This is a genomic window from Demequina lignilytica, from assembly GCF_030418375.1.
Classification (GTDB): domain Bacteria; phylum Actinomycetota; class Actinomycetes; order Actinomycetales; family Demequinaceae; genus Demequina; species Demequina lignilytica.
The window spans coordinates 456758-513484 of sequence record NZ_JAUHPZ010000001.1; the positions used below are offsets into that span (position 1 = coordinate 456758).

48 protein-coding genes, 1 tRNA gene and 1 other RNA gene (1 of these 50 running past the window's edge) are annotated in these 56727 nt (G+C 71.3%); 16 read left to right on the top strand and 34 right to left on the bottom strand.

All coding sequences use genetic code 11. The annotated features are described in order from the left end of the window. From manD to QQX13_RS02070, 5 genes are all read right to left on the bottom strand, one after another. Positions 1-727, bottom strand: the 5' portion of a protein-coding gene (gene manD, locus QQX13_RS02050; RefSeq protein ID WP_436968552.1) for a D-mannonate dehydratase ManD. It extends 485 nt beyond the left edge of the window; 727 of the gene's 1212 nt are visible here — the first part of the coding sequence; the start codon lies at positions 725-727; its stop codon lies beyond the left edge, outside the window. Between the two features lie 41 nt (positions 728-768). Next, positions 769-1962, bottom strand: a complete 1194-nt coding sequence (gene uxuA, locus QQX13_RS02055) for a mannonate dehydratase (RefSeq protein ID WP_301152312.1) — start codon at positions 1960-1962, stop codon at positions 769-771. Positions 1963-2074: 112 nt separating this feature from the next. Then, positions 2075-3397 (bottom strand): ABC transporter substrate-binding protein, encoded by a 1323-nt coding sequence (locus QQX13_RS02060; RefSeq protein WP_301152314.1) that lies wholly within the window; start codon positions 3395-3397, stop codon positions 2075-2077. Positions 3398-3480: 83 nt separating this feature from the next. Further along, complete coding sequence (locus tag QQX13_RS02065; RefSeq protein WP_436968543.1) at positions 3481-4392, bottom strand: carbohydrate ABC transporter permease; 912 nt, start codon at positions 4390-4392, stop codon at positions 3481-3483. After that, entirely contained in the window at positions 4385-5326 is a 942-nt protein-coding gene (locus QQX13_RS02070; RefSeq protein ID WP_436968544.1) for a carbohydrate ABC transporter permease, read from the bottom strand. The genes QQX13_RS02065 and QQX13_RS02070 overlap by 8 nt, the downstream gene beginning before the upstream one ends. Before the next feature lie 282 nt (positions 5327-5608). On the opposite strand from QQX13_RS02070, the gene QQX13_RS02075 reads away from it, so the two are divergent. From QQX13_RS02075 to uxaC, 3 genes are read left to right on the top strand one after another with little or no spacing between them, the layout of a single operon-like run. After that, positions 5609-6622, top strand: coding sequence for a LacI family DNA-binding transcriptional regulator (locus QQX13_RS02075; RefSeq protein ID WP_301120517.1), 1014 nt, complete (start codon positions 5609-5611; stop codon positions 6620-6622). Between the two features lie 29 nt (positions 6623-6651). Beyond that, on the top strand, positions 6652-10248 hold the full coding sequence (locus QQX13_RS02080) for a glycosyl hydrolase 115 family protein (protein WP_301152316.1): 3597 nt from the start codon (positions 6652-6654) through the stop codon (positions 10246-10248). Next, positions 10245-11663 carry a glucuronate isomerase gene (uxaC, locus tag QQX13_RS02085; RefSeq protein ID WP_301152318.1) on the top strand — a complete coding sequence of 473 codons (1419 nt, stop codon included), beginning with the start codon at positions 10245-10247 and terminating at the stop codon, positions 11661-11663. The genes QQX13_RS02080 and uxaC overlap by 4 nt, the downstream gene beginning before the upstream one ends. A 12-nt stretch (positions 11664-11675) precedes the next feature. On the opposite strand, the gene QQX13_RS02090 is transcribed toward uxaC, so the two are convergent. Both QQX13_RS02090 and QQX13_RS02095 read right to left on the bottom strand, forming a co-directional pair. Next, complete coding sequence (locus QQX13_RS02090; protein WP_301152320.1) at positions 11676-12119, bottom strand: hypothetical protein; 444 nt, start codon at positions 12117-12119, stop codon at positions 11676-11678. Positions 12120-12275: 156 nt separating this feature from the next. After that, the gene (locus QQX13_RS02095; RefSeq protein WP_301152321.1) at positions 12276-16619 is read right to left on the bottom strand and encodes a carboxypeptidase regulatory-like domain-containing protein; all 4344 of its coding nucleotides are present in this window, start codon (positions 16617-16619) and stop codon (positions 12276-12278) included. A gap of 325 nt (positions 16620-16944) precedes the next feature. Here QQX13_RS02095 and QQX13_RS02100 point away from each other — a divergent pair, with 325 nt between their 5' ends. Continuing rightward, entirely contained in the window at positions 16945-17976 is a 1032-nt protein-coding gene (locus tag QQX13_RS02100) for a LacI family DNA-binding transcriptional regulator (protein WP_301152322.1), read from the top strand. A 6-nt stretch (positions 17977-17982) separates the two neighbouring features. Here QQX13_RS02100 and QQX13_RS02105 read toward each other — a convergent pair whose 3' ends face one another. Further along, complete coding sequence (locus QQX13_RS02105) at positions 17983-19338, bottom strand: S1C family serine protease (protein ID WP_301152324.1); 1356 nt, start codon at positions 19336-19338, stop codon at positions 17983-17985. A gap of 187 nt (positions 19339-19525) precedes the next feature. Here QQX13_RS02105 and QQX13_RS02110 point away from each other — a divergent pair, with 187 nt between their 5' ends. Both QQX13_RS02110 and QQX13_RS02115 read left to right on the top strand, forming a co-directional pair. Beyond that, complete coding sequence (locus tag QQX13_RS02110) at positions 19526-21124, top strand: bifunctional phosphatase PAP2/diacylglycerol kinase family protein (RefSeq protein WP_301152326.1); 1599 nt, start codon at positions 19526-19528, stop codon at positions 21122-21124. Between the two features lie 140 nt (positions 21125-21264). Next, on the top strand, positions 21265-22173 hold the full coding sequence (locus QQX13_RS02115) for an aldo/keto reductase (RefSeq protein WP_301152327.1): 909 nt from the start codon (positions 21265-21267) through the stop codon (positions 22171-22173). An 83-nt stretch (positions 22174-22256) separates the two neighbouring features. On the opposite strand, the gene QQX13_RS02120 is transcribed toward QQX13_RS02115, so the two are convergent. Genes QQX13_RS02120 through QQX13_RS02130 form a run of 3 tightly spaced genes read right to left on the bottom strand, consistent with a single transcriptional unit; the run spans position 22257 to position 23358 of the window. After that, positions 22257-22631, bottom strand: a complete 375-nt coding sequence (locus tag QQX13_RS02120) for a DUF2255 family protein (RefSeq protein WP_301152329.1) — start codon at positions 22629-22631, stop codon at positions 22257-22259. Further along, a complete protein-coding gene (locus tag QQX13_RS02125) occupies positions 22631-23026 on the bottom strand; it encodes a cupin domain-containing protein (protein WP_301152330.1) in 396 nt (131 codons plus the stop codon). The genes QQX13_RS02120 and QQX13_RS02125 overlap by 1 nt, the downstream gene beginning before the upstream one ends. After that, positions 23023-23358: a carboxymuconolactone decarboxylase family protein gene (locus QQX13_RS02130; RefSeq protein WP_301120496.1), complete on the bottom strand. Its 336-nt coding sequence runs from the start codon at positions 23356-23358 to the stop codon at positions 23023-23025. Before QQX13_RS02130 ends, QQX13_RS02125 begins: the two co-directional genes overlap by 4 nt. A 145-nt stretch (positions 23359-23503) precedes the next feature. Between QQX13_RS02130 and QQX13_RS02135 the strand changes: the two genes are divergently transcribed. Further along, complete coding sequence (locus QQX13_RS02135) at positions 23504-24385, top strand: helix-turn-helix transcriptional regulator (RefSeq protein ID WP_301152331.1); 882 nt, start codon at positions 23504-23506, stop codon at positions 24383-24385. On the opposite strand, the gene QQX13_RS02140 is transcribed toward QQX13_RS02135, so the two are convergent. The 6 genes from QQX13_RS02140 to rnpB form a co-directional block, all read right to left on the bottom strand. Beyond that, entirely contained in the window at positions 24378-25493 is a 1116-nt protein-coding gene (locus tag QQX13_RS02140) for an ROK family transcriptional regulator (RefSeq protein WP_301152333.1), read from the bottom strand. The two genes, QQX13_RS02135 and QQX13_RS02140, sit on opposite strands and share 8 nt — an antisense overlap. Before the next feature lie 105 nt (positions 25494-25598). After that, positions 25599-27731, bottom strand: coding sequence for an alpha-galactosidase (locus QQX13_RS02145; protein WP_301152334.1), 2133 nt, complete (start codon positions 27729-27731; stop codon positions 25599-25601). A gap of 68 nt (positions 27732-27799) precedes the next feature. Next, complete coding sequence (locus QQX13_RS02150) at positions 27800-29167, bottom strand: ABC transporter substrate-binding protein (protein WP_301152335.1); 1368 nt, start codon at positions 29165-29167, stop codon at positions 27800-27802. A gap of 101 nt (positions 29168-29268) precedes the next feature. After that, on the bottom strand, positions 29269-30207 hold the full coding sequence (locus QQX13_RS02155) for a carbohydrate ABC transporter permease (RefSeq protein WP_367305450.1): 939 nt from the start codon (positions 30205-30207) through the stop codon (positions 29269-29271). Between the two features lies 1 nt (position 30208). Then, positions 30209-31123 carry a carbohydrate ABC transporter permease gene (locus QQX13_RS02160; RefSeq protein WP_301120570.1) on the bottom strand — a complete coding sequence of 305 codons (915 nt, stop codon included), beginning with the start codon at positions 31121-31123 and terminating at the stop codon, positions 30209-30211. Positions 31124-31317: 194 nt separating this feature from the next. After that, an RNA gene (gene rnpB, locus QQX13_RS02165) (RNase P RNA component class A) lies at positions 31318-31692 on the bottom strand. An 81-nt stretch (positions 31693-31773) separates the two neighbouring features. Here rnpB and QQX13_RS02170 point away from each other — a divergent pair. Further along, positions 31774-32955, top strand: a complete 1182-nt coding sequence (locus tag QQX13_RS02170; RefSeq protein ID WP_301152336.1) for an aminotransferase class I/II-fold pyridoxal phosphate-dependent enzyme — start codon at positions 31774-31776, stop codon at positions 32953-32955. A 26-nt stretch (positions 32956-32981) separates the two neighbouring features. Next, entirely contained in the window at positions 32982-33755 is a 774-nt protein-coding gene (locus QQX13_RS02175) for a YaaA family protein (protein WP_301152338.1), read from the top strand. A 15-nt stretch (positions 33756-33770) separates the two neighbouring features. Here QQX13_RS02175 and QQX13_RS02180 read toward each other — a convergent pair whose 3' ends face one another. Continuing rightward, positions 33771-34550 (bottom strand): SDR family NAD(P)-dependent oxidoreductase, encoded by a 780-nt coding sequence (locus tag QQX13_RS02180; protein ID WP_301152339.1) that lies wholly within the window; start codon positions 34548-34550, stop codon positions 33771-33773. A gap of 153 nt (positions 34551-34703) precedes the next feature. On the opposite strand from QQX13_RS02180, the gene QQX13_RS02185 reads away from it, so the two are divergent. Next, positions 34704-35762 carry an LLM class flavin-dependent oxidoreductase gene (locus QQX13_RS02185; RefSeq protein WP_301120480.1) on the top strand — a complete coding sequence of 353 codons (1059 nt, stop codon included), beginning with the start codon at positions 34704-34706 and terminating at the stop codon, positions 35760-35762. Continuing rightward, positions 35759-36430, top strand: a complete 672-nt coding sequence (locus tag QQX13_RS02190) for an NADPH-dependent F420 reductase (protein WP_301152340.1) — start codon at positions 35759-35761, stop codon at positions 36428-36430. Before QQX13_RS02185 ends, QQX13_RS02190 begins: the two co-directional genes overlap by 4 nt. A gap of 53 nt (positions 36431-36483) precedes the next feature. Here the strand turns inward: QQX13_RS02190 and QQX13_RS02195 are convergent, their stop codons facing one another. Next, entirely contained in the window at positions 36484-37524 is a 1041-nt protein-coding gene (locus QQX13_RS02195; RefSeq protein ID WP_436968553.1) for a zinc-binding dehydrogenase, read from the bottom strand. Positions 37525-37691: 167 nt separating this feature from the next. Between QQX13_RS02195 and QQX13_RS02200 the strand changes: the two genes are divergently transcribed. Next, positions 37692-38546 carry a formate/nitrite transporter family protein gene (locus tag QQX13_RS02200; protein WP_301152342.1) on the top strand — a complete coding sequence of 285 codons (855 nt, stop codon included), beginning with the start codon at positions 37692-37694 and terminating at the stop codon, positions 38544-38546. 3 nt (positions 38547-38549) lie between these two features. Here the strand turns inward: QQX13_RS02200 and QQX13_RS02205 are convergent, their stop codons facing one another. From QQX13_RS02205 to QQX13_RS02220, 4 genes are all read right to left on the bottom strand, one after another. After that, positions 38550-39590 carry a zinc-binding dehydrogenase gene (locus QQX13_RS02205; protein WP_301152343.1) on the bottom strand — a complete coding sequence of 347 codons (1041 nt, stop codon included), beginning with the start codon at positions 39588-39590 and terminating at the stop codon, positions 38550-38552. Between the two features lie 157 nt (positions 39591-39747). Continuing rightward, complete coding sequence (locus tag QQX13_RS02210; RefSeq protein WP_301120469.1) at positions 39748-40575, bottom strand: histidine phosphatase family protein; 828 nt, start codon at positions 40573-40575, stop codon at positions 39748-39750. Next, positions 40572-41309, bottom strand: a complete 738-nt coding sequence (locus tag QQX13_RS02215) for a zinc ribbon domain-containing protein (RefSeq protein WP_301120467.1) — start codon at positions 41307-41309, stop codon at positions 40572-40574. The genes QQX13_RS02210 and QQX13_RS02215 overlap by 4 nt, the downstream gene beginning before the upstream one ends. Positions 41310-41324: 15 nt before the next feature. Then, positions 41325-42137, bottom strand: coding sequence for a Nif3-like dinuclear metal center hexameric protein (locus QQX13_RS02220; RefSeq protein WP_301120465.1), 813 nt, complete (start codon positions 42135-42137; stop codon positions 41325-41327). A 62-nt stretch (positions 42138-42199) separates the two neighbouring features. Here QQX13_RS02220 and QQX13_RS02225 point away from each other — a divergent pair, with 62 nt between their 5' ends. Continuing rightward, on the top strand, positions 42200-43228 hold the full coding sequence (locus tag QQX13_RS02225) for a lysylphosphatidylglycerol synthase domain-containing protein (protein ID WP_301152345.1): 1029 nt from the start codon (positions 42200-42202) through the stop codon (positions 43226-43228). Here the strand turns inward: QQX13_RS02225 and QQX13_RS02230 are convergent. The 3 genes from QQX13_RS02230 to QQX13_RS02240 all read right to left on the bottom strand — a co-directional run bounded on the left by QQX13_RS02230 (position 43225) and on the right by QQX13_RS02240 (position 45502). Then, on the bottom strand, positions 43225-44061 hold the full coding sequence (locus QQX13_RS02230; RefSeq protein WP_301152346.1) for a potassium channel family protein: 837 nt from the start codon (positions 44059-44061) through the stop codon (positions 43225-43227). The two genes, QQX13_RS02225 and QQX13_RS02230, sit on opposite strands and share 4 nt — an antisense overlap. Before the next feature lie 100 nt (positions 44062-44161). Beyond that, complete coding sequence (locus QQX13_RS02235; RefSeq protein ID WP_301120458.1) at positions 44162-44407, bottom strand: thioredoxin family protein; 246 nt, start codon at positions 44405-44407, stop codon at positions 44162-44164. A 27-nt stretch (positions 44408-44434) separates the two neighbouring features. Next, the gene (locus tag QQX13_RS02240) at positions 44435-45502 is read right to left on the bottom strand and encodes a permease (RefSeq protein ID WP_301120456.1); all 1068 of its coding nucleotides are present in this window, start codon (positions 45500-45502) and stop codon (positions 44435-44437) included. Between the two features lie 82 nt (positions 45503-45584). On the opposite strand from QQX13_RS02240, the gene QQX13_RS02245 reads away from it, so the two are divergent. Further along, complete coding sequence (locus QQX13_RS02245) at positions 45585-45929, top strand: ArsR/SmtB family transcription factor (protein WP_301152348.1); 345 nt, start codon at positions 45585-45587, stop codon at positions 45927-45929. An 11-nt stretch (positions 45930-45940) separates the two neighbouring features. Here QQX13_RS02245 and QQX13_RS02250 read toward each other — a convergent pair whose 3' ends face one another. The 7 genes from QQX13_RS02250 to QQX13_RS02280 all read right to left on the bottom strand — a co-directional run bounded on the left by QQX13_RS02250 (position 45941) and on the right by QQX13_RS02280 (position 50934). Further along, positions 45941-47167 (bottom strand): cation:proton antiporter, encoded by a 1227-nt coding sequence (locus tag QQX13_RS02250; protein WP_301120452.1) that lies wholly within the window; start codon positions 47165-47167, stop codon positions 45941-45943. Positions 47168-47182: 15 nt separating this feature from the next. Beyond that, entirely contained in the window at positions 47183-48496 is a 1314-nt protein-coding gene (locus QQX13_RS02255) for a DUF1254 domain-containing protein (protein ID WP_301152349.1), read from the bottom strand. Positions 48497-48587: 91 nt separating this feature from the next. Continuing rightward, a tRNA-Val gene (locus tag QQX13_RS02260) sits at positions 48588-48664 on the bottom strand. Between the two features lie 50 nt (positions 48665-48714). Continuing rightward, positions 48715-49371, bottom strand: a complete 657-nt coding sequence (locus QQX13_RS02265) for a hypothetical protein (RefSeq protein ID WP_301120448.1) — start codon at positions 49369-49371, stop codon at positions 48715-48717. Further along, positions 49368-49988 carry a SatD family protein gene (locus QQX13_RS02270; RefSeq protein WP_301120446.1) on the bottom strand — a complete coding sequence of 207 codons (621 nt, stop codon included), beginning with the start codon at positions 49986-49988 and terminating at the stop codon, positions 49368-49370. Before QQX13_RS02270 ends, QQX13_RS02265 begins: the two co-directional genes overlap by 4 nt. A 56-nt stretch (positions 49989-50044) precedes the next feature. Then, positions 50045-50509: a redoxin domain-containing protein gene (locus tag QQX13_RS02275; protein ID WP_301152351.1), complete on the bottom strand. Its 465-nt coding sequence runs from the start codon at positions 50507-50509 to the stop codon at positions 50045-50047. Then, entirely contained in the window at positions 50506-50934 is a 429-nt protein-coding gene (locus QQX13_RS02280) for a DUF3052 domain-containing protein (protein WP_301120442.1), read from the bottom strand. Before QQX13_RS02280 ends, QQX13_RS02275 begins: the two co-directional genes overlap by 4 nt. Positions 50935-51099: 165 nt before the next feature. Between QQX13_RS02280 and aceE the strand changes: the two genes are divergently transcribed. Continuing rightward, entirely contained in the window at positions 51100-53883 is a 2784-nt protein-coding gene (gene aceE, locus QQX13_RS02285; protein ID WP_436968545.1) for a pyruvate dehydrogenase (acetyl-transferring), homodimeric type, read from the top strand. A gap of 223 nt (positions 53884-54106) precedes the next feature. Here aceE and QQX13_RS02290 read toward each other — a convergent pair whose 3' ends face one another. Next, a complete protein-coding gene (locus QQX13_RS02290) occupies positions 54107-55357 on the bottom strand; it encodes a hypothetical protein (RefSeq protein ID WP_301152352.1) in 1251 nt (416 codons plus the stop codon). 168 nt (positions 55358-55525) lie between these two features. On the opposite strand from QQX13_RS02290, the gene QQX13_RS02295 reads away from it, so the two are divergent. Beyond that, positions 55526-56695, top strand: coding sequence for a PucR family transcriptional regulator (locus QQX13_RS02295; RefSeq protein ID WP_301120436.1), 1170 nt, complete (start codon positions 55526-55528; stop codon positions 56693-56695). Positions 56696-56727: the final 32 nt, after the last annotated feature.

Genomic DNA, 56727 nt, shown 5'->3' on the forward strand with positions numbered 1-56727 from the left:
CGACCGGCGTCGGATCCTCCATCCAGAACAGCTGGACGTCCTCGACCTCCTTGCCGAACCGCGCGGCCTCCTGGGGCGTGAGGCGGTGGTGGACGTCGTGCAGCAGATGGAAGTCGAAGCCGAACCGCTCCCGGACGGCGCGCAGGTACGTGGGGGCGAAGCGGAGGTACGCCTCGGTCGACCACGGCTGCTCCTCGGGCAGCGACGAGTTCGCCGGCTCGTACTTGCCGTCCTTCTTCACGCCGTAGGTGCCGGCGATGCCGGGGACGGCCGCCTGAGCGCGGATCGCCTGGTATCCGAGCTCCTGGGCGCGCGCGACATCGTCCAGCAGCGCGGCGGTGTCCGCGCCGGAGGCGTGGGTGTAGACGAGCACCCCCTCCCGCGACCGACCGCCGAGCAGCTGGTACACGGGCAGCCCCGCTACCTTGCCCTTGATGTCCCAGAGCGCGGTGTCGACGGCGGAGATCGCCGTCATGGTGACGGGCCCCCGGCGCCAGTACGCGCCGCGGTACAGGTACTGCCACATGTCCTCGATGCGGGCGGGGTCGCGGCCGATGAGCAGCGGGACCAGATGGTCCTCGAGGTAGCTCGCGACGGCGAGCTCGCGCCCGTTGAGGGTCGCGTCGCCCAGGCCGGTCACGCCGTCCGAGGTGGTGATCCTCAGGGTGACGAAGTTCCGGCCGGGGCTCGTGATGAGCACCTCGGCGCGCTCGATGACGGACACGATCGTGGCTCCTTCTGCGGTGGGTGGGTCGAGTCGGGGACGGGTCAGGCGGGGACGGGCGTGAGCGCGGAGCGGACGGCGAGCTCGACGCCGCGGAGCTCGGCCAGCCCCTTCATGCGTCCCAGCAGCGTGTAGCCGGGGTTGGTCCGGCGTGAAGGGTCCTGGTCGAGCAGGATCTGGTGGCCGTGGTCGGGCCGCATGGGCAGCCGCGGGCCGCCCTCGCGTGCACGGCGGTCCTCCTCGAGCAGGAGCTCGCGGATCACACCCACCATGTCGACGTCGCCGTCGATGTGGACGCCCTCGTGGAAGGAGCGCGGATCGGCCTCCCGCACGGTCGAGCGAAGGTGGACGAAGAAGATGCGGTCGGCCAGCTCGCGCGCCATCGCGACCAGGTCGTTGTCCTCGCGCACGCCGTAGGAGCCGGTGCAGAACGTGAGCCCGCTGGCGGGTGAGTCGACGGCATCGAGCAGCCAGCGCGCGTCCGACGCCGTGGACACGACCCGCGGCAGGCCGAGCAGCGGCCGTGGCGGGTCGTCGGGGTGGATCGCGAGGCGGACGCCGGCCTCCTCGGCGGCCGGCACGACGGCCTCCAGGAAGGTGCGGAGGTGACCGCGGAGCTCGTCGGCGCCGACGCCGTCGTAGCGCCGGAGATCCTCGCGCAGCGACTCGACGGTGTAGGTCTCCTCGGCGCCGGGCAGCCCCGCGATCACGGTGGCGATGAGCCGCGCGCGGCCCGCGTCCGTCATCTCGGCGAGCCGCGCGGACGCCGCCCTCAGGTCGGCATCCGCATAGTCGCCCTCCGCGCCCGGGCGGCGCAGGAGGTGGATGTCGAACACGGCGAGGTCGACGTGGTCGAAGCGCAGGGCCCACGAGCCGTCCGGCAGCGCGTAGGCGAGATCGGTGCGGGTCCAGTCGAGCACCGGCATGAAGTTGTAGCAGACCGTGTCGATGCCGCAGCGCCCGAGGTTGCGGACCGTCTGGGCCCAGGCGTCGAGGCGGCGCGCCGCTCCAGGCTCGCCCGACTTGACGTCCTCGTGGACCGGGATGGACTCCACGACCGACCAGGTGAGACCCGCGGCCTCGATCTCCGCCTTGCGGGCGAGGATCGCCTCGACCGGCCACACGGTCCCGTTGGGGATCTCGTGCAACGCGGTGACGACTCCGGTCGCGCCCGTCTGGCGGATCTCGGGGAGCGCGACGGGATCGGCGGGGCCGAACCAGCGCCAGGTGTGCTCCATGGTGTCTCCCGTGGGGGTGAGGGGGGGTGGGGGTCGTGCAGCGGACATGCGAAGCGGCGGGCGGGGCCGCGCTGGAGGGCGCGCAGGCCCGCCCGCCGCAGGGGTCAGAGCGTCAGGCGGCGTCGATCGACGACTGCAGCTCCGAGATGAACGCGTCAGCCGCGTCGATCGGGCTCGAGCTCTCGAAGTAGACCTCGAGGATGTAGCGCTGGATCAGGCCGTCGACGCCCGAGGCGCCGTTCGGCACGATCTCGGGTGCCTCGCCGAGGAGGTCGGCGATCGAGTCCGTGTACTCCACGGCCTTGGTCTCCTCGGGCGTGAGCGAGTCCGCCAGGAGCTCGATCGTGTTCGGGTTGGCCGGCAGGCCGCGCTCGGTGCCGATGATCTCGGCGGCAGTCGGGTTGTTGACCAGGAAGTCGATCAGTTGAGCCGCCTCCTCCGGGTGCTCGCTCTGCGAGGAGACCGAGAAGTACATGCCGGGCTTGAGGTAGAGGTACTTCGACGCGTTCGCGTCCTCGGTCGGGAGCTTGACGGCCACGAGGTTCGCGCCGTCGGAGGCCGCGGTGTAGGCCGCGATCTGCGTGATCTGCGTGAAGGCCATCGCCTGCTTGCCGACCGAGAAGTCGATCTGGTCGAGCGGGAGCGACGCCTGCTCGGAGTAGGCGGTCGCCTCGGCGGAGGCGCCGATCTTGCTCATCTCAAGGCCCTGGGCCAGGTAGTCCGCGAGGACCTCGGGCGAGATGGAGACGTTGCCGTCGGTGAACAGCGCCTCCCCGTTCTGGCGGGCCCAGAGCTGCAGCGAGAACTCGTTGTTCATCGGCGCGGTGCCGACGACGTCTCCACCGGAGACCTCGGTGACCTCGGCAGCGAAGGCGTAGAAGTCGTCCCACGTCCAGCTGTCGGTGTTGGGCAGGGTGAGGCCCAGCTCGTCGAGGATGTCCTGGTTCACCAGGATCGTGAAGCCCACGGTCGAGACCGGCATCGCGTACTGCGTGCCGTCGACCTGACCGATGCCGAGCACGCTGTCCGACAGGTTCGAGGTGTCGAGCGTCGACAGCGCGCCCAGATCGGCGAGCGTGCCGCGCTCGGCGTACGACGCGAGGTACAGCTGGTCCATCTGGATCACGTCGGGCATGTTCGAGCCCGCGGTCGAGGTCGCGAGCTTGTCCCAGTAGCCGGTCCAGTCGGAGAACTCGCCGACCACCGTGATGTTGGGGTACTCGGCCATGAAGGCGTCGATCGCCTCCTGGGTCCGCTCGTGGCGGGCGTCGGAGCCCCACCAGTTGAGGCGGATCTCGACCTGCTCGCCGGAGCCGCCGTCGGCGCCCGACGAGGCCGGGTCGGACGAGCCGGAGGAGCAGGCCGCGAGGCCCATCGTGGCGGCGGCCGCGAAGGCTGCCCCCGCGAGGACGCGGCGGGAACGGGTGAACTCCATGGTGAACTTCCTCTCTGAAGCGATGGCTATGGATTCAGGGTGTGCGGTGGTGAAGGGGACCCGACGGATTGGAGACGGGCTTGCTACTTGCCACCGGTGGTGGCGATTCCTCGGACCAGGTACTTCTGACCGAAGGCGAAGGCGAGCACCACGGGGATGATCGACACGACGCTCATGGCGAAGAGTGCTCCGTAGGAGGACTGGGACTGCGCGTCGATGAACGACCGCAGGGCGACCGGAACCGTGTACTTGTTCGGGTCCGTCAGGTAGACCAGCTGGCTGAAGAAGTCGTTCCACACCCAGATGAAGGTGAAGATCGCGGTGGTGGCGAGCGCCGGCTTCATCAGCGGCAGCAGGATCTGGAAGAAGGTCCGGATGTGGCCGGCGCCGTCGATGCGCGCCGCCTCGTCCAGCTCGCGCGGCAGGCCGCGGATGAACTGCACCATCAGGAAGATGAAGAAGGCGTCGGTCGCGAGGAGCTTCGGCAGGACCAGCGGGAGGAACGTGTTGATCAGCCCGAGCTTCGAGAACATGATGTACTGCGGCACGATCACCACGTGGATCGGCACCATGATGCTGACCAGCATGATCGCGAAGGCGGGCTTCTGGAACTTGAAGCGGAGCCGCGCGAAGGCGTAGGCCGCCATGGAGCACGAGACCAGGTTGCCGATGATCGAGCCCAGCACGATCAGCGCCGAGTTGAACATGTACACCGAGAACGGGTTGCCGAGCGCGGTCCACCCGTTGGTGTAGTTGTCGAAGTACAGCGACTCCGGGATCAGCGAGGCGTTGCCGAAGATCTGGCCGTCGGGCCGGAAGGAGCTCGCCACCATCCACAGGATCGGGTAGAGCGCGATCACGACCACCACCAGCATGCCGGCGTGGCGCATGACCTGACGGAACCGGGTGCCCGCGCTCACCTTGCGGGGCTTGAAGGGCGCGTCGTGGGAGGACTCGGCGGATCGGGAGCGAGCCCGGGTGGCAAGGTCAGTCATCGTAGTGAACCCATCGCTTGGAGAGCCAGAAGTTGAGACCGGTGAACGCGCCGATGATCAGCACGAGGAGCCACGCCATCGCGGCCGCGTATCCCATCCGGAAGTTCCCGAAGCCCTCCTGGTAGAGGTAGAGCGTGTAGAACAGCGTCGAGTCGGCCGGCCCACCGGTTCCTCCGGAGACCACGTAGGCCTGGGTGAAGTTCGAGAACGCGTTGATGATCGCGAGCACCAGGTTGAAGAAGACGATCGGGGTCAGCAGCGGGAGCGTGATGTGGCGGAACTGCCACCAGGCGTTCGCGCCATCGGTCGACGCCGCCTCGTAGTACGACTTGGGGATCTGCCGCAGGCCCGCGAGGAAGATGACCATCGGTGAGCCGAAGGTCCACACATGGAGCAGGACGATCGTCCACAGCGCGGTGTCCGGATTCGAGATCCAGCTCTGCGTCGACTCGATGCCCATCCAGCCGAGGATCGCGTTGAGCAGCCCGTCGGCGCCGAACACGAGGCGCCACAGCACCGCGATGGCGACCGAGCCGCCGAGGAGCGAGGGCAGGTAGAAGGCCGACCGGTAGAACGGGAGGAACCTCATGCCCCGATCGAGCGCGAGGGCCAGGACCAGCGCGACGAACAGCTGCAGCGGCACCGACACGATCACGTAGGTGAAGGTGACCTTGAGCGCCTGGTGGAGACGGTCATCCGTGAGCATCCGCTCGAAGTTGTCGAGACCCGTCCACTCCGGCGGCTGGAGCAGGTTGTACTTGGTGAACGACAAGTACAGCGAGTACAGCAGCGGTCCGGCGGTCAGCCCGAGGAGGCCGATGATCCACGGCGCGAGGAAGCCCAGCGCCGCCTTGTTGTCGGGCTGCTTGACCTTGATCTTGCGCCCGGCCTTGTCGCGCTCAGTGCGCATGCGATCGAGCTCGGCGAGGCTCATGGCTTCACCGCCCGATGCGTCCTGGCGTCGTTGCCCATCATGTCCCTCTCCTTCGAGGCGTCCCGGTCGTCTGATCGACCGCTGGACTTCGTGGTGATGACCGACACATTGGCATCGTTTGCGGTACGTGTCAAGCGCTGTTGCAGAAATGTTGCAAACGGCCGTCAGTCTCCGTTCAGATGCGCTCATTCATCGCTATGAAAACCATTGCAACTATTTGCAAAACTGGTTGCGCTTCCGCTAGTGTCGGAGCATCGTCACCATGACATCGAAGGAGCTGCCGTGAGCGCGACCATCAATGACGTTGCACGCGTTGCGGGCGTCTCGCCCTCGACGGTGTCGCGCGCCCTGAGCGGCGGGCCGGTCAACGCCGCCACCCGCGACCTGGTGCGCCGGACCGCCGAGACTCTCGGCTACCAGCCCAACCGCGCAGCGCGCGAGCTCATCACGGGCCGCACCGGAGCGCTGGGGCTCCTGGTCCCGGATCTGGGCAACCCCTACTTCACCGAGGTGATCAAGGGCGCCTCGTCACGCAGCCGCACGTCGAGCTACCCGATCTTCGTGTCCGACACCGACGAGCACGTGGCTCGCGAGCACGAGACGATCGCCTCGCTGCGCCACAACACCGACGGCCTCATCCTGTGCTCGCCGCGAGGCACCGACGAGGAGCTCCTGGCGCTCGCTCAGACGGGGCCGACGGTGATGGTGAGCCGTCACGTGCCGGGCGTGCCGTCCGTCATGGGCGACGCCGCCGCCGGCATCGAGCAGGCGCTCCAGCATCTCGGCGCGCTGGGCCATCGCAAGGTCGCCTACATCAACGGCCCGGCCGGGTCGTACTCCGAGGGCCGTCGCAGCGCCGGCCTCGCGGCGGCTCAGGCGCTCGGCATCGAGGTGGTCGAGGTTCCCGCCGCCGCACCCACGTTCGACGCGGGCGTGCTCGCGGCCGACCTGGTGCTCACCACGGGCGCGACGGCGATCATCGCCTTCAACGACCTCATCGCCATCGGCGTCCTCAACAGGCTCACGTCCCGCGGGATCCGCGTCCCCGAGGACATGAGCCTGGTCGGTCACGATGACATCCCGATGGCGTCCATGTGCACCCCGAACCTCACCACGATCGCGGTGCAGAAGGAGCGGCTCGGGTTCACCGCCACGGACCTGCTGCTTCGGCTGCTCGATCAGCGCGCCGCCCGGTCCTCGGCCACCGAGCCCGACGACACGTGCCTGCAGCTGCCGTCGATGCTCGTGGTCCGCGGCTCGACCGGGGTCGCACCGTCCACGCCTCCGCGTTCGTGACCCTCCGCCACACCCTCAGGGAGAAGAAGATGTCGTACGTGGGTCCCTCCGACCCGATCGAGCTCGCGAGCCGCGGCGCTCTCACCACCATCGCGCTGGACGCGCGCGAGGACGGAGCGGTGGCACGGGCTGTCGCCCACCTGGCGGGCGATCTCGCGGACGCCTGCGGCGCACGCACGTCGATCACCGCCGAGGTGGACCGGGCGCGCATCGTCGTCGGCACGCTCGGCTCCCCCGCGGGGGCCCTCGCGGAGTCGCTCGGCATCGACCTCGACCCGCTTCGGGACGGCGACCGTCCGGCGTGGGAGGCCTACGTCATCCACGCGATCGACGACCGCCTCTTCATCCTCGGGAGCGACCGCCGGGGCGCCATCTTCGGGATCTACGATCTGTGCCGCGCCGCCGGCGTCTCGCCGTGGCGGTGGTTCGCCGATGTGCCGGTCCGCACCTCCGACCGCCTGTCCGTCAGCCCGGGCCGTCTGGTGGCCGACCGCCCGTCGGTGAAGTACCGGGGCATCTTCATCAACGACGAGGAGGAGCTCGAGGCCTGGGCGCGGACGCACACCGCGGACGGCACGATCGGACCCGAGCTCTACGAGAAGGTCTTCGAGCTGCTGCTGCGCCTCCGGGCGAACCACATCTGGCCCGCGATGCACGTCAACCACTTCAACGGCGACCCGCGCAGCGGGCGGCTCGCCGAGGACATGGGGATCGTGATCGGCACGTCCCACTGCGACATGCTGACGCGCTCCAACCAGAACGAGTGGGCGCCCTGGCTGGCCGAGCGCGGCGAGGACGTGGAGTACGACTACTCGATCCCGGGCAGCAACCGGGAGGCGCTTCGGGACTACTGGCGCGGCGGCATCGAGCAGAACCGCGACTACGAGATCGCCTGGACCGTCGGGATGCGCGGCATCCACGACAGCGGTTTCGTCACCGCGGCGATCGACGCCGACGAGTCGCTCTCCCCCGCCCAGAAGGCGGACGCCAAGCGCGACCTGCTGGCCTCGGTGATGCACGACCAGCTGGGCCTGCTCGACCAGGTGGTCGGGCCCGACACCAGCGGCAACCGCCTGACCACGTTCGTCCCGTACAAGGAGGTGCTGGGGCTCTACGACGCCGGCCTCCCGCTGCCCGACGACGTCACCGTCATCTGGGCGGACGACAACTTCGGCTACGTGCGTCGCTTCCCGACCCCTGCGGAGGCCGCCCGCGGCGGTGGCAACGGGCTGTACTACCACTCGTCCTACTGGTCGCAGCCGCCCCGCAGCTACCTGTTCATCAGCTCCACGCCGCTCGCGCACATGAAGCACGAGCTGCGCAAGGCATGGGACCACGGCATCCGCACCCTCTGGGTGAACAACGTGGGCGCGATCAAGCCGCTCGAGCAGGACCTCGAGTTCTTCGTCCAGTACGCGTGGGAGGTCGGCCGGGAGTCGACCACCGCCGACGTCGACGACTTCACCGCCGGCTGGGTGGACGGAATGTTCTCCGGCGGGCACGGCACCGAGGTCGCGGACCTCCTGCGCACCTATGCCCAGGTCACCAACGTGCGCAAGGTCGAGCACCTCACCAACCGCGCGTTCGACCAGACCTCCTACGGCGACGAGGCGGCGCGCCGTCTGGCGACGCTGCGGGACCTCTACGATCGCGTCAACACCGTGCTCGAGTCGCTGCCCCCAGCGGAGCAGGACGCGTTCTTCGAGCTCGTGGCCATGAAGGTCCACGCCTCGTACCTGAGCGCCGGGCAGTTCGCCTACGCCGACCGCTCGCTCCTCGCGTACGACCAAGGAAAGAGGGTCGCCGCCGACCGGTACCTCGAGATCTCCCGCGCGTTCGAGGACAACCGCCGGGCGATGATCGCCCACTACAACACGGTCATGGCCGACGGCCGGTGGGACGGCATCCTCACCCCAGAGCAGTTCGCCCCGCCCACGACGGCGCTCCTGCCCGCCGCCCGCCCCGCCCTGGCGCTGGGCGCATCCGGCCTGGGCGTCACGGTGTGGGGCCAGGACGCGTCGGCGGTCGCACGGCGCCTCACCCTCTCGCCGCACTCCCCCCACACGATGTGGATCGAGGTGTTCCCCACGGGCGGCGACGCCATCGAGGTGACCATCGAGTCGGACCCCTGGATCGAGGTCGAGCGCCCGCGCGGACCCGTCGCCGTCGAGCAGCGGCTCGCCGTCCGCCTGCTGGACTCCGCCGATCACCCCCGGTCCGGACGGATCGTGGTGACGGGCGCCGGCGAGTCCATCACGGTCGACGTCACCGCCGAGGCCGCGGTCGCGGCAGCACCCGGCAGCCGCATCGAGGCGGACGGGGCCCTCGCGCTCCTGGCCGACGAGCCCTCGATCATCGAGGCCGCCACGCACTCGTCGTGGTTCACCGTCCCCGGCGTGGGCCGCAACCAGAACGCCCTCCTCGCGGTGTCCGGCGACCCCCGTGACGACGCCGACGGCGGAGCCCGTGCCGGCTTCCGCATCCACCTGCGGACACCCGGTGCGCACCTGCTCGAGCTGCATCGCTTCCCTACGCTCGACTCCACGGGCCGCATCCGGCTCGGCGTCGCCGCCGACGACCGCCCGGCCGTCGTGGTCGAGTCCGACACGACTGATGAGAAGCGCGGCACGTGGTGGGACGTGGTGGTCGAGAACGTCGAGAAGCTCACGCTGCGGCTGCCGTTCCTCGACGCCGGCGAGCACACGCTGTGGCTCGAGGCGATCGACCGCCACGTGGCCCTGTCCAAGCTCGTGATCTACACGGACGAGCGGCGGACCTCGGCGCTCGGACCGCTCGCGGCCCTCGCCGTGAGCGGCAGCCCCGCCGGCCCCGACCCCGACCCGGCCGCCGTCGACCTCGACGGCATCGAGCGCACCAGGGCCGACCGCTACCGCGTCGACCTCGACGCGATCGAGCCGCCCGCCGCGGTGTTCGCACCGGCCGACTTCTGGTCGGACGACACGACCTTCAAGGTGCCGCCGCGCGCGGCGCAGCCTCGCGCGGCCGCGCCGGCCGAGAGCGATCCCCGCCGCAAGGACCTGGTGGGCGCCATGCCCCGCGGCCCGGTCGCGCAGCTGTCGTCGGGCGCGTTCGCGATCGAGGCCGAGTGGGCGCTCAGGAACGATGCGCACGCCTACATCACCGCGAGCCTCGACTCCCCCGCGGTCGCCTGGCGCCACACGCACGCGGAGACGGCCGGGAGGGCCGGCCTCGCGATGCATGTGGACCAGCCGCGACGCCGCTGGGTGGACCCGACCCGAGCCCCGGGCCTGCACTACTCGCTGGAGGTGTCCACGCCGGGCGAGTTCCACGTGTGGGCGCTCGTCAAGTACGACAGCCATGCCGACGACGGGATCTTCCTCGCGGTCGACGGCATGCCGCAACCCCTCGAGGAGCAGTCGGCTCAGGGCGCGATGTACACCTTCGGCACCCAGCAGGTGTGGGTCTGGGCGCACGTCTCGACGCTCGCGCTGGCCGCCGGACCCCGCACCCTCTCCGTCATCGCGCACGAGGCCGGCCTGCGGGTCGACCGCCTCTATCTCACGCTCGGCGACGAGCGGCCACCTCTCGACGCCGAGTGGCCCCAGCCCGCGTCGCCCGTCCACCACCTCGAAGGAGAGTCATGACCACGCCCTGGTCGCTGCACGCCGAGCGGGCGCTGCCCGCGGACACCACCACCCGTGCGATCGCGACGGAGATCTACCGGTCGATCGCCGACCTGCCGATCACGTCGATGCACGGTCACGTCGACGCGGGGGTCTTCGACCGCGACGAGCCGTTCGGCGATCCTGCCGAGGTGCTCGTGACGCCGGACCACTACCTGCTGCGCATGCTCGTGTCCCAGGGCGCGAACCTGGCGGAGCTAGGGGTGCGCACGTTGGACGGCTCGCCCTACGAGACCGACCCCCGCGCCATCTTCCGGAAGTTCGCCGAGGGCTGGCACCTGTTCCGCGGGACCCCGACCCGGTACTGGATGGAGCACGTGCTGGTCGAGGTCTTCGGCGTCGAGAAGCCGCTCAGCGCCGACACGGCGGACGAGGCCTACGACCGGATCGCCGCCCTGCTGGCCTCGGATGCGTTCCGGCCCTTGGCGCTGCTCGATCGCTTCAACATCCAGCTGATCGCGACCACCGATGGCGCCGCGGACCCGCTCGCCCACCATGCGAGCCTGCAGGAGCGCGGCTGGGGGGACCGCATCGTCCCGACGTTCCGCCCCGACCCCTTCCTCGCCCTCGACGGCGCGCACTGGCGCGACCACATCGACGCGCTGAGCGCGGCGTCGGGCATCGACGTGGTGAGCTACCCCGCGTATCTCTCGGCCCTCGAGCAGCGTCGCCAGGCGTTCGTCGCGATGGGCGGCGTGGCCACCGACCACGGCACGACCATCCTCGACACCACCCCCCTCACCGACGCGGAGACCGCGCGCATCTTCGACGCCGCCCTGGCGGGGACGGTCAGCGCGGCAGAGGCGCAGGCCTTCGGCGGCCACATGCTCACCGAGATGGCACGCATGTCGACCGAGGACGGGCTGGTGATGCAGCTGCACCCCGGTTCGCTGCGCAACCACGACCCCGCGGTTCAGGCCCTCCACGGCCCGGACGTCGGCTACGACATCCCCTTCGCGACCGAGTTCACGCGCGCGCTGCAGCCGCTGCTGATGCGGTTCGGCCACCACCCGCGGCTGCGGCTGATCCTCTTCACGCTGGACGAGGACACCTACTCGCGCGAGCTCGCGCCGCTCGCCGGGGTGTATCCGGCGGTGCGGCTGGGAGCGCCGTGGTGGTTCCTCGACGCTCCGGACGCCATGCGCCGCGGACGCGAGGCCGTCACGGAGACCGCGGGCTTCTACAACACGACCGGCTTCGTCGACGACACCCGTGCGTTCTTCTCGATCCCCGCCCGACATGACCTGTCGCGCCGCGTGGACTCGGGCTATCTCGCACGCCTGGTCGCGGAGCACCGCCTCGAGCTCGACGAGGCGATCGCGACCGCGTACGACCTGACGGTCACGCTCCCCCAGTCCGCCTACACGCGGACCTGAACCCGGACGCGGCTACTCCCCGCCGATCTCGCGGACGATCTCGCCCAGCTCGCCGACCGAGGCGAGATCGGCGGGATCGTTCGTGACGAACACGAACCCGTCGCCGACCACGATCCCGGCCGAGGCGTCGGCCGCCTCGATCGCCGCGAGATCGCCGTCGCGCGCGTCGGCGGACGTGTAGATGGTGAGCGTCGCGTCGACGGTCTCGTCGCCGTCCGCGTCGCAGGTGTACTCCCATCCCGCGACGACGCCCTCGCCCGCGACCTTGCCACCGACCCAGGCGGGGCAGTCGGCCGACGCCTTCACCGTCGCCAGCAGGTCGCCGACGTTGAGCTCGACCGCCGACGCGGATGCGGTGGGGGCCTCATCGGAGGCCGTGTCGGCCGTGCAGCCGGCGAGCAGGATTCCGGCGGTCGCCGCGAGCGCCGCGGCGGTCGCGCTCTTCGTGATGCGCATGGTGGTTCCTTGGTCGGAGGGTCCCGTGCGGGACGGTCTCCTTCCACGGTACGGCGCGCCGCTAGGGACCTCCCTCCCGAAAGGTCCCACCGCGCCCTCCGGGCATGCGAAGGTCCCGGCCGCCCCACCCTGACGTCAGGCGGCCGGGACCTCAGGTCACCGCAGGACGAACCCTGCCGTGGTCACGTTGCCGGCGACGTCCGTTACCACCAGCACGTTGTCGCCGGCGACCGCGCCAGGCGAGTCCACGGTGACCTTGTCCAGGTCGGCGACGGTGCCGCCGGCCAGGTCGAGCGGCGAGCCGTTGAGCTCGACGGAGGCGAGGGTGCCCGCGTCGGCGAGGGTGAGGCTCACCTTGGTGTAGACGCCCGGCTCCTTCTGGTTGGTCCACCGCGAGCCGGCCTTGAGGGTCAACGTCGGCGCCGTCGCGTCGATGGTGACCTCCACGGTGCGGGTGACCGAGAGGTTCCCGGCGAGGTCCTGCGCGTTGTACCGGACCGTGTAGTCGCCGTCGGGCAGCTCCACGGAGGCGCGGTGCGTGCCGGACGTGGCGCCGTCCATCGTGGACTGGGTGCTCCGCACGAGCACGCCGTCCCGGTAGATGTTGGCGACGATCCGCTCGAGACCACGGTCGTCGGTCGCAGCGATCTCGAGCTCGAGCGACGTGAACGGGCCCGCGGTGGTGGGCGAGATTAGCGTGGTCTCAGGACGGACCGCATCGGCCACCTCCCGCTCGACCTCGATCACGTAGGTGGCGAAGTCGCCCGGGAAGGAGCTCACCGTCACCTCGACCGAGTTGAGCCCCTCGGCGAGAGCGACGTCGGTGCTCGTGGCGCCGGCGGGCACGAGCACCCCGTCGACCTCCACCTGCTGGCCGTCCCACCCCGGCTGCCACGCGATCTCGAGGGCGTCCGCCTCGGCGGGCACCAGCTCCTCGACCGCGTACGGCTGCTCAGCGCCCACCCGGGACGGAGAGAACTGCGGCGTGAGCGCGTAGCCGGTGACGGTCAGGTCCGCCAGCTGCGCCAGCTGGCTCGGGTTGATGCGCGTGAGCGCGACCGTGACGGTGCGCTGAGAGCCGTCCTCCGCGGTCACCACCACCGGAACCTCGGTGACCACCTCGGCCTCATCGTTCGCTCCGGTACCGAGCGCCACCTCGACGCCCTCGCCCGGCGCGACCGGCTCGCCGGCGACCGTCGCCGAGGCGAAGATGCTGGTCGGCGACACCGCGAGGGTCGCCGTGGTGGCGAACGGGTCGACGGTGCCGGTCCAGGTCGAGCCGTCCGCGGAGGCGGTCAGCGCGACGTCCACGCCGTCGACGGTGGCGGACACCGTGCCGAGCGACGCATCGTCACGCTCGTACGGGGCTCCCGTGTTGACCCGCAGGTAGTCGAACACCAGGTCGCCGCGGTTGGAGCCGTTGACGAAGATGTTGAACCAGTCCAGGTCGTCGACCGGCGTGCGCAGCGGCTGGTTCGTCAGCACCGGCGTCGACATGTCGTCGATGTAGAAGTCGAACGTGCCGGTGCCGAGGTGCACCACGTTGCGGACGGTGTACCAGTGGCCCTGCGTGTACGAGGCCACCTGCTTGACCGAGCTGGACCCCGTCACGTTGTGCGTGATGATCTTGCCGCCCGAGAACCCGAACGTCGCGGACGGGTTGCTCGAGGAGGCCGGGTCGGTCGCCTTCCAGTTGGACTCCGTGTAGGAGTACAGCGCGACCTGGTTGGGGCTGCCGAACGTCGAGGTGCGCATGACGCGAGCCTCGATGGTGACGGTTCCCGTCAGGTCGGCCTCGACGGCGTTGTGCACCGTCAGGCTGCCCGAGCTGCTCGAGGTCTTCGACACCGCGAGCACCTGGTTGGCCGGATCGGCCGGGTCGGCCTGGATCTCGATGGTGCCGACAGCGGCGTTCGGCTCCGCCACGAGGACGCCGTCGGCGGTCGCCGTGAACGCGCCCAACGGCTCATCGTCGAAGTCCTCGTTGATGAAGTACTCGGTCTCCCCCAGGTCGGAGGCGAGGGTGACGTCGACCGCCGTGGTCCTCGCCGCCGTCACGGAGACGTCCGCCACGGTGGCGGTCTCGTAGTCCGCGAGGGACACGGTCACCGTGTACGCCTCCCCTGCCGGGATGCCGGCGACCGCATAGGCGCCGTCCACGCCGGTGGTAGTGGACGCGACGGTGGTTCCCGCGAGCGACACCTCCACGGTGGCGCCCGCCAGCCCGACGCCGGCGGAGCTGACGATGCCCGCCAGAGTGCCGGAGGTCGCGCTGGTCGCGCCGAGCAGCAGGTCGGCGCCGACGGTGCGCTGGTCGGCGAGCGTCACGGGGACGGCCACGCCATCCGCGTACTGCGGCGCCGAGGCGACCAGCGAGTAGGCGCCCGCGGGCGCCTCCAGCGCGTAGCGACCGCTCGCGTCGGCGACCACGGAGCCCGCGCCGGAGCCCGCATCGGTCCAGCTCACCGTGGCGCCGCCGACGGGGAGCCCGTCCTCGGCGAGCACGAGGCCCGTCGCCAGGCCGAGCCCCGCCGCGGGCACGTACACCGCGGGTCCGATCGTGGGCGGCGAGGTGAGCGCCTGACCGAAGAAGTCGACCGTGAGCGGAAGCGCGCTCGAGGCGCCCGCGCCGGTGACGCCGAACCCGGGGGCCAGCGCCGAGAGGTCCACCTCGGACCCGGCTGCGATCAGCGAGGACGTCGCCGCCGCGATCGCGGCGTTGCTGAGGTCCGCCGCGGGGTCCCCACCGAGCGCGGGGTCACCGGTCACAGCCGTGGCGTCCTCCGCCGGCGGCACCACGGACGGGCCGTAGTACGCGTTCGAGGCGAACGTGACGCCGGGGTACGACGCCTGGAAGGAGGAGGCGGACACGGTCGCGCGGGTGTTGATGAAGACGTTGTCGATGACATGGTGCCGGTTCTTCGCGACCAGGTAGGAGCCTGCGTCGCCCGACGACCGGAAGAACCCGACGGTGTTCGAGCTCAGCGGCGCCTGCGTGTTGTACATGAGGTTGCCGTAGATCACCTGCACGCCGGAGTCGCCGTGGGGGTTGACGTAGTTGCGGTCCACGTCCTCGATCACGTTGTAGCGGACCACCGCGGTGCCGAAGGCGAACCCGCACAGCAGGATCCCCTCGCCCGACTCGTGCACGTAGTTGCCCTGGATGAGGATGTTGGAGGTGCCGCGGTCAGGGTCGATGCCGTTGGAGTCGGCGGCGTTCGCGCGCTTCTCCACCTCGGCGACCTCGTTGTCCTGCACCACGATGTTGTCCGAGTAGTACATCTCGATCCCCGAGACCCCGGAGCCGTCCACCACGTTGCCCTCGACCGTGGCGTCCTGGACGCTCGTGAGGTAGAGCGAGTCCCACCCGTAGGCGGTGTCGCGGTTGGTGAGGTAGTTGCCCGTCACGACGATGTCGGAGTGCGGGCGCCAGTCCGGGTCCTCGGTGATCACACCGGAGGTGGAGGCCTTCGCGACGGCGCGATCGCCCCAGCCCGGGTCGACGTCCTGGTAGCGGTAGGTGCCCATGCCGGAGAACTGCTTGAACGCGACGTTGGAGAAGGAGGTGTTCGCGACGACGTTGTCCGCGAGCGTCACGTCCTGGAACTGCGACGGGGTGACGGCGTCGCCCTTGAGCCCCTCGAACAGGATGCCTCCGGTGCGCTTCGAGCGGTCGAGGCCCGTGTTGCCGATCGACCAGATGACGCCGCTGACGTCGTGCACGAAGACGTCGTGGATCGAGAAGCCGCTGAGCACGCCCGCGCTCTCGGCCTGCACGTGGATGCCGCGCAGGTCACCGGTGGCGGGGTTCTCCTCGCCCGGCAGCAGACCGTTGTTGGCGCCCGGCGAGAACGTCGACGGGTCGAAGCCCTCGAACACGTTCGTGATCTCGATCTGGGAGATGTCCCAGTGCTCCTGGTTGGTGAGCTGGAGCACGTCGTTCACCACGCCGCGGCCGTTGAGCTCGGGTGCCGCGCCGTCGCCGTAGCTCGAGAGCACGATGGGCGCCGCGGCCGTGCCGGAGCCCTGCGGTGCCAGCAGCGCGGTCGCGGCGGGACCGTCCACGTCCGTGGGGACGCCGCCGCTCCACGAGGTGTAGTCGTAGGCCTCCTTCGCGACCGTGTCGCCCGCGGCGTCCCAGACTCCGCCGGCCTTGAGGAGGATCCGGTCGCCGGGAGCGAAGACCGTCGTGTTGACGTGATCGAGGCTCTGCCAGGCGGTCGCGGGCGAGAGGCCGTCCGCCCCGTCGGATCCCGCCGCGGAGTCGACATAGTAGGTGGTGCCCGCGGCGCTGGGGGCGGTGCCGTCGGTGACGGGGAGCTCGCCGGAGGCGACCACCGCCCGGCCCGCGGCGGTGAGGTCGGACTTGTCGGTATAGCCGGCGAACATCGGACCGGAAGGCTCCGCGGCGGCGGCGGGCGCGAGCGCCAGGCCGCCGAGCAGTGCGGCTCCGAGGGCCGGAGCGACGCAGCGCGCGAGCAGGCTGGTGGGGGTGATCATGGCACGGGGCTTCCTTCCATGGTCCGCGGCCGGCATGGGGGACGATGCCGCGGGTCGTGGCCGGGACAGGGCGCGCCTCCGACGGTGGAGACGGTCCGGTCAGCCGCGTCGATGCGGCCGTCCCGAGCCGGATTCGTGCTGCCCGGGACGGTCCCGGGAGAGGGACGGAGCGGCTCTGCCCCGTCGTGACGACCAGCCTGAGTGACCGGTCACTTGGATGACTCTCCGGATGCTAGTGATCGGTCACTCGGTGTGTCAAGGTAGAGTCCGGACATCGGTCCGCGACACCATGGACCTGGCCCGCCGCGACTCGGAGAGGAGCCTCGTGAGCACCGAGACCGCCCGCCGGGGGCGAGCGACCATCAGGGACGTCGCTGCGCGGGCGGGGGTGTCCCACCAGACGGTGTCCCGGTTCCTCCGGGCGGACCCCACCATCTCCCCCGCGCTGCGGGAGCGGATCGAGGCGGCGGTCGAGGCCCTCGACTACCGGCCGAACGTCGTGGCGCGCGCGATGCGCGGACGGCGGACCGGGCGGCTCGCGCTCCTGCTCCCGTCCGGTGAGGCCATCAGCTCCCTCGAGATCCTCGCGGGCGCGACCGGCGTGGTCGAGGACGGCGGCTACGCGCTCGAGGCGCTGACGATCGGCGGTCCACCCGCCGCGCGTGCGCAGCGCGTGGTCGACCTCCTGGACTCGGGGCTCTTCGAAGCCGTCGCCGGGCTGACGGCGCTCGAGGTCGAGCCGGGACGTCTGGTCGCGCTCCGGACGCCCGTGCTTCTGGCACCGAGCTACGACTCCCACATGCGCTCCGTCGGGGAGCTCGCCGACGGCTCCCGGATCGCGGACCTGGTGTCCGGCCTCGCCGACCTGGGCCACACCACGTTCGTGCACCTGGCAGGTGACCTCGAGCACGCCTCGGCGGTGAGCCGCCGCGAGGTGTACCTCGAGACCATCGCGTCGCTCGGGCTGCACTCCTACGGGGTGATCGAGTGCGGCTGGTCGCCCGAGCGCGCCGGGGACGCGATGGGCGCGCTGCCCGGCGCGGCGGGCGTCACCGCGGTGATCGCGGCGAACGACAAGCTCGCGGCCGGCGCGATCCGTGGTGCGGCACGGCGCGGGTGGACGGTGCCGGGCGACCTGAGCATCACGGGGTGGGACGACAACGAGCTGAGCTCCGTCATGATGCCGTCGCTGAGCACTGTCAGCGTCGATCACGCCCGTCTCGGACGCCGCATCGCGCGGGACCTCCTCGCGCTGGTCGATGCGTCGCCTGCCGCGCCGCCGGACGACGAGGAACCGATCACGCGCATCGTCTGGCGTGAGTCGACCGGCCGGGCGCCGGTGCGCCCGGCCGGCTGAGCGGACCTACGCCGCCGGCCCCGCGATGAGCGTCGCGTCACCGGTCTGAGTCTCGCCCGACGTGTCGGTCCACGTGAGGGTCACGGTGTCACCCGGCTCGTGGTCGACGAGCGCGGCGGCGAGGTCGTCACCGCTCGCGACGGTCGTGGCGTCGATCGCGGTGATCACGTCGCCGGCGGCGAGCCCGACGGCCGCGGCGGGCGTGTCGGCGTACACGTAGCCGACCTGGGCACCCTCGACGCTCGCGGTGGTGGCCGACGATCCGGGACGCCCGCCGGGCATCACGGCGTACGTGCTGTCCGGCGCGATCGCGATCCCAAGGAACGCCGGGTACCCGATCTCGACGCCGTCGGACTCGTCACCCGCCTGGATCTGGTCGACGATCGCGAGGGCGTCCTCGATCGGGATGGCATAGGCGATGGTGGTCGCGAGGCCGCTCGAGGCGGCGGTGGTGATGCCGACCACCTCGCCCTCGTCATCGAGCAGGGCGCCGCCGGAGTCGCCCGAGACCACGTCGGCCTCGAACTCGATCATCCCGTCGAGCGTCTCGCCCGAGACGGAGTACTCGGAGGCGGTGGTCACGGAGGACTCGAGCTCGGTGACCGACCCGTCCGCGGCCATCAGCACTCCCCCGCCCGACGCGTTGCCCACCGCGGTGACGTCGTCGCCCACGGTCGGATCGCCGTCGTCGTCGAGCGTCACGGTGGTGAGCCCGGAGGCGCCCTCGAGCTGCAGCAGCGCGACGTCGTCGTCCGCGTCGGTGCCGACCACGGTCGCCGTGTAGGTCTCGCCGGTGGTCGCGATGGTGACGGTGATCTCGGTCGAGCCCTCGATCACGTGATTGTTGGTGAGGATCAGGCCGTCCGACGTGAGCACCAGCCCCGTGCCGGCCGCCTCCGCCTGGTTGTAGGAGAGGACCGTGTCGATCAGCACGATCCCGGCGGACTCCGCATCGGACGCCTCCGTGGCGTCCTCCTGGGTCGAGGTGGTCATGCCGGACGATGCCTCGCCGGGTCCGCCCCAGCCGTACGTCCCGCCCGGGGTGGTGACGGTGCCGCCCGACGAGTCGCTCGGGCTCGTGAGCGTCGAGTCCTGAGTGCTCGAGTCGTCGGAGGCCGCGTCCTGGACCGTCGTGGTCGCGGTGACCTCCGACGTGTCGGCCGCCTCGGCGACCCCCATGACGATGCCGGCGAGCGCCAGCGCGGCCACCGCCGCCGCGCCCACCTTGCGTCCGATGCCGGTCCTCCAGCGGGGCTCGCGCAGCGCCGTCGCAGCGGGCGCGGCGGGCGCGGCGGGCCCGACGGCCGCGATCGGCTCGGTCGACGGTGCGGGCTCGGCCGGCGGCCAGGTCGGGGTGCTCATGGTGGTCTCCTCGCGTCGGTTGTCCTGCCTCCTACTCCACTCCGCGAGGCGAAGAGCGCGCTGGGAGGAATCCGGGAGGTCGCTGAGAGGTTGCATGGGCAGCCGCGGCCATCCGGAGCGCGGCTACCCGGGCGGCTCACCGAGCAGCCGCCTAGGATGGACGCATCCGGCTCGCACCAGGAGGAACATGCTGATGGGCAACAGCGGCACCGCCGGGACGGCAGCACGCCGCAGGTTCGAGCCCGCGGCCTTCGGGCTCGCCCTCGCGACGTTCGTCGTATGGACCATCGGGGTGACGACCGGGTGGGCCGAGCGGACCGTGGACACGTGGTGGCCGGACATCGAGCTCGACCCGCGGTCCTACTTCAGCCAGGTGCTCGAGGCGTTCGCGCTCATCACCAACCCGTTCTTCATCATGATCGCGACCGCGTTCATGGCGCTCCAGGCCTACCGGCGTCGGCACCGCCATCTGGCGGCCGCGCTCGCGATCGGCGCCGCCGGGCTGCCGGTGTGGGCGCTGGTGTGGAAGCTGATCGACCGATCGCGCCCCGAGACCGCGTTCGCGGACTCGATCGCCGCGGCGGGCCCCGCGTACCCATCCGGCCAGATGGTCTCGGTCACCATCCTGGTGTGGGTGACGGTGACCATCGCCAACGCGCAGCGAAGGACGCTGTCCGAGCGCATCACGCGCCGGCTGCTCGGCGGGCTCCTCGTGCTCAGCGCGGCTCTCGCGCAGCTGCTGATGCAGACCTCTCACCTGTCGGACATCGTCGGTGGCTGGCTGTTCGGCGTGATGGTCGGTGCGGCCGCCCTGTGGATCAGCGGCATCGACTCGATCTCGAAGGCGTGGGCGGCACGCAAGGCTCCGACGGGCCCGACGCGCAAGGCCGCCGTCATCTACAACCCGACCAAGATCGACGACCTCGAGACCTTCCGCCGTCGCGTCGCCTTCACCATGGCGAGCACCGGCTGGGCCTCGCCGATCTGGCTTGAGACGCGCGAGGACGACCCGGGCTTCGAGATGGCGCGCACGGCCAAGGAGAAGCAGGTCGACCGGGTGCTGGTCGCCGGCGGCGACGGCACCGTGCGCGCGGTGTGCGCGGAGATGTCCGGCAGCGAGATCCCCGTGGCGATCATCCCGGCGGGTACCGGCAACCTGCTCGGCCGCAACCTCGGAATCCCGCTCGACGAGGACGAGGCGCTCGAGCTCGCCCTCGTCGGCACCCCCCGGTCGGTCGACGTGGTGCATTGGACCACGGACGCCGGCAAGGACTCGTTCGTGGTGATGGCCGGCGTCGGCCTCGACGCGCAGATCATGCGGGACACCAACGAGACGCTCAAGAAGATGGTCAGGGGCGGCGCGTACGTGCTCGCCGGGCTCCAGCAGCTGGGGTCCGAGCAGTTCCAGGCGACGGTGACCGTCGACGGTCGCGTGGTGCACGAAGGCGACGCGCTCATGACCCTCGTCGGCAACGTGGGCAAGCTGCAGGGCGGCATCGCGCTCCTGCCGTCCGCGAGCGCCGCGGACGGACGCCTGCACGTGCTCGTCGCGACCAACGAGGGCGTCAGCGGCCTCAAGCGGCTCGGCAACGCGCTCCGCCGCGGCGGGCCGATGCCGTTCGTGCGGCGCGCGCGGGGCAAGAAGGTGACGGTGGAGATCGACCGCGAGGTCCCGTTCCAGCTCGACGGCGACACCGAGGGGACCACCACGTCCTTCACCGCCGAGGTCGAGGCGGGCGCGCTGCGCGTGGTCGCGCCCCGGCCGAGCGGCCAGAACGAGTCCTAGCAGGTCGGTTCGGGGGGTTCCGCGAGAACCCCTGTGGAGGCGGCCTCGTAGATGCGGCCCTGGCGCCGGACCCTGGACGCGGGCGCGGCCGCGCCCTGCGGACCCGACGTCGGGGACGCCCCGCCGCCAGAAGGAGCACCATGGCCCTCGACCAGAACTACACGCTGAGCAACGGCGTCGAGATCCCGACGCTGGGACTCGGCACCTGGTTCATCACCAACAGGAACGTCGTCGATGCGGTGAGATCCGCGATCGCGCTGGGCTACCGGCACATCGACACCGCGCAGGCCTACCGCAACGAGCAGGGCGTCGGCGAGGCGGTCCGCACCAGCGGCGTCCGCCGCGAGGACGTCTTCGTGACCTCGAAGGTCGACGCCGGCGCCAAGTCCCACGCCCGGGCCGCCCGGTCGATCGATCGGTCGCTGCAGACCATGGGTCTGGACCACATCGACCTCATGATCATCCACTCGCCGCAGCCGTGGAACGCCTTCCGTGGCGACAAGGCCTACTTCGCGGAGAACATCGAGGTGTGGCGCGCTCTCGAGGACGCCTACCGGGCGGGCAAGGTCAGGGCGATCGGCCTGTCGAACTTCGAGCAGGCGGACGTCGACAACATCGTCTCCCACTCCTCGATCACGCCCATGGTGAACCAGGTGCTCGCGCACATCGGCAACACCCCGTTCGACCTCATCGACCGCATGCAGGGCGCGGGCATCCTCGTGGAGGCGTACTCCCCGATCGCCCACGGTGCGCTCCTGGGCAACCGCGCGGTGGAGGCGATCGCTCACAGTTACGACGCGACGGTGCCGCAGCTGTCGATCCGGTACGCGCTCCAGCTGGGACTGCTCCCGCTCCCGAAGACAGCCGACCCGGAGCACATGAGGAGCAACGCCGAGCTGGACTTCGAGATCAGCGACGAGGACATGGAGGCGCTGAGGTCCGTCGCCCCGGTCACCGACTACGGCGACGCGAACATGATGCCGGTGTACGGGGGCAGGTTGACGCTCGGCAGCATGGCGAAGATGGTCGCAGCGTCCTTGCGTCGCTGAGATCGCCCATCCCGGTCGTCACGCGGCTGGGCCCGCGTCGCCTCCCTCTCCGGGTGGGCGACGCGGGCCCTGCCGCGCGCGGGTCAAGCGATCGGCGCGATCCTCACCGTCGCCTCCCGGGTGCGCGCGCTGACCATCGGCGGCAGGTAGGGGCTGTCGGCGTACTTGGCGCGATACGCCGCGTCGATCGCCGCATCGGCCTCGCCGGCGGCGTCGACGAAGGCCACGTCGGTCACGCGTCCCGCCGCGTGGATGCGGCCTGCGCCCTGAGCCATGGCGGCGCGGTACCACCGCGACCGTCGGCCGTTGTACGCGCGGACGTACAGCGCATCGTCCACCACCACCGACCAGATCCAGGTCGGGGTGCCGTAGGTCGTGCCGTCCTCACGGAACGGTGAGATCTTGAGGTCGTCGCTCGCCGCGATCGAGGCGAGGACCGCGGGGTCCCAGGCAGCCATCAGCGCCCCAGCTCCTGGTCCGTGACGTGCTCGCCCCAGACGGTGCTGGTCGCCGGGTCGGTGCCCTCGAGCAGCGCCAGGTGCTCCATGAAGGAGTCGGGCGCGGCGGCGTGCCAGTGCTCCTCGCCCGGCGCCGTGTAGAGGGTCTGACCGGCCTTCACCTCGATGATGGTGCCGTCGCGGCCGCCGAAGTACGCGGTGCCGTCGGTGACGTGCAGGTACTGGCCGTGCGCGTGCGAGTGCCACGCCGTGCGCGCGCCGGGGGCGAAGCGGACCTTGGCGAGCACCGCGCGCTGTTCGGGACCGTGCGGGACGGCGATCAGGTCCACCCAGACGTCGCCGGCGAACTGCTCCGGCGGGTTCTTCATGGTGGGGATGGCAGGCTCGATGTTCATGCGGGGGTCTCCTCCGTGTCGATGATCTGCTGGGCGAGCGTGAGGGCGGACACGGCGCGCGGCCACCCGGCGTAGAACGCGACGTGCGTGATGGCCTCGATGACCTCATCGCCGCTGAGGCCGTTCGCGAGGCCCATGGGGATGTGGGCCCTGAGCTGATCGACGTTGCCCGCCGTGACCAGGCTGGTGATGGTCACCAGGCTGCGGTCGCGCGGGGACAGCGCGTCCGTCCGCGCCCAGACCTCGCCGAACAGGACGCGGTCGGTGAGGTCGACGAACGTGGGTGCGAAGTCCCCCATCATCCTCTGCATCGGTGTCTGCTGATCTGGCATCTCGGCTCCTTCCGTGGACGGCGGTGACAGGTCGCACCGCGCGATGACTCCAGGACACCCCCGTCCGGCCGATCGGACCAGGCTCTGTCAGAGGTACCTCTGGCAGAACCTGCCACCCACACGCGCCGCCGCCTACCGTGGTGCCATGACCACACGTGAAGAGGTGCGCGAGTTCCTGGTCTCCCGGCGCGCCAAGGTGACCCCCGAGATGGTCGGGCTGCCCGCCGGCGGCGCCCGCCGCGTGCCGGGGCTGCGGCGCGGAGAGGTCGCCGTGCTCGCGGGCGTGAGCGTCGAGTACTACACCAAGCTGGAGCGCGGCGACCTGCGTGGCGTCTCGGACGAGGTGCTCGAGGCCATCGCGTCGGCGTTGCGGCTCGACGAGGCCGAGCGCTCGCATCTGTTCGACCTGGCCCGCCACGCGAACGTGGGGACCCGTCCTCGCCGGCGGCCCTCCCCTGCCCGGGGCGTGCGGCCCAGCCTGCTGCACCTGGTCGACTCGATCACCGAGGGGGCCGCGGTGCTGGGGAACCTGCGCGGTGACATCGTCGCGACCAACGCGCTCGCACGCGCCCTCTACGACCCCGTCTACCGGTCGCAGCAGGACCCCGTCGGCTACCCACGGTTCATCTTCCTCGACCCCGCCTCGCGCGACTTCTACCCCGATTGGGAGCAGATCGCGGACGGCTCGGTCGCCAGCATGCGGACGGTCGCCGGACGGCACCCGTTCGACCGCACCGTCACGGACCTGGTGGGCGAGCTGTCGACGCGTTCCGAGGATTTCCGCACCCGATGGGCCCGGCACGACGTGCGCCTGCACATCGAGGGCATCAAGCGCATCCATCACCCGGTGGTGGGGGCGCTGGAGCTGGAGTACAACGTGGTCGAGCTGCCCGCCGACGACGGCCTCAACCTGACCGTCTACACCGCGGCCCCGGGGTCGGACTCGGCGGAGAAGCTCGCGCTGCTCGCGAGCTGGTGGGCGTCCGAGAGGTCCGCCGTGGAGGAAGCCTCCCGAACGATCAGCTGACGGGCGCGCTGACCAGCCCCCGCAGCGACGACTGGATCGCCACCGTCGCGGCACCGCGCGCCCAGCGGGAGAAGCCGGAGCGGTCGAGGCGGAGATCGAGAGGATGCGCGTCCGGATCGCGGTCCTCGTCGAGCTGGGCCCTCATGGCCTCGCCCGCGACGTCCAGCACGGCCAGGCCCTCACCGCTGAGCACGATGGTCTCGACCATCGCGAGATTGGCGACCAGGCCGAGCAGGCGTCCCACGCCACGGGCCGCGGACGCGATGATCTCGGTGCAGACAGGCTCGCCCTCCCGAGCCAGGTCGAGCACCTCGCCGAACGTCACGGTCCGCTGGAGCCCGATGCTCGCCTGCGCGACGATGCTGGGGATGGTCACGAGCGCGGTGGAGCAGCCGCGGTGCCCGGCGAAGCAGCGTGGGCCGCTCGGGTCGAGCGGGATGTGCCCGGCGAGACCGAGTCCCATGTCGCGGGTGCGGACCACACGGTCGTGGCGCACCATGCCGAGCCCGATCCCGGCGCCGATGGTCACCACCGCGAAGTCCTCGAGCCCGCGGGCCTCGCCGAACCAGTGCTCGCCCGCCGTCAGCGCGGAGAGGTCGTTGTCGATCACCACGGGAGCGCGGACCTCCGCCTCGACCAGCGGCCCGAAGGCCACGTGGCGCCAGCCGAGGAACGGCGCCCGGTCGACCGTGCTGCCATCCGCCGCGCTGCCACCGAGCGACACCCCGACACCGACCAGCGCGCGTCCGCCCGCGAGCTCCAGCAGCAGGGACGCGACATCGCGAGCGACCTCGGCGGGCTCGTGAGAGGTCAGGTCGCGCTTCTTCGCGGCGACCTCGTTGGCGAGCATGTCGGTCACCACCGCGAACACCTCGTCCCCGGTGAGCTTCGCGCCCCCGTAGAGGCGGTCGCCGGGTGCGCCCACGAGCGGACGCGACGGCCGTCCGGGACCTTCGAGCGCCTCGGATGTCTCGTGAACGAGTCCGCGATCGATGAGCGGCTTCACCGCGCGCGTCATGGTCGACTGCGACAGCGAGAGCCGTGACGCGAGCTCGGTGCGCGAGACGGGACCGTGCACCAGGATCGTGCTGAGGGCGGCGAGCTCCACGTCCCCACCTCGCGCGCCGAGCGTCTCCGTGCTCACCGTGGTCCCCCGACTCCCTTGTGTCCGCTGCTCAGGATGCCACAGCCCCCGCCGCTCCGGGCCGACCTGTCACGACACGCGCTCGACGACCACGAGCACCGCCTGCTCGGGCCAGAGGACTGGCGGGCGCAGCCCCACCGACGCGAGTGCGGCGCCGCTGACCTCGAGCCCGTCGAGCCACGCGGGCCCGCGCCGCTGGACCGTGGCGGGCTCCGCGAACTGCTCGGCCCTCACGCGGTACCTCGCGGCCGGGTCGAGACCCGGCAGGCGGAACGACGCGGGGGTGGTCCCGGACGTGGTGGTGCACTGCACGTACGCGAAGATCGCGCTCGCCTGGTCGTGCGCGACCACGCCGTGGACCACGGCGCTCGGATCGGGATGCTCGACCCGGACCACCCGGCCGCCATGCAGCAGCCCTCGGTGGGCCCGGTAGAACGCGGTCCACTCGCGGAGCGCGGACAGCTCCTCCTCGGTCGCCTCCAGCAGGTTCCACTCGATTCCCGCATGCCCGAACAGCGCGGTGACCGCACGCATCTGGATGCCGTGGCGCCGACCGGTGCCGTGCGAGATGGTGGGCCCGACGTGGGTGCCGAGCATCTCGGGCGGGATCACCAGCGACGTCCAGCGCTGGATCTGCTGACGCTCGAGCGCATCGTTCTGGTCGGAGGTCCAGAACCGATCGGCGTGGAATGCCATGCCGAGGTCGATGCGGCCGCCGCCGGAGGCGCACGACTCGATCTCGAGGCCCGGGTTCCGGTCCTTGAGCTCGTCGAAGAGCCGGTAGAGCGCCTCCGTCTGGCGGCGCACCGCGGGAACGCCCTCATGCCCGGGGTCCGTGAGGAACCGGTTGTGGTCCCACTTGATGTAGTCGATGGAGTGCTCGGAGATCACGGCGTGGACCTGTGCGAGCACGTGCGCGTAGGCCTCGGGATTCGTGAGATCCAGCACCAACTGGTGACGCGCGAGCGGCGGCACGCGGCCCGGCACCTGCAGGATCCAGTCGGGGTGGGCGCGGTAGACGTCGGAGTCGGGGTTGACCATCTCCCCCTCGAACCACAGCCCGAACTGCATGCCGTGCTCGCGCACCGCGGCCACGAGCGGCCCGAGCCCGTCGGGCCACACGTCGGTCGAGACGACCCAGTCGCCCAGGCCCGACCAGTCGTCGCGGCGCGAGCCGAACCAGCCGTCGTCGAGCACGAACCGCTCGACGCCGACGGAGGCCGCGGTCGCGGCGAGGCGCGACAGCGTGTCGAGGTCGTGGTCGAAGTAGACGGCCTCCCACACGTTCAGCGTGACCGGGCGCGGCGTCGACGGGTGCGACGGGCGCGAGCGCAGCCAGGCGTGCGAGCGGGCACCCAGCCCGTCGAGACCCTCGTCCGAGTAGACGGCCGCAAGCGTGGGCGCACGGTACGTGGCGCCGGGCTCGAGCTCGGCCTCGCCGGGCTCGATCAGCTCGCCGGCGCCCAGCGCGGCCCGGCCGGTGACGGCGCGCTCGGCGAGGTGCCGGGAGCCCCCGGACCACAGGAGGCCCAGGCCCCAGGCCTCGCCCGCCTCGGTGGTCGTGGTCGGCGTCAGGGCGCACTGGACGATCGTGTAGTCGTGGCCCGAGCGGCCCTCGCGGCTCTCGCGCAGCCGCAGGCCCGGCGCGAACGCCAGCCTCTGCGGCTGACGCTCCTTGAGCCACCGGCCGGTGAAGTCGAGCGTCTCGGTCGCACGATCCGGCACGGGCAGCCAGAGCGCGAGCTCGTCGAGGGTGTACACCGTGTCGCCGTCGTTGGTGAGCGCGGCGTCGATCAGCAGCACGCCCTCGGGGCTGAGCGCCAGCGCCAGCTCGAGCGACACCTCAAGCGCCGCGTCGACCAGGGCGACCGTGCAGGCATCGTCCGTCATGGTCACTGCGGTCACCGTGAACAAAGGCGAGAAGCCGGTGGCGGCGCGGTGGCCGCGGATCGCCGGCCTGCCGGTGAATCCGCGCGCGGACTCGCGCAGCATGCCGGGGTCCACAGGCTCGTCGAGGTCGCTGTGCGGGATACCGCCGTCCTTCAGCGCGCGCAGCGCATCCGCATCGACGTCGCCGAGCGGCGCGCCCCAGTGCAGGACGACGGGGTAGCCGGAGGCCAGGTCGAGCACCAGCTCGACTCCGGCGCGGCGCAGGGTGACAGCTCGCGCGGCTGGGGTCTCGACGGCGGGGGTGACGGCCATGGGGGTCTCTCCTGAGGGAAGGGCTCCTCCGCCGGGACGGGTCGCGTCCCGGCGGAGGAGCGTGGGGATTACTCGAACAGCGCGTTGACGCTCGCGTTGGCGTCGACCAGGGTGTCGGTCCCGGCTGCGCCGGACATGATCGCCTCCATGACGGGCGTCATGATCGCGTTGACGTCGGACTTGAAGTCCGTGATCGGGTACAGGACGGTGGTGCCGTCGTCGACGTGACCGGTGAACGCGCCGACGTCGACGCCCTTGGCCTCGAAGGCGGCGATCGCCTTCTCCGTGGAGGTCTTGACCGCGGGGAACACGACCGCAGACTCGGCGACCACGTCCTGGCAGTCCGCGGAGCCGAGGTACTTGACCCACTCCCACGCGGCGTCGGGGTTGTCCGTGCCGGCCACGATGTTGTCGGCGAGGCCGTTCAGCATCGACCAGCTCGAGCCGTCGGGGCCGACCGGCGTCGGGGCGACGGCCGGGGTGAAGGTGTCGCTCGCGGCGCCGAACACGTAGCCGGTCATCCACGAGCCGTTCGGGACCATCGCGGCCTTGCCCGCGATCAGCTGGTCGGCCCAGCTGATGCCCTCCTGCGCAGCGAAGGTGGGCATGTAGCCCTTCTCCACGAGCGAGTACCACCAGTCGATGGTCTCGGCGAACGCCGGGTCGTCGTAGTTGTAGCTGGTGCCCCAGGCCTCATCGGTCTGCGCCCAGCCCAGCGACGCGGTCAGGAAGGTCCACTGCGTCTGGCCGTCGGCGCCGCCGGAGCCCTCCATCCAGAGGCCGTAGGTCTCGACGCTGTTCTTGTCGAAGCCGGCCTCGTCGCCGCGCACACCGTTGGTGTCGATGGTCATGTGGGCGATGAACTCCTCGTAGGTGCCCCCGTCCTCGGGGTTCCACGTGAGGTTCTGGAGGTCCTCGGCGGTGTAGCCGGCGGCCTCGGTCATCTGCTCGTTGTAGAACAGCGAGATGGTGTCGAAGTCCTTGGGCAGGCCGTACTGCTCGCCCTCGGGGCTCTGCCACAGCTCGACCAGGCCGTCCTGGTAGATCGACATGTCGAGGCCGTCGCGCTCGATGTACTCGTCGAGGGCGAGCACCTGTCCGTTCTTCTGGAACTCGGGGTAGTAGGCGACGTGGCTGGTGAAGACGTCGTAGTTCTCGCCCGAGACGAAGCCGGTGGTGATCTTGCTCCAGTAGTCGTCCCAGCCGATCTGCTCGATGTCGACCACGTACTGCGGGTTCGCGGCGGCGAAGTCGTCGGCGCACTGCTGGTAGGCGGGCAGCTGGTTCGAGTCCCACAGCCCGTAGCTGATGGTGGTGACGTCGCCGCCGCCGTCGGTGCCGGAGCTCGAGCCGTCGTCGGAGCCGCCGCTGCTGCAGCCGGCCAGGGCGCCCACAGCGAGTGCGAGCGTGGTGCTGAGGATGATGGACTTCTTCATCGAGGTCCCTCCTTGGGTGTGTGGTGGTGGGGTGGGATGGGTGGTGCGGGAGGAGATGCGCCGGGTGGCGCCACCGGGACGATGCGGCGGGCGGACGCCCGCTACTTCACCCCGGACGATTGGATCGAGCCGACGATGCGGCGGCCGAAGATGAGCACGAGGATGAAGATCGGGATCGCCGCGATCAGCGAGCCGGCCATGAGGCCCGCCCAGTCGGGGCTGCCCTGCGGCGTCTGGGAGCGGAAGATGCCCAGGCCGACGGTGAGCAGCGTCGACTCCTCGGTCTGGCCGATCAGGAGGGGCCAGAGGTAGTCGTTCCAGTAGAAGATGAACTGGAGGATGCCGATGGTGATGATCTGCGGCATGACGATCGGCAGGGCGATGCGGGAGAAGATCCTCCACTGACCGGCTCCGTCGATGACCGCGGCCTCGATGAAGCTGCGGTTCACCCCCAGGAAGAACTGGCGCAGGAAGAACACGACGAAGGGTGAGAAGAACATCGCCGGCAGCGCGATTCCGAGGTAGCTGTTGAGCAGCCCGAGGTCGCGCACCAGGAGGAAGTTCGGGAGCAGCGTGAACATGCCCGGCACGAGCAGGGCGACGAGGAAGATCCCGAAGACCACCTCGCGGCCGCGCCACTCGAGGATCGCGAACGCGTAGGCCGCCATCGCGCTGAGCAGCACCTGGAAGACCGTGATCAACGTGCAGACGATCACGGAGTTGATGAGGTACTGGGCGAAGTTGATGTCCCCGACGGAGCCGCCCTCCGCGAGCGCGTCGGCCGTGGACTGCAGGCCGAGCACACGCTGGATGGGGCCGAGCGTGGTGTCGACCGGCAGCAGGCTGAGCGGCTCGGAGAACATCGACCGGTTGTTGCTGAGCGCGGTGCGGAGCATCCAGTAGAACGGGAACAGGGTGCCGGCGACCACCAGGCCGATCGCGGTCCAACCCAGCACGCGCGCGATCGGGTTGCGGTGGTGTCCGACCGGGCGCTGCTTGCGTCCGGCACGGCGTGTGGGGGCGGGGGTCATGGTGGCCATGTCAGCGCTCCAGATCCGACTGGTTGGCGCGAAGCACCCGCATCTGCACGAGCGCGATCACCGCCAGGATGATCATGAGGATCACGGACAAGGCGCTGGCGTAGCCGAAGTCGAACCGGGTGAACGCCCTGTCGTAGATGTAGTAGGTGATCGCGTTGGTCGCGTCGACCGGGCCGCCCTGCGTGGTCACTGCGATGGTGTCGAATATCTGGAAGGACCCGACCACGGTGACCACGAGCACGAAGGCGAGCACGGGACGCAGCAGCGGCATCGTGATCGAGCGGAACACGCGCCACTCCCCCGCGCCGTCGACGGCGGCGGCCTCGTAGACGTCGCCGGGGATGGCCTGCAGGCCGGCGAAGATCAGCAGGGTGGTGTACCCGAGGTGCCGCCACACGTTGACCAGCGCGATGGTGGTCATGGCGTACTGCTGGTCGCCGAAGAAGCCGATGCGATCGAGCCCGATCGCGTCCAGCGCGGAGTTGATGAGGCCCAGGTTGTAGTCCGCGAGCCAGTACCAGACCAGCGCGACGATCACGTTGGCGATCAGGTAGGGAAGCATCACCACGCCGCGGATCACCATCGACTTGGTGAAGCGGTGGAGGAGCACCGCGAGGCCCAGCGCGGCGATGGTCTGGACCACGATGTTGATGAGGACGTACTGCAGCGTGACCACCATCGAGCGCCAGAACACGGGATCGCTCCCGATGCTCTGGTAGTTCTCGAGACCGACCCACTCGGGGTCGCTCAGCAGGTTGTAATCCGTGAAGCTGAGGTAGATGCCGCGCACCGCCGGCCACGCGAAGAACGCGATGAAGCCCAGCAGCGCCGGAAGCAGGAAGAGCAAGGCCGGGACCAGCTGTCCACGCTTGCGGGAGACCTTCGCCTTGCGGCGAGGGGTCCCCGTGAGAGGCATCGTTGCCACTCGGATCACCTCCGAATAACTTTCGTCTTGAAAGCAATCTACGGGCAGCCGAGGGGGCCGTCAAGTCGAAATCATCGAAAGTGGGCGCCTATTGCTCTCGTTTTGGTAACAACAAGGTCACGATGACACGCTCTCGCCCACGGAGCGAGCGATCCGCGGCACGCGGGAGCAGGCGGGCGTGAGAGCGGATGAGCTGGCCGATACGCCGGGTTCTGTCTCCCGGCCGCGTCACCGCGACCGGGGGGCGGCCATCCATCTAGGCCGTGGATTGCTCCACGGCTCAAGCAACCTACCCGAGTGCTCGGGCGAGCAGCCCTCGAACGCACCCTGTCTGGTCTTGCTCCGGGTGGGGTTTACCTTGCCGCTCCTGTCACCAGTCGCGCGGTGAGCTCTTACCTCACCCTTTCACCCTTACCTCGCTCCCGAAGGCGCGAGGCGGTCTCCTCTCTGTGGCACTGTCCCGCGGGTCACCCCGGGTGGCCGTTAGCCATCACCCTGCTCTACGGAGCCCGGACGTTCCTCGGGACCCCGAAGGGTCACGCGACCGCCTGGCCAGCTCATCCGCGCCTCCAGGATACCGGGGACGATGCGCGGGTCGGGTCCGCGCATGCGCCAGGATGGGAGCGGGACAAGGAGGAACGATGCGACCATCCCGCCGAACGCTCGCCATCGAGCCGTTCCACGCGATGGCGTTCGGCGACCTCGCGAGCGAGCTCGAGGCCGCCGGCCACCGCATCGTCCGCCTGAACCTGGGCGAGCCGGACTTCGGCGCGCCCGCAGCCGTCCGCCGCGCGATGGTCGAGGCGATGGACGGCCGCCCGCTGTCCTACACTTCGGCGCTCGGGATGCCGGCGCTCCGGTCAGCGATCGCCGGGTTCTACCGCGACCGGCACGGCGTCGACCTGGACCCCGCCCGCGTCGCGATCACGATGGGTGCCTCCGCCGCCCTGGTGCTCGCGATCGCCGCAACGGTCGACGAGGGTGACGACGTGCTCATGGCCGACCCGAGCTACCCCTGCAACCGCCAGGATGTCGCCTCGTTCGGAGGCCGGGCGGTCACGATCCCCACCTCGCCCGCGACGCGCTTCCAGCTGACGCGTGACCTGATCGAGCAGCACTGGACGCCGGCCACCCGCGTGGTGATGGCGGCGACGCCGTCGAACCCGACCGGCACCTCGATCCCGCCCGCCGAGCTCGCCGCGATCTGCGACCTCGCCCGCGAACGCGGCGCGTGGCGGCTGATCGACGAGATCTACCTGGAGACCGCCGACCCCTCGCCCGACGGCACGCCGCAGCCGACCGCGCTCGCGCATGACCCCGACGCGATCGTCGTGAGCTCGTTCTCGAAGGCCTTCGGCATGACGGGCTGGCGGCTCGGCTGGATGGTGCTGCCCGAGGCGCTGGTCGACCCGGTGGAGCGGCTCGCGGTCAACTACTTCCTCTCCGCAGCGGCGCCGGTGCAGATCGCCGCGCTCGAGTGCTTCACCCCGGCCTCGCTCGCCGAGGCGGAGGGCCGGCGCCTCGACCTGCTCGGGCGTCGGCGGCTCATGCTCGACGGGCTGGCGCGCATCGGCCTTCCCGTCGAGGTCGAGCCCGACGGCGCCTTCTACGCCTTCGCGGACGTCTCGAGCACCGGGATGGACGCCTGGATGTTCTGCGGGCGCGCGCTGCGCGAGGCGCACGTCGCGCTCACGCCCGGCCGGGACTTCGGCACGGCCCACGGCGACACCCACGTGCGGCTGTCCTACGCCGCGAGCGCCGAGGACATCACGCTCGGGCTCGAGCGGTTGGGACGCTGGCTCGACACCCTGCGGTCCGGGTGACGCGCCGCGCCACTACCCTGGTCCCCGTGCTGATCCTGCTCCCGCCCTCCGAGGGCAAGACCGCTCCCCCGACCGGCGACCCCGTCGACCTGGACGCGCTGAGCCACCCGGGGCTCGCGCCGCACCGCCGCCGCGTGGGGGACGCCCTCGCCAAGGTCAGCGGCCAGCGCAACGCGATGCAGGTGCTGGAGGTCGGCGCCTCGCTCGCCGGCGAGGTCGAGCGCAACCGCACGGTGTGGGACAACCCCGCGGCGCCGGCCGCGCGCGTCTACACCGGAGTGCTCTACGACGCCGCCGACATGGCCGGCTGGGATGCGTCGACGCTGGATCGCGCGTCGTCCCGCCTGCGGACCGTCTCCGCGTTGTGGGGCGCCGTCGCGCCCGGCGACGCCATCCCGGCCTACCGCCTCTCGATGGGAACCTCGCTGGGACGGATCGGCGGCCTCGCCGCCTTCTGGCGCCCGCGCCTGAGCCCGGAGCTGGACGCGCTCGCCGACGGCGGCCTCGTGATCGACTGCCGCAGCGCGTCGTACGTCGCCGCCTACCGCCCCACGGACGCGCTATGGGTGAGCGTCGGAGTCCAGCGGGAGCTGAACGGCAAGCGCGCCGTGGTCAGCCACATGGCCAAGCACACGCGCGGCCTGCTCGCGGCGCACCTGATGCGGGACGATGCGGCGCCCGAGAGCGCCGCCGACCTCGCCGATGCGGCGGCCGGCATGATCGGCGATGCGCTGGTCGACGTGGCGCTGACACCCCGGGCCAAGGGTCCCGACGAGCTCACGCTCGTCATCGCGGGCTGATCGCCTCCGCGCCCGTCAGAGCAGGTTCATCCCGCCGTCGACCGCGATCGTCTGGCCCGTGATGAAGCCGCAGGTGAGGAGGAACAGGTACGCCTCCGCCACCTCGCCGACCTCGCCGGTGCGCCCGAGCGGGATGGTCGCCGCCATCTGACGCTGGGTCTCGCGGACCTCCGCCTCGTCGTGGTCGCGCCACAGCGGCGTCGCCGTCCATGTGGGGGCGACTGCGTTGACCCGGATGCCGCGCGGCGCGAGCTCGAGCGCCAGCCCGCGCACCATGGTGGCGATCGCCTGGTTGCCCAGGTAGGCGCCCGACGCGGTGTGGGGCGCGCCCCCGGTGCCCGCGGTGAACGTCATCGAGCCGCCGTCGTTGAGGTGGGGAGCGAGCGCACGGGCCAGGCGGAGGTTGTCGAAGACCTTGTCGTCGACCGCGGCGCGGATCTCATCGAACGGGGCCTCGAGGAACCCTCCGCCCATGGCTCCGCCCAGCGTCGAGACCACGTGGTCGACATCGCCCGCGATCTCGATCAGCCGCTCGAGGCCGTCCTCCGTGGTCGCGTCGAGCGCGAAGGCCGTCGCCTTGCCGCCGACGCCGCTCGCCTCATGCGCGACGGCGTGGGCCTTCGCGGCGTCGCGGCCGACCACGATCAGCCGCGCGCCCGCCGTGGCGGCGTCGACCACCACCTGGCGGCCGAAGCCGGAGGAGCCGCCGACGACGAGCACGGTCGAGTCCGTGAGCGCGCCAGGCGTCACGCGCGGACGCTCGAAGGTGGACGGGGGCACGGGCACACTGGTCATGACGGTCCTTCCGATGGGGTTCTTCCTCGGGAACGATTGCGCGGCGCCAAGGATTCCGCGGTGGACGCGTCAGCGGCCGCGGCAGGAATAGCGCGAGGCCAGGCTACGCTACTTAGTTGACACCTCAACCACCTGCGACATCGAGGAGCCCCCATGAGCACGCCCGCGTCGGACGTGAAGTTCGGCATCGAGACCTTCGGCGACCTGCCGCTGCACGACTCCGGGGAGCCGATGACGCATGCGGCGTCCCTGCGCCAGGTGGTCGAGGAGGCCGCGCTTGCCGACCAGGTCGGCATCGACGCGGTCGCGCTCGGCGAGCACCACCGCGCGGACTTCGCGATCTCCTCCCCCGAGATGGTGCTGGCGGCCATCGCCTCGCGCACGGAGAAGGTGACGCTCGGCTCCGCCGTCACGGTGCTGTCCTCGGACGACCCCGTGCGCGTGTTCCAGCGCTTCTCCACCCTCGACGCCGTGTCCAACGGTCGCGCCGAGGTGATCCTCGGGCGCGGATCCTTCACCGAGTCCTTCCCGCTGTTCGGCTACGACCTCGCCGACTACGAGGTCCTGTTCGAGGAGAAGCTCGAGCTGTTCTCGCGACTGCTCACCGAGAAGCCGGTCACGTGGTCCGGGACCACCCGCTCCTCCCTGCACGAGGCCGACGTCTATCCGAAGACGGACTCCGGCGCGCTCACCACCTGGGTCGGCGTGGGGGGTTCGCCCGAGTCGGTCCTGCGCACCGCGCGCTACGGCTTCCGCCTGATGCTCGCGATCATCGGCGGCGACCCCGGCCGCTTCGCCCCTTATGTCGACCTGTACCGCCGCGCCGCCGAGAAGTTCGGCACCACGGCGCACCCGGTCGGGATGCACAGCCACGGCTTCGTGGCACCCACCGACGAGGAGGCGCGCGAGTCCTACTTCCCCGGCTACAAGGCCATGCGGGACCGGATCGGCGCCGACCGCGGCTGGCCGCCGATGACCCGCTCGCAGTTCGACGCGGAGGTCACCTACGGGTCGCTCTACGTGGGCTCGCCCGCGACGGTGGCGGCGAAGATGGCGGCCGCGATCGGCGCCCTGGACGTGAGCCGCTTCGACTTCGTCTACACGGGTGGCGGCGCGATGCCGGCGTCCTCCCGCATGCGCGCCGTCGAGCTCTTCGGCACCGAGGTCGTCCCGCGGGTCCGGGAGCTGCTCGCCGACGGCGGCGCGGCGTGAGCGCGGTGCGGACCGTCGGCATCCTGGGCGCCGGCAAGCTCGGCACGGTGCTCGCCCGGCTCGGCGTCGCCGCCGGCTACGAGGTGGTGGTCGCCGGGTCCGGCGACCCGGAGCGCATCGAGCTGACCATCGAGGTCCTCTCCCCCGGCGCACGGGTCGCCACCGCGCGCGAGGTCGCGTCCCAGGCCGACGCGGTGATCCTCGCGCTGCCGCTGGGCAAGCACCGGACGGTTCCCGCAGACGCGCTCGACGGCGCGCTCGTGATCGACGCGATGAACTACTGGTGGGAGGTGGACGGCGTGCGGGACGACCTGACGGACCCCCGCACCACCTCCTCCGCGATCGTCGCCGCGCACCTGCCCGGCGCGCGCCTCGTCAAGGCGTTCAACCACATGGGCTACCACGACCTGGACGAGGGGTCGCGGCCGGCGGACCACGCGGACCGGCGAGCGATCGCCCTGGCCGGCGACGATGCGGACAGCATCGAGGCGGTCGCCGACCTGATCGACTCCCTCGGCTTCGACCCGGTCCCGATCGGGACTCTCGCCGAGGGCAGGCATCTCCAGCCCGGCACCCCCGCGTTCGGCGCGAACGTGGACGCGGAGGCGCTCATCGGCCTGGTCGACCGCCACCGCGCATCGTCGACCGCGGGAGCCTCGCTCACCTGAGCGCCGTCGTGCCGTTCGGGTCGCCTCCCGGCGAGCCGAACGGCACGCTTGGGTCACATTGCCGGGTCCACCATCACCTTGAGGGCCTCGCGGGCGTCCATGGCGGCGTAGCCCGCGGGGACGCCGTCGAGGCCGACCGTGCGGTCGAACACCTTGCCCGGATTGATGGTGCCGTCGAGCACGTCCCGGATCGCCTGCTCGAGGTAGGCGCGCACGGGGGCGGGACCGCCGGCCAGGCGCGCGTTCTTGCCGAAGAGCGAGCCGAACCCGATCGGGGCCTCCTCGTACTGCGGCACGCCCACGCGCGAGATGATGCCGCCGGGGCGGACGATGCCGTACGCCTGCTCGTAGGCGGGCATGTGGCCCACGGCCTCGAGCACGACGTGGCTCCCCTCGCCGCCGGTGAGCGCCATGACCTTCGCCACGCCCTCGGCGCCGCGCTCGGCGACCACGTCGGTGGCGCCGAACTCGCGGCCCAGATCGGTGCGCGAGACGTGACGGCCCATCAGGATGATCCGCTCCGCGCCCATCTGCTTGGCCGCGAGCACCGCGGACAGGCCCACGGCACCGTCACCGATCACCGTGACGGTCTGCCCTGGCTGGATGTCCGCCATGAACGCGGCGTGGTAACCGGTCAGGTAGACGTCCGACAGCGCGAGCAGCGACGCGAGCAGCTCGTCGGAGGCGGTCGCGGGGTCCACGCCCGGGACCACGACGGCCGAGCCGTCTGCCTGCGGCACGCGAGCGTACTCGGCCTGGAGCCCCGGCGTGTCCGGGGTGCCGTACCAGCCGCCGTGCGGGCAGGCCGTCTGGAAGCCCTCCTGGCAGATGGCGCAGGTGTTGTCCGCGTACGCGAACGGCACCACGACGAAGTCGCCCTTGGTCAGGGTGGTGACCGCGGTGCCGACCTCCTCGACCACGGCGATGAGCTCGTGTCCCATCCGGATGCCGTGCTCCGAGCCGGGCATCGAGTGGTACGGGTGCAGGTCGGAGCCGCAGATGCACGCGCGCACGGTGCGCACGATCGCATCGGTGGGCTCCTGGAGGGTCGGGATGGGGGCGTCCTCGACGCGGACGTCGCCCGCGCCGTACATGAGTGCAGCCTTCACTGGTGGATCTCCTCGATCGGGGTTGTGGGGACACCATCAGCGTCGCGGCGCGGGACGATGCGCGGGAGAGCGGGAGGACACGGGTACCGGCGGTACCCCCCAGGGGTCCGACGGTCCCGCCGACGAGGCCGCGCACTCGGTACGGTGGTGCCATGAGCGACCCGAGCCACCTGTTCCCAGGCAAGACGTTCATCTCCACGGTGCTCGACGCTCTCGACACCAAGACGGAGATGAGCGGCGGGCTCGCGCGCGTCTACCTCATGCGGGCGGCCATGGCCGGGGTGATCATCGGCATCATGTACCTCACGAACTTCGCGGTGATCGCGGCGTTCGAGAGCGCGAGCGACGGCTCGCTGGTCAACCTGGGCAAGCTGCTGGGCGCGCTGATCTTCGGGTTCGCCCTGGTGTTCATCTACTACTCGAAGTCCGAGCTGCTGACGTCGAACATGATGATCGTCTCGATCGGCCTGTACTGGCGTCGCATCAGCCCGCTGCGCTCGCTGCGGGTGCTGGCGATGTGCTACGGCGGCAACTTCGTCGGCGGCCTGGCGCTGGCCCTCATGATCGCCGGCTCGACGCTCGCGTCGGGCGCGATGGGCGACCAGCTCGACGCCTCGGTCGAGCACAAGCTGTCCTACTTCGACAGCGGTCTCGCGGGCGTCTCCGACCTGTTCTTCCGCGCGATCCTGTGCAACTTCATGATCAACCTGGGCATGCTGCTGGTCTACAACGGCCTCATCAAGGAGGACCTGACCAAGGCGATCGTGATGATCATGAGCGTCTTCGTGTTCGCGTTCGTGGGCTTCGAGCACTCGGTGGCGAACACGGTGGTGTTCACCGTCGCCGCGCTCACCCACGGCATCGACTACGGCCTGGCCCTCGCCCAGCTCGGAGTCGTCCTGCTCGGCAACTTCGTCGGCGGCGGCCTGCTGATCGGCTGGTACTACGCGTACGCCAACGACGACCGCAGGTACCTGCGCAAGCGCGGCGCCACGCCCACGGAGTAGTCGCTACAAGCTCGGGTCGACCATCACCTTGAGCGCGCGGCGCTCGTCCATCGCCGCGTAGCCCGCCGGCACGTCGGCGACGCCCACCGTCATGTCGAACACGCGACCCGGATCGATGGCGCCGTCCAGCACCTTCGGGATCGCCGCGTCGATGTACGCGCGCACCGGCGCCACGCCGCCGGTGAGGGTGACGTTGCGCGAGAACTGGGAGCGCGAGGACACAGGATCGGTGGCGTACTGCGGCACCCCGACCCGGGAGATCACGCCACCCGGGCGCACGATGCCGTGGGCCTGCCGGTACGCCGGCTCCAATCCCACCGCCTCGAGGACCACGGGGCTGCCGGCTCCGTCCGTGAGGTCCAGGACCTCGGCGATGCCGTCCTCCCCGCGCGCGGACACCACGTCGGTCGCGCCCCACTCGCGCCCGAGGTCCGTGCGGACCTGGTGACGCCCCATGAGGATGATGCGCTCGGCGCCCATCTCGCGTGCCGAGAGCACGGCGCAGAGCCCGACCGCGCCGTCGCCGATGACGGTGACCGTCGCGCCCGGCGCGACGCGCGCCATCGCCGCGGCGTGCCAGCCGGTGAGGTACACGTCGGACAGCGTGAGGAGCGAGGCGAGCAGCGCATCGTCCGCCGCGGCGGGGTCGACGCCGGGGACCGTGACGGCGCTGCCATCGGCCTGCGGCAACCGGAGCGCCTCGGACTGACCGCCGGCGAGGAAGCCGCCGTTCACGCATGAGGTGTGGACGCCGTCGCGGCAGTGCACGCACGTGTTGTCCTGCGTGGCGAAGGGCATGATGACGAAGTCCCCGGGAGCGACGGTGCGCACCTCGGGCCCGACCTCCTCGATGACGCCGATCGCCTCGTGCCCCTTGAGAGATCCCTGCTCCGTCGGCTCCATCGTGTGGAACGGGTGCAGGTCCGAGCCGCAGATGCAGCCGCGGACCACGCGCACCACCGCATCCGTCGGGTCGACGATGCGCGGGTCGGGGACGTCGAGCACGCGGACGTCGCCCGCGCCGAACATGTAGGTGGCCTTCATGGCTCCATTCTCGCGGCCGCGTGAGGCGGCGCGAACCACCGACGCGGCACGGGGCCCGAGCGCCCGGGAAGGCCGCCGGATGCGGACCATCGCGCGCTGTTGCGGCGGAGAGCGGAACGGCCCGGAGGGACACCCGCCTCCGCCAGCCGGAGCTCCCCTACTCGACGGGGATGCCGACGGCGAGGACGTGGGTCTCCGCGATCGATCCGTCCTGGCGCGCGCGCACCTGGAGGATGCTCTGCGACGCGGGCGAGGGCCAGATCGCACCCCAACGCGCAGGGTCCATGCCCAGCGCCATGCCGACGGTCGACTTGATCGCCACGGCGTGGGACACGAGCGCGAGGCCACGCGGCACGTCGCGACCTGCCAGGCACTCCGCGGCGTGCGTGGCCGCGAGCTCGCGCACCAGTCCCCAGGTCCGGGTCCCGACATCCGCGATCGCCTCGCCGCCGGGCGCGGCGATCTCCGCTCCGCGCCACGCGTGGATGGCATCGCCGTCACGCTCGACGATCTCGGGGACGGTCAGCCCCTCCCATTCGCCGAACACGACCTCGCGCAGGCGGTCGTCCGTCTCGACATGCGCGCCCAGGCGCCGGCCGATCGACCCGGCGGTCTCCTGCGTGCGGATGATCGGCGACGCGATCACGCGCGTGACGTGCGGCAACTGCAGCCAGGTGCGCCTCCCCATCGAGTACAGCGCATCGGCGGCCTTCGCGGCCTGGACCCGTCCGGGCGCGCTGAGCGGCGGGCCGGGCACCCCGCCGCCGGACATGCGTCGGGACGTGGTCATCTCGGTGACGCCGTGGCGGACCAGGACCACCGTGAGCGGCGCGACCAGGTCCTCCTCGTTCGGGGAGAACGGCGACTGGACCTTGGGGGCGGCGGGCGCGGGCGACGACGCCGCCGGGTCCGATCCCAGGTCGGTCCCGTCGTCGTAGTGATGCGGCCGATGCGGCACCGGCGGCTCGACCTGGGTGTCGGTCACGCGCCGGCCCCGCGCACGAGGATGCGTCCGCACTCCTCGCAGCGGACCACCGCATCGTCCGGGCGCCCCTCGATGTCGCGCAGGTCAGCCGGGTTGAGCTTCATGCGGCAGCCGAGGCATTCGCCGTGCTGCAACGCGGCCGCGCCGATGCCGCCGTGGCTGGCCCGGAGCTTCTCGTACAGCGCCATCATGTCCGCGTCGAGGTTGAACGCGGCGGAGGTGCGCTGCGCGGCGAGCTCGACCAGCTCGGCGTCGATCTCCTCCCACGCCTGGTCGCGCTCGGACTCCAGCGCGGTGACCTGCGCCTGGATCGCCTCCACCTGCTCCTTGGCGGACGCGAGGGCCGCCTCGGCGGTCTCGAGCCGGTCCATCGCCTCGAGCTCGACGTCCTCGAGCGCGCTCTGGCGACGCTTGAGCACCTCGAGCTCGCTCGCCAGCGCCTGGAGGTCCTTCGGCGTCCCCTGACCGGACTCGAGCCGGGCGGTGTCGCGCGCGGCGCGGGAGCGCACCACCTCGACGTCGTCCTCGGCCTTCGCCACCTCGCGCTTGATGTCGGAGACCTCGGTGCTGCGGGCGACGCGCTCCTCGTCGAGGTCGGTCAGCCGTGCCCGCAGCTCGGCGATCTGCTCGACCACGGGCAGGTGGTCGCGGCGGTGGCGGGCCTGCTGGGTGCGCAGGTCGAGATCCTGCACCTCGAGAAGGCGGATCTGGTCGGTGACGGGTGCAGAAGGCACGGATGCTCCTCGGCGCTAGAAGCGCGCGGTCCAGGGGTCGGTGATGAGGGTCGAGACGATCGTGTCGAGGCCGGTCGCGTCGCCGAGGTACTCGGCGGCGGCGGCGAGCCAGGTCCACTCGGAGGCGTAGTGGGCGACGTCGACCAGGAAGGGCCGACCGCCGGCGAGCAGCGCGGCCTCGCGCGCGTCCGACGCCGGATGGTGACGCAGGTCGGAGGTGAGGTACACGTCGGCGCCGGCGGCCGCGGCGGCCCCGAGGAACGAGTCGCCCGCGCCCCCGACCACGGCGATGGTCTGCACGCTGGCGTCGAGCTCCCCCGCCACCCGCACGCCGTGCGCCGTGGCCGGCAGCACCGCGGCCGCGCGCTGGGCGAACTCGAGCAGGGTGATGGGCGCGTCGAGGCGACCGATGCGCCCGGTGCCCTGCTCCGCATCGTCCTTCAGCGGCACCAGCGGAAGCGCGCCGTCGACGCCGAGGACCTCGGCGAGCGCCTCCGCGACGCCGGTCCCGGCGTGGTCGGCGTTCGTGTGCGCGTTGATCAGCGCGACGCCGTTCTCGATCAGCGTCTGGATCACCGCGCCCTTGGGGGTGCCGGCGTTGACGGTGGTCACCCCGCGCAGCAGCAGCGGGTGGTGCGTGACGATCAGGTCGCAGCCTGCCTCGATCGCCTCCTCGACCACCGCGAGCGTGGGATCGACGGCGAACAGCGCGCGCGTGACCTCGGCCTCGGGGCGCCCGACGGTGAGCCCGTTGACGTCCCAGTCCTCCGCCAGATCGGGAGGGAAGCGGCTGTCGAGCGCGTCGAGAACGTCAGCCACCGAGGTCATGGGACCAGGCTACTCGCTGGACGGCGACGGAGACCTCGTGCGCCGGCCGCTAGCCTGGCGGCGTGACCAGCACGCCCGCCGCGCCCACGCGCCGCTCCCGGCCGTGGCTGAGACGAATCGTCCTGCTCGCCCTCGCGGCCGCCGTGATCTGGGCCCTCACCGACCTCGCCGGGCGTGTCGACGCCGACGCGGTCCTGGAGGCGCTCGGCCAGCTCGCCTGGTGGCAGGCGCCGATCCTGGTCGGGCTGCTGCTGCTCCGGCAGCTGCTCACCTCGGCCCCGATCGCCCGCTTCACCGCAGGACTCGGCCAGCTGCGCGCGCTGCACAACGAGCTCGCGGCGAACCTGGTGGCGACCGTGACGCCGCCGCCCGCGGACATCGTGCTGCGCATCGCGATGTTCCGGTCGTGGGGCCTGGATCCGGTGTCCGGCATGGCAGGCGTCACCCTCGCCACGGTCGTGTTCTGGGGTGCGCGGTTCCTCGCTCCCGTGATGGGGCTGGCGTTCCTCGCGTGGCGCGGCATCGAACGCCACGAATGGTGGGTCGCCGGCGCCTGCCTGGTGGTCGCCGCGGCGATCCTCGGCGCGCTCGGACTCATGCTCCGCGACGCGCGTTGGGCGGCCTGGCTGGGTGCCGCGGCGGCCCGCACGGTCGCACGGTTCGGGCGGCGCGCCGACGCCGAGGGCTGGGCGGAGGCCGTCGTCAGCTTCCGCGCCCGCGTCGCGTCGACGCTGCGCGAGCACCTGGCGGCCGCGCTGACGCTCATGCTCACCGGCGTCCTCGTGGAGGCGCTGCTGCTGCTCGCCAGCCTCCGGTTCGTGGGCGTCCCGTCGTCGCTGTCGAGCATCGAGATCCTCGGCGTGTTCCTGCTCGCCTACCCGCTCACGATCCTGCCGTTCCTCGGCCTGGGGGTGCTCGACGCCGCGCTCGTCTCGCTGTGGCTGACGGACGACAGCCCCGCACCCGAGGCCACGCTGGTGGCCGGCATGCTCGTGTGGCGGGCGGTGTCGCTCGGCGGCACGCTGCTGATCGGCGCGGCCTCGGTGGCCTGGTGGCGGTGGACCGTGCGGAGAGCGCAGGCCGGCTCCTAGGTCGCGTCGTCCTCCGCCGGCGCCGTCGCGCGCGCCTTCCGCCTCGGTGCCTTCGGCGTCTGATGCGGGAGCCCCGACGCCGCGGCGTCCTCCCGCGCGGCGATCGCGTCGAGCTTGGACTCGAGCTCCGCCAGCCGGTCGAGCAGCTGGGTGCGGGTGACCTCGTCACGCTCCTCGTCCTCGCCCTCGGTCAGCGCGACGAACCACGCCGCCACGGAGGCCGTGATCACACCGATCAGGGCGATGCCCATGAGCATCAGCACCGTCGCGATGGCGCGACCCTGACCGGTCACCGGCGCGAAATCGCCGTAGCCGACCGTGGTCATGGTGACGAGCGCCCACCAGATCGCATCGGCGAAGTTCGTGATCTGCGCATCGGCCGCACCGCGCTCCGCGTCGAGGATCGACACGGCCCCGATCCACATGAGCAGCACCACCGAGATCAGGATCGCCTGCGTGGACTTCACCGCGCCCTTGCGGCTGGCCAGCATGGTGCCCGAGGTGAAGACCGAGAGGATCTTGAGCGGTCGCGCCGGAGGGATGAAGACGGCGATCACGTCGATCGGGTGCGTCTTGAGGAAGTGCCAGCGCCGGTCGGTGAGGGCCAGCCGGATGATGATGTCGACGACGAACGCGAGCCAGATGAACGCCTGGATCGTGATGAGCGTGCCGCGCAGCGCGCCGGGGATGTAGTCGCGGAAGGCGATCCGTGCGGACCACACGACCAGGAAGGCGAACGCCATCACCAGCATGGCGAGATCGGCGCGCCTCGCGTACGCGTCGTAGCGCGCGCTGTCGCCCTTGATCACCTTCACCACCTCGGGCACCGCCACGGGCATCTCCCCTCGTCCGCGCCTGCTGCTGGGTCCGACCCTAGCGCGGGACCATGCGAGGGCGAGGAGAGGCGCCCCGGCGCCCGTGACGATGCGCCGGTCAGGTCGCGGGGACCGTGGCGAGGATCTCGGCGAGCCGCGCCGCCGTGGGGACCTGCCCCTCGACGAGCACGCGGCCGTCCGCGACGAGCGCGGGGGTGCGCATGACGCCGTAGGCGGCGATCTGCGCATCGTCCTTGATGTGGGCGACCTCGGCGGTCCTTCCCAGCCCGGCGAGCGCCTCGACCGTGCGGGCCTCCAGCGCATCGCAGTTCTTGCATCCGTGTCCCAGGATGGTGACGTCCATGATGGTCTCCTTGCGGTGAGAGCGGCCCTACAGGACCGCGTTGAACAGGTACCCGGCAGCGACGATGCCGGCGGCGACCACGGCGACGAAGATCGCGATCAGGCGGGGCCTGAGCACGCGTCGGAGGATCACCATCTCGGGGACGGAGAGCGCGACGGTCGCCATCATGAAGGCGAGCAGCGTGCCCATGGGGACACCCTTGGCGAACAGCGCGTCCACCAGGGGGAGCACTCCGGCCGCGCCGCTGTAGAGCGGCACGCCGAGCGCGACCGCCGCGAGCACGCCGAACGGGTTGTCGGAGCCGGCGATGGTCGCGATGAGGTCCTCGGGCACCCACCCGTGGATGAACGCGCCGATGCCGATGCCGGCGAGCAGCCACGGCCAGATCTTGCGCAGCAGCGCGACGGTCTCGGTGCGGGCGAGGTCGAGGCGATCCGACCAGGCGGGCCGGAGCCCTCCCGCCATCGCGACCGCCGTCCGGCCGCGCGCCTCGAGCACGAACGGCTCGACCCACCGCTCGGGGTTCATCCGCCCGATCACGAGGCCCGCGATCACGGCGATGGCGAATCCGGTGACGGCGTAGAGGACCGCGGGACCCAGGCCGAAGCTGCCGAGCAGCAGCACCAGCGCCACCTCGTTGACCAGAGGAGACGCGATGAGGAAGCTCATGGTCACCCCGAGCGGCACGCCCGCGGACACGAAGCCGATGAAGCCGGGCACCGCGCTGCAGCTGCAGAACGGGGCCGCGACGCCGAGCGTGGCCGCGATCGCGTTGCCCACGCCCTCGCGCTTCCCGCCGAGCATCGCCCGCATGCGCTCGGGGGTGATGAACGACCGCGCGACGGTGATCGCATACACGATCCCGGCGAGCAGCAGCAGGATCTTGACGGTGTCGTAGAGGAAGAAGTGCAGGGCGCCGCCGAGGCGGCTCGCAGGGTCCAGTCCGACGACGTCCCACAGGAGCGTGTCCCAGAGCCGACCGTTGACCGCGTAGAGCAGTCCTCCGGCGGCGTAGGCGGCGGCCGGGGGTGCCCAGACCCGCCACCGGGGCCGCTGCTGCGGCGGGGCGGGCATCAGGCTGATCGGCTCGGGCATCGGATCTCCTATAGATGTTCGTCGATACGTCACACGCTACTCATGTATCGACATATGTCAATACGAGGCGTACGGTGGTCCCATGATCGAGCTCGACGTCCTCCCCACCGCCTGCTGCGCCGACGAGCGCCCGGACCTGATCGACGCGGGGCGCGCCGCCGACCTGGCCGAGGTCTTCAAGGCGCTCGCAGACCCCACGCGGGTGCGCCTGCTCGAGCACATCGCCCGAACCGAGGACGGCACCGCCTGCGCCTGCCACCTCCCCGACGCGCTCGGCATCAGCCAGCCGACCATGAGCCACCACATGCAGAAGCTGGTGAAGGCGGGGCTGGTCACCCGCGAGCAGCGAGGGCGCTGGGCGCACTACACCGTGTCACCCGACGCGATGGCAGGTGTTCGCGGCCTGCTCGACTCCGTGACCCGCTAGCCGACCCGCGCTCACACGCGCTCACCCACCCCGTCCCCCGCAGGCCGCGACCAGCGCGCGTACAGCCGCGTGAGCGGCGGAGCCGACAGGCCGTGCGCGAAGACGCTGATCAGCACGGTGAGGGCGAAGATGCCCGCGATGTCGTAGCGGCGTGGGTCCTCGCCCAGCGCGTCGGCCGCCAGCAGGCCGAAGACGATGGTCGCGACCCCGCGCGGACCGAACCACCCGATGAACAGGACGGTGGGCGTCCGCACCCCGGCGCCCACCAGAGCGAGGGCCACGGGCAGCAGCCTCAGCATGGTGAGCGCGAGCACCGCGATCAGCAGCCAGACCGGCTCGAAGCCTCGCGCAAGGACCAGGACGAGCATGCCGCCCGCCAGGAACCACAGGATCATGCCCATCACGTCGGCCGCGATCTCGAGAGCCTCGGACACCTCGGGCTCGCGCTCGACGCCGCGGCCCGCGGCTCCGAACGTCAGGCCCGCGACGAACGCGGCGAGGAACACGTTGCCGTGCGCCAGCTCGGCGAAGCCGAACGTGAGCAGCGGGAGCGCCAGCACACCCACGCTGCGCGCGCGGGCGTCGCTGAATCCCGCGCGGCGCGTCGACGCCATCGCGACGGCGGCGAGCAGCCCGATGCTCACCCCCACCGCCACTCCGGACGCGGCTCGCGGCATGTCGAGCGCGTGCGCCGGCGCCTCGCCGGCGGTCTGGTCGACCAGCACCCCGAGCGCGACCATCACGATCGGCGTCGCCAGGCCGTCGTTGAGGCCGCTCTCCACGTTGAGCGCGCGCCGGACCCGCTCGGGAACGGCGGGGTTGAGCACGGTGGGAGCCCCCAGGCTCGCGTCGGTCGCACTCACCGCCGCCCCGACCAGGAGCGCGCCCGCGCCGCCGAGCGCCGGGATCAGCAGCCACGTGAGCCCCGTCGCGAGCAGGACCGCGAGCGGGAAGCCGACGGCGAGGAGCCGCACCGCGATCCACGGGTCGTGACGCAGGGAGCTCAGGCGCACCGTGCTCGCGTCGTGGAAGAGGACCATCACCAACGTGATCTCGGCGAGAAGATGGATGGTCGTCGCCGAGATGCCGTCACCGACGGTGGCCGCGAGCGCCATGCCGGCGACGATGAACGCCATCGGCGCCGTGACACCGGCGCGCTCGAGCCGACGACCGACCAGCGCCCAGGTCACGATCAGCCCCGCGATGGTCGCGAGCGTCAGCCCCTCAGCGCCGTCCATCGCGTCGCGCTCCCGTCACGCGCGCCGGAGCGGCGGAGGCGACCACCGTCCATCGAGCACCTCGGGCCGCGGACCGTACAGGCGCAGGGTGAGGCCGAGCGGCCCCGCCGGGGCGGGAAGCCAGTTGCTGTCGCGCTCCGGACCCGGGCTCTCGCGGCCGATCCAGATGTCGAGCGAGCCGTCCGCGCCGTAGGTCAGCGGATCCCTGTCGCCGAGCGCGTAGCGCTCGAGGGCGTTCGGGACGGGGAACCCCGTTCCGTCGTACATGGTGACCGACCAGAACGCGTCCGCCGGCGGGAGCTCGGAGGAGTCGAAGTGCAGCACGTGGTCGACCTCGCCCACGGGTGGTGTCCCCGCCTCGTCGACCAGCAGCATCGGATAGACCGCGTCCTCGGCGAGGTTCGCGCCCAGGCCGATCATGGCGATCATGGCGCGGAACAGGTAGTCGGTTCCATACACGCCGATGCCGGAGCGGCGGATCGACCACCCGTTGGACGCCTGCGCCAGGCCCGTCACCGCCGCGGCCATGGCCGCGAGCCCGGCCCGCGGTGCGGCAGAGATCGCCTCGCGGGCCTCGGGCGACGCGGCACCGGCATCGAACGGGCGCCCCGGGACGATGCCGAGCGCGCGCAGGCGCGCGACCATCGGCTGATCGGTGAGGTGCGGCGGGTTGTCCGCGAGCAGGTCGGCTGCGATCCGGAAGAACTCCTCGCCGGTCATGGCGGCCACGTGATCCATCGGGGAGGTGCGCACGCCCGGGTCGTCGCCCGGAGCGACCCCGCCTGCGGTCGCACCGCGAAGCGGCCGGATCGCGAGGCCGTCCTGGATCGCATGCACGCGCGGGTAGTCCGCGATGCCGTCGGTGCGCGTGCGCCCGAGGACCCACACCCATGCGGTGGGAGCATCGATCCTGACCATCCCGTCCGGGACCTCGCCGGGCCACCCGGGTGGGACGATCGCGTAATCGGCCGGCGCGCCGCCGGTCGTGCGGCTCCCGATGACCGCGAAGACGTCCGACCACAGGTCGAGGAGCGGCAGCATGAAGTACCGCTCGATGGGCGCGGCGATCGACACCACCTGCGGGCCGTCACGGAGATCGAGCCACGCGGTCGAGTACAGGGTGTCGAAGTTCGGACGCACCACCTCCCTGAAGTCCCCGGGAGGGAACGCTCGCGCGTGCGCGAAGGTGTCGGGCGGCGCGAAGCCGTGCCGGACCCCGGCCGGCAGCGAGGTCGCCACCCGGCGGGTCACGTCCATGAGGACCAGCGGGTAGAAGTACTGGAAGCCTTCGACGGCGATCCTCGCCAGGTCGCGGTCCATGGCGCTCATGAGTGCCTCCGCTCGGCACGGCGGTCGTCGGCGACGGCCGTCCTCCCTCAATCCTGGCACGCCCCCCGCGAGCAGGCGGGACGGGGCTCCATGGTGGGCCCTACCGGACTCGAACCGATGACACCTGCGGTGTAAACGCAGTGCTCTGACCAACTGAGCTAAGGGCCCTGCGACGGGCCCGACCATTCTGCCAGGCGCGCGTGCGCCCGCTCGACCCGTCAGGGCATCAGCACCGCGATGAGCAGCGCGGCCGCGCCGGCGAGGGCCCAGCTCACCAGCGATCCGACCAGGAACTCCTCGGCCGTGGATCCCCTCCCCCGGTCACCCGAGATCTCAGGGAACCGACCGATGCCCTTGGCCGCCATCAGGCCGACGATCACGGCCTGGGCCCCCACCAGCGCGAGCCCGACGATCAGCCAGCGCTCGAGCGGACCGATGAACCTGCCCCCGCGGAGACGCGGCGCGTCCTCCGCACGCTCCGCCGGCGCGTCCTCGCCCGGGAGGACCCGCGCGCGGGCGATCACGTCGCGACACACATCGTTCGCGGTGTGCGTGAGGAGAACCGCGGAACCGAGCCCGGCGAGGATCGCGGCGGCGCGGCTCGGCTCGGGGTCGGCCAGCAGCAGCAGCCCCGCGATCACCACGAGCGAGCCGATCGCGGCGTCCGCACCCCAGCGCCACCGGAGCACGAGCCACGCGCCCGCACCGAGGCCCAGACCGGCGGCACCCCACCCGCCCACCGCGCCGGTGACGCCCGCCGCGGCCAACGCGATCACCAGCCACGCCATGACCGCGAAGAGGCGCGTGCGACCGCCGAGCCGCCAGCCGAGGGCCTCGGCGCCGGCCACCATCGCGACCAGCACCGCGGCGGTCATGCGACTCCCCCGGTGAGCCCGTCGAGCGCCTCGCGGAGCGCGACCGCTCCCGAGCGGTGCGCGGCCTGCGACACCGCGGCCTGACTGATCGACTCGCGCGAAGCGATCGCCGACTGGGTGTCACCCTCGAGCAGCGCAGCCGCGATCCGCCGCTCCCGCGCCTTCATGCGGTCGAGCACGTGGTCGCGGAGCAGGAGGACGGCGACGGTCATGGACACATCCTCCCCGTCACCACCGACACACCAGCTCCGGACGGACCCCTCGCCGGCGTCCTCGCGCCGGTGCGCCTCCTCGATCGCGTCGCGGGCGCGCCACCAGGCGCTCCCGTCGGAGATGTCGCCGTCGACATCGACCACCTCGCCGAGCCCGATGCCGGCACGTACCTCGACGCCGTCAGGCAGGACGAGCGCCGCCAGCGCGGTGACGCGGATGGCGTCCGCCGGCGTCGCGTAGACGGACTGGAACTCGTCGCCCACGGTCGCGCGCAACGGCCGGAGCACCTCCGCGGCAGCCTCCGCGCGCGCGAACGCGGCGAGCACCGCATCCTGCGCAGCGGCACGGTCGCGCAGCTCGCGAGAGCGCACGATGTCGACGATCACCGCTGCGACAGCGTCCATATCGGACACATTAGCACTTATACGGTGGAGATATAAGCGTTTCCGCGCCCCGGAGCTCAGTCGAGCAGGTCGATCACCGCGCGGCGGTAGTCCGCCAGGTCGCGGGCCTCGCCCTCCGGGTTGACGATCGCCCACCGGACCACGCCCGCGGCGTCGACCAGGAACGTGCCGCGCGTCGCGAGACCCTTCTGCGGGTTGAACACGCCGTACTGACGCGACACCTCGCCGTGCGGCCAGAAGTCGCTCAGGAGCTCCGCCTTGTACGAGTGCGTGTCCGCCCACGCCTTGAGCGTGTAGATCGAGTCGCAGCTCACGACGATGACCTTCAGGTCGTCGCGCGCGAGCAGGTCCTCGGCCCCCCGCAGGTCGATGAGCTCGTTGGTGCACGTGTCCGAGAACGCGAACGGCACGAACACGAGCATGTACGCCGTGCCCGACAGCTGCGCCGAGGTGACGGTGCGTCCGTGCGTGTCCGTCATCGCGAAGGACGGCGCCGGAGCGCCGACGAGGGGATGGCTCACTTCGAGCGGCCCTTCTCGACCAGCGAGGTCGCCGTCCACGACCCGCCGAGCACGAACGTCGAGGTGGCGTGCAGCCCCGACAAGGACGCCGCCTCCTGAACGTCGCGCGGGAAGACGTGCCCGCCGTTGCCCGCCTTGGGGGTGCAGACCCACACGGGGGCCGCATCGTCGAGCAGCGTCTGTGCGTCCATCAGCAGGTCCGTGAGATCGCCGTCGCCGTCGCGGAACCACACGAGCGCGCCGTCCACGACGTCCCCGTAGTCCTCGTCGGCCAGATCCTCGCCCGTCGCCGCCTCGACGCCGGCGCGGAAGGCCGCGTCAACATCGTCGTCGTAGCCGAACTCCTGGATGATCTGCCCGGACTTCAATCCGAGCCTCGCGACCGCCGCCTCCGTCGCGGCCTTCGCGTCCTCCTGTGTCGCCACGGTGGCGGGACCCCCTTCAGTCGATGACACGCATCTGCCGGCGTGCCTGCCGACCACAGTAGAGGTACCCCGCATCCGGGTGCAATCGGCGCGGGGTGCCACGCACGTTCCGCGCGCGTCGGCGCTGGCGTGACATTCCCCTCAGATGTGGGAAGAATGTGTCCGATGGCGGCATACCAGCCGCGGCTCCCCATTCATAGGCGCGCCACCGCGCGCCCGACAGGAAGGTCACTCGTGGCACATCACGGCGAGGTGGACAAGGATCCGAACGAGACCGCGGAGTGGATGGAGTCCCTTGACGGCCTCATCGCCGACCGCGGCGAGAGCCGGGCCGAGTACATCATCGACCAGCTGGTCGACCACGCGGCGAAGAAGCAGCTCAGCGTCCCGCTCAGCCTCAACACGCCGTACGTGAACACCATCCACGTCGACGACGAGCCCGAGTTCCCCGGCGACGAGGAGATCGAGCGCCGCTACCGCGGCTGGATCCGCTGGAACGCCGCCGTCATGGTGACGCGCGCGCAGGCGGCCGGCAAGGGCGTGGGCGGTCACATCTCGTCGTACGCCTCGGTGGCGACCCTGTACGAGGTGGGGCTGAACCACTTCTTCCGCGGCAAGGACCACCCCGGCGGCGGCGACCAGGTCTACTTCCAGGGTCACGCCGCGCCCGGCGTGTACGCGCGCGGGTTCGTCGAGGGTCGCTTCGGCGCCGACGACCTCGACTCGTTCCGCCAGGAGAAGTCGGGCCCCGGCCGCGGCCTCTCCTCGTACCCGCACCCCCGCCTCATGCCCGACGTGTGGGAGTTCCCCACGGTGTCCATGGGCCTGGGCCCGGCGTCGGCGATCTACCAGGCGTGGACCAACCGCTACCTGCACCTCCGCGGGCTCAAGGACACCTCGGAGCAGCACGTGTGGGCGTTCCTGGGCGACGGCGAGATGGATGAGCCCGAGAGCCGCGGCATGCTTCAGCTCGCGGCCCACCAGAACCTCGACAACCTCACCTTCGTGGTCAACTGCAACCTGCAGCGCCTCGACGGCCCCGTGCGCGGCAACGGCAAGATCATCCAGGAGCTCGAGGCCTTCTTCCGTGGCGCCGGCTGGAACGTCATCAAGGTCGTGTGGGGCCGCGGGTGGGACCCGCTCCTGCAGCGCGACGAGGACGGCGCCCTGGTCAACCTCATGAACACCGTGCCCGACGGCGACTTCCAGACCTTCCGCGCCGAGTCCGGCGCCTTCATCCGCGACCAGTTCTTCGGCGGCGACCCGCGTGCCAAGGAGCTCGTCAAGGACATGACGGACGACGAGATCTGGGCCCTCAAGCGCGGCGGCCACGACTACCGCAAGCTGTACGCCGCGTACGCGCGTGCGACGCAGGAGAAGAACGGCAAGCCCACGGTCATCCTCGCGAAGACCATCAAGGGCTACGGCCTCGGCTCGAACTTCGCGGCCCGCAACGCCACGCATCAGATGAAGAAGCTCGCCGCCGCCGACCTCAAGGTCCTGCGCGACACCTTCGACATCCCGTTCTCCGACGAGGAGCTCGAGGCGGACCCGTACAACCCGCCGTACTACCACCCCGGCTTCGAGGACCCCGCGGTCCAGTACATGCTCGAGCGCCGGCGCGCGCTGGGCGGCTTCGTGCCCGAGCGCCGGGGCGACCGGAACCAGATCGCGCTCCCGGACGACAAGGCCTACGAGCTGCTCGCGAAGGGCTCGGGCAAGCAGGAGGTCGCCACCACGATGGCGTTCGTCCGCCTGTTCAAGGACCTGGTCCGCGACAAGGAGTTCGGCCACCGCGTGGTGCCGATCATCCCCGACGAGGCCCGCACCTTCGGACTCGACTCGATCTTCCCGAGCGCGAAGATCTTCAACACGAACGGCCAGAACTACCTGCCGGTGGACCGCGAGCTGATGCTGTCCTACAAGGAGTCCGAGGCCGGTCAGATCATGCACACCGGCATCAACGAGGCCGGCTCCGCGGCCGCGTTCCAGTCGGTGGGCACGTCCTACGCGACGCAGGGCGAGCCGCTGGTGCCGTTCTACATCTTCTACTCGATGTTCGGGTTCCAGCGCACCGGCGACCAGTTCTGGGCGGCGGGCGACCAGCTGACCCGAGGCTTCATCATCGGCGCCACCGCCGGCCGCACCACCCTCACGGGCGAGGGCCTCCAGCACGCCGACGGTCACTCGCCGCTGATCGCGGGCACCAACACCGCGATCGTGCACTACGACCCGGCGTACGGCTACGAGATCCGCCACATCGTCAAGGACGGCCTGCAGCGCATGTACGGGCCCGACGACCAGCGCGACCCGAACGTCATGTACTACCTCACCGTGTACAACGAGCCGTACCAGCAGCCCGCCGAGCCGGAGAACGTGGACGTCGAGGGCATCCTCAAGGGCATCCACAAGGTCTCGGAGGCCCCCGAGGGCCACGGTCCCGAGGCGCAGATCCTCGCGTCCGGCGTGGCCGTGCCGTGGGCCTACGAGGCCCAGGAGATGCTGCTCCGCGACTACGGCGTGCGCGCCGCGATCTGGTCGGTGACCTCGTGGAGCGAGCTGCGCCGCGAGGCGCTGGCCTGCGAGGAGCAGGGCTTCCTGTTCCCCGAGCAGGGCCTCCGCACGCCGTACCTCACGCAGAAGCTGCAGGGCGCGGCGGGTCCGTTCATCGCGACCTCGGACTACGACCACCTGGTCGTCGACCAGATCCGCGCGTGGATCCCGGGCGACTACGCCACCCTCGGCGCGGACGGCTTCGGCTTCTCCGACACCCGAGCCGCGGCGCGACGCTTCTTCCACATCGACGGCGCCTCGACGGCGGTGCGTGTGCTCCAGCAGCTCGAGCGCCGCGGCGAGGTCCAGCCCGGCACCTACGCCGAGGCGATCCGCCGCTACGAGCTCCACGACGTCCGCAAGGGGACGTCGGGCAACGCGGGCGGCGACGCCTGAGCCGTCCCGCTCTGACGTTCGACGGGGCCTGGTCCGATCATCGGACCGGGCCCCGTCGTCGTGTCCGGACGATGCGGTCGGCGTCGGCTCGAGCACGCGGACCGGGCAGCGTGGGGGGGATGTCGGCGACGCTCCCGATCTCATGCACGAACGAGCGCCAGCTCCCCGGTCGCTTCGTGCATGAAATCGGGAGCGTCGCGCACCTAGCCCACGGGCGCCAGGCTCAGCGGCGATCGGGGTCGTCGTCAGCGCCGGCGTCGGGCCCGGCCTCCGCGTCGCCCTCGGGCTGGGGATCTGTGCCGTCCTCAGCCTCGTCATGAGCCTCGGCGTCGCTCGCCGGCTCCGGCTCCGGCTCGCCGTCGGCGTCCGCGTCGGGCTCAGCCTCGGACCCTGCCAGATCCTCGGGCGGGTCCTGGACGGGCTCCGCGTCCTCCACCGGTGCGACGTCCTGGGCCTCGGCGCCCGCGCCGGCGGCGGCCCCAGCCGCCGCGGGGGCAGGGGCGATGCTGGCGGGAGGCATGTCCGCCGGGCGCGCCTCCGGCGTGAAGGCCGGGGCGGGAGCCACCGGCTCGGCGGCGGCCTCGGGCGAGGTGGTTCCGCTGGGCTCGGCGTCGGCGGCGACGTGGCCAGCTCCAGCGCCCCCGGCGAGCGCGCCCCCGGCGGCGGTGGTCACCGTGCCGGTGTGGACACGCTCGCCCTCGAGCGCCGCGCGACGCGCCTTCACGAACGACGAGCGGACGGCAAGGGCCGCCCATGCGATCAGCAGGAGCAGCACGCCCAGCGCGATCCACAGCCCGACGAGCACGTTGGTCGCGAACAGGCCGGCCGGCTCGAGCCGCACCCATCCGTCCGCGGCGCAGGTCGCCTGCTCCCCCGAGACCTCGCCGTACACGTGATAGACGCCCGTCAGCTCGAGGCCCGTGCTGTCCTGGATGGTCGCAAGGCCGTCCGCCACGTCGACCGTGCCGGTCACCTCCTGGGCCTCCCCCGAGGCCGGGTCGGAGCTCACGGTCCGCACGGGGATCGAGAAGCCGCCGACCGTGATCCCCGCCATCCGGGTGTCGACCGCGATCGGGGTCGAGGACGTCATGGCCCACTCGACCACGTCGTCCTCCGCGATCGAGAATGCGGTGAGCGCGCTCGTGTCGGACGGCGCCGCCGTCAGCCCGCCAGCGGTGACCTCGAGCGTGCAGCCGTCGCTCACCCGTCCCACGGACACGAGCTCCGGGATCCCCGTCAGCCCGACGCCCGCCAGGACGCCCGCGATCACCGCCGCCGTGACGAATCGGCCGCGCGCCGCCGAGATCTGCCGTGTGAGCAGGCCCGCGACGGCCAGCACCGCGACGGCCACCGTCAGGAACAGCACCGTCCGGCCCGGGTCGACCAGCGCGAGCTGCCACAGCAACCCGATCACCACCAGCCCCAGCAGCATTCCGAGCACGAGCCCCAACAGGGGGCGCGGACGTGGTGTCATCGGTTCCTCCTCGGCTGCAACAGTCCTGGTCCTCACGCTAACGTGAGCGCCCCGCGGCCGCGACTCTTGTGCGATCGTCCAAAAAGCGAGGAGCGGATACGGGCATCCCCCGCTCAAGGGCGACCTCGCGTTGTTCCTGATCCACAATCGACCGCTACGCTGACACCCATGGTGACGGCCGAGATGCGTGCAGAGACGCTGCGTCGACTCCGCGCCGGCACCGGCCGGCTCGCCACCGCCGCCCTCAAGTCGCTCGACGCCGAGTACCCGTGGTTCCGCGAGCTTCCCGCCCGCGAGCGATCGTGGGTCGGCGGAGTCGCGCAGGCCGGCATCAACTCGTTCGTCGCCTACTTCGCGGATCCGCAGGCGGGCCACCGCGGCACCTACGAGATGTTCTCCGCCGCGCCGCCGGAGCTCACCCGCTCGATCTCGCTGCAGCACACCGTCAGCATCGTGCGCACCTACGTCGCGATCGTCGAGTCCCACTCGGACGAGTTCGCCGCCCCCGGCGCGGAGGCGCTGCTGCGCGAGTCGATCCTGCGCTACTCGCGTGAGATCGCGTTCTCCGCGGCGGAGGTCTACGCCCGTGCGGCCGAGTCCCGCGGCGCGTGGGACGCGCGCCTCGAGGCGCTGGTGGTGGACGCGCTCGTGCGCGGCGAGGTCGACGACGACCTGCCGTCGCGCGCCGCGGCGCTCGGCTGGAAGACAGGGCCGACCGTGGTGGTCGTGGGCCGCACGGACGGGCCGCTCGGCGAGGTCCAGTCCGCGGAGCTGCGCCGATCCATCCGGCGCGCCGCCCCCGGCGCCCTGGTGGGGATCCATGGCGAGGACCTGGTGGTCATCGCCCGCTCCGACTCCCGCGGCGACGCGGTCACGGAATCGCTGCTGTCGAGCTTCGGCCCGGGGCCCGTCGTGGTCGGACCGCCGGCCGTCACGCTGGTCGAGGTCGCACGGTCGACCCGGGCGGCGATCAACGGCGCCGCCGCGGCACCGGCGTGGGCGCTCGCGCCGCGCCCGGTCGGCGCCGACGACCTGCTGCCCGAGCGGGTCCTGGTCGGGGATGCGGCCGCCGCCGACCGCCTGATCGCGGTCGCGTACGACCCGATCGCCGCCGCCGGCGGGTCGCTGCGGGAGACGGTCGCCACGTTCCTCGACTGCGGGCGGTCGCTCGAGCTCGCGAGCCGCACCATGTTCGTCCACGCGAACACCGTGCGCTACCGGCTCAAGAAGGTGGCGGAGCTCACCGGCTGGGACGTCCTGTCCACCCGCGACGCCCACGTCCTGGAGACGGCGTTCGCGCTCGGCCGGCTACGCGACGCGAACAGCCACCGCTTGTAGGTTTCACACAACAATCCGGGCCCGAATCGGTA

Excerpts from the sequence above, each read along its gene's own strand:
- QQX13_RS02235 (WP_301120458.1), bottom strand. The coding sequence starts at position 44,407 with ATGGACGTCACCATCCTGGGACACGGATGCAAGAACTGCGATGCGCTG.
- QQX13_RS02125 (WP_301152330.1), bottom strand. The coding sequence starts at position 23,026 with ATGAACATCGAGCCTGCCATCCCCACCATGAAGAACCCGCCGGAGCAG.
- aceE (WP_436968545.1), top strand. The coding sequence starts at position 51,100 with ATGGCGGCATACCAGCCGCGGCTCCCCATTCATAGGCGCGCCACCGCG.
- QQX13_RS02130 (WP_301120496.1), bottom strand. The coding sequence starts at position 23,358 with ATGCCAGATCAGCAGACACCGATGCAGAGGATGATGGGGGACTTCGCA.
- QQX13_RS02265 (WP_301120448.1), bottom strand. The coding sequence starts at position 49,371 with ATGACCGCCGCGGTGCTGGTCGCGATGGTGGCCGGCGCCGAGGCCCTC.
- QQX13_RS02080 (WP_301152316.1), top strand. The coding sequence starts at position 6,652 with ATGTCGTACGTGGGTCCCTCCGACCCGATCGAGCTCGCGAGCCGCGGC.
- QQX13_RS02290 (WP_301152352.1), bottom strand. The coding sequence starts at position 55,357 with ATGACACCACGTCCGCGCCCCCTGTTGGGGCTCGTGCTCGGAATGCTG.
- QQX13_RS02090 (WP_301152320.1), bottom strand. The coding sequence starts at position 12,119 with ATGCGCATCACGAAGAGCGCGACCGCCGCGGCGCTCGCGGCGACCGCC.
- QQX13_RS02105 (WP_301152324.1), bottom strand. The coding sequence starts at position 19,338 with ATGAGCACCCCGACCTGGCCGCCGGCCGAGCCCGCACCGTCGACCGAG.
- QQX13_RS02170 (WP_301152336.1), top strand. The coding sequence starts at position 31,774 with ATGCGACCATCCCGCCGAACGCTCGCCATCGAGCCGTTCCACGCGATG.
- QQX13_RS02095 (WP_301152321.1), bottom strand. The coding sequence starts at position 16,619 with ATGATCACCCCCACCAGCCTGCTCGCGCGCTGCGTCGCTCCGGCCCTC.
- QQX13_RS02195 (WP_436968553.1), bottom strand. The coding sequence starts at position 37,524 with ATGTACGGCGCGGGCGACGTCCGCGTCGAGGACGCCCCCATCCCGACC.
- QQX13_RS02185 (WP_301120480.1), top strand. The coding sequence starts at position 34,704 with ATGAGCACGCCCGCGTCGGACGTGAAGTTCGGCATCGAGACCTTCGGC.
- QQX13_RS02135 (WP_301152331.1), top strand. The coding sequence starts at position 23,504 with ATGACCACACGTGAAGAGGTGCGCGAGTTCCTGGTCTCCCGGCGCGCC.
- QQX13_RS02070 (WP_436968544.1), bottom strand. The coding sequence starts at position 5,326 with ATGAGCCTCGCCGAGCTCGATCGCATGCGCACTGAGCGCGACAAGGCC.
- QQX13_RS02220 (WP_301120465.1), bottom strand. The coding sequence starts at position 42,137 with ATGACCTCGGTGGCTGACGTTCTCGACGCGCTCGACAGCCGCTTCCCT.
- QQX13_RS02150 (WP_301152335.1), bottom strand. The coding sequence starts at position 29,167 with ATGAAGAAGTCCATCATCCTCAGCACCACGCTCGCACTCGCTGTGGGC.
- QQX13_RS02155 (WP_367305450.1), bottom strand. The coding sequence starts at position 30,207 with ATGGCCACCATGACCCCCGCCCCCACACGCCGTGCCGGACGCAAGCAG.
- QQX13_RS02205 (WP_301152343.1), bottom strand. The coding sequence starts at position 39,590 with ATGAAGGCCACCTACATGTTCGGCGCGGGCGACGTCCGCGTGCTCGAC.
- QQX13_RS02245 (WP_301152348.1), top strand. The coding sequence starts at position 45,585 with ATGATCGAGCTCGACGTCCTCCCCACCGCCTGCTGCGCCGACGAGCGC.
- uxuA (WP_301152312.1), bottom strand. The coding sequence starts at position 1,962 with ATGGAGCACACCTGGCGCTGGTTCGGCCCCGCCGATCCCGTCGCGCTC.
- QQX13_RS02120 (WP_301152329.1), bottom strand. The coding sequence starts at position 22,631 with ATGGCTGCCTGGGACCCCGCGGTCCTCGCCTCGATCGCGGCGAGCGAC.
- QQX13_RS02255 (WP_301152349.1), bottom strand. The coding sequence starts at position 48,496 with ATGAGCGCCATGGACCGCGACCTGGCGAGGATCGCCGTCGAAGGCTTC.
- QQX13_RS02060 (WP_301152314.1), bottom strand. The coding sequence starts at position 3,397 with ATGGAGTTCACCCGTTCCCGCCGCGTCCTCGCGGGGGCAGCCTTCGCG.
- QQX13_RS02065 (WP_436968543.1), bottom strand. The coding sequence starts at position 4,392 with ATGACTGACCTTGCCACCCGGGCTCGCTCCCGATCCGCCGAGTCCTCC.
- QQX13_RS02160 (WP_301120570.1), bottom strand. The coding sequence starts at position 31,123 with ATGCCTCTCACGGGGACCCCTCGCCGCAAGGCGAAGGTCTCCCGCAAG.
- QQX13_RS02145 (WP_301152334.1), bottom strand. The coding sequence starts at position 27,731 with ATGGCCGTCACCCCCGCCGTCGAGACCCCAGCCGCGCGAGCTGTCACC.
- QQX13_RS02295 (WP_301120436.1), top strand. The coding sequence starts at position 55,526 with ATGGTGACGGCCGAGATGCGTGCAGAGACGCTGCGTCGACTCCGCGCC.
- QQX13_RS02200 (WP_301152342.1), top strand. The coding sequence starts at position 37,692 with ATGAGCGACCCGAGCCACCTGTTCCCAGGCAAGACGTTCATCTCCACG.
- QQX13_RS02240 (WP_301120456.1), bottom strand. The coding sequence starts at position 45,502 with ATGCCCGAGCCGATCAGCCTGATGCCCGCCCCGCCGCAGCAGCGGCCC.
- QQX13_RS02115 (WP_301152327.1), top strand. The coding sequence starts at position 21,265 with ATGGCCCTCGACCAGAACTACACGCTGAGCAACGGCGTCGAGATCCCG.
- uxaC (WP_301152318.1), top strand. The coding sequence starts at position 10,245 with ATGACCACGCCCTGGTCGCTGCACGCCGAGCGGGCGCTGCCCGCGGAC.
- QQX13_RS02250 (WP_301120452.1), bottom strand. The coding sequence starts at position 47,167 with ATGGACGGCGCTGAGGGGCTGACGCTCGCGACCATCGCGGGGCTGATC.
- QQX13_RS02180 (WP_301152339.1), bottom strand. The coding sequence starts at position 34,550 with ATGACCAGTGTGCCCGTGCCCCCGTCCACCTTCGAGCGTCCGCGCGTG.
- QQX13_RS02270 (WP_301120446.1), bottom strand. The coding sequence starts at position 49,988 with ATGGACGCTGTCGCAGCGGTGATCGTCGACATCGTGCGCTCTCGCGAG.
- QQX13_RS02110 (WP_301152326.1), top strand. The coding sequence starts at position 19,526 with ATGCTGATGGGCAACAGCGGCACCGCCGGGACGGCAGCACGCCGCAGG.